This window comes from Mesorhizobium loti CJ3sym (assembly GCF_000472785.1).
Taxonomy (GTDB): Bacteria; Pseudomonadota; Alphaproteobacteria; order Rhizobiales; family Rhizobiaceae; genus Mesorhizobium; species Mesorhizobium loti_E.
In genome coordinates, this window is the sequence record NZ_AXAL01000031.1 from 1 (window position 1) to 57671 (window position 57671).

47 protein-coding genes (1 of these 47 running past the window's edge) are annotated in these 57671 nt (G+C 62.9%); 16 read left to right on the forward strand and 31 right to left on the reverse strand.

The annotated features are described in order from the left end of the window. Nucleotides 1-357: 357 nt before the first annotated feature. The 12 genes from A3A9_RS0131180 to A3A9_RS0131235 all read right to left on the reverse strand — a co-directional run bounded on the left by A3A9_RS0131180 (nt 358) and on the right by A3A9_RS0131235 (nt 13480). The gene (locus A3A9_RS0131180; protein WP_027062133.1) at nt 358-1038 is read right to left on the reverse strand and encodes a TetR/AcrR family transcriptional regulator; all 681 of its coding nucleotides are present in this window, start codon (nt 1036-1038) and stop codon (nt 358-360) included. 46 nt (nt 1039-1084) lie between these two features. Further along, on the reverse strand, nt 1085-2647 hold the full coding sequence (locus tag A3A9_RS0131185) for an ABC transporter substrate-binding protein (protein WP_027062134.1): 1563 nt from the start codon (nt 2645-2647) through the stop codon (nt 1085-1087). Nucleotide 2648: 1 nt separating this feature from the next. Continuing rightward, nucleotides 2649-3677, reverse strand: coding sequence for an oligopeptide/dipeptide ABC transporter ATP-binding protein (locus tag A3A9_RS0131190; protein ID WP_027062135.1), 1029 nt, complete (start codon nt 3675-3677; stop codon nt 2649-2651). Further along, entirely contained in the window at nt 3674-4639 is a 966-nt protein-coding gene (locus tag A3A9_RS0131195) for an ABC transporter ATP-binding protein (RefSeq protein ID WP_027062136.1), read from the reverse strand. Before A3A9_RS0131195 ends, A3A9_RS0131190 begins: the two co-directional genes overlap by 4 nt. Continuing rightward, a complete protein-coding gene (locus A3A9_RS0131200; RefSeq protein ID WP_051371303.1) occupies nt 4636-5523 on the reverse strand; it encodes an ABC transporter permease in 888 nt (295 codons plus the stop codon). The genes A3A9_RS0131195 and A3A9_RS0131200 overlap by 4 nt, the downstream gene beginning before the upstream one ends. Further along, nucleotides 5507-6457 (reverse strand): ABC transporter permease, encoded by a 951-nt coding sequence (locus A3A9_RS0131205; protein ID WP_027062138.1) that lies wholly within the window; start codon nt 6455-6457, stop codon nt 5507-5509. Before A3A9_RS0131205 ends, A3A9_RS0131200 begins: the two co-directional genes overlap by 17 nt. Before the next feature lie 18 nt (nt 6458-6475). Next, nucleotides 6476-8485 carry a CocE/NonD family hydrolase gene (locus tag A3A9_RS0131210; RefSeq protein ID WP_027062139.1) on the reverse strand — a complete coding sequence of 670 codons (2010 nt, stop codon included), beginning with the start codon at nt 8483-8485 and terminating at the stop codon, nt 6476-6478. 387 nt (nt 8486-8872) lie between these two features. Further along, on the reverse strand, nt 8873-9325 hold the full coding sequence (locus A3A9_RS0131215; RefSeq protein WP_027062140.1) for a GNAT family N-acetyltransferase: 453 nt from the start codon (nt 9323-9325) through the stop codon (nt 8873-8875). Nucleotides 9326-9435: 110 nt separating this feature from the next. Continuing rightward, nucleotides 9436-10245 carry an ABC transporter permease gene (locus tag A3A9_RS0131220; RefSeq protein ID WP_027062141.1) on the reverse strand — a complete coding sequence of 270 codons (810 nt, stop codon included), beginning with the start codon at nt 10243-10245 and terminating at the stop codon, nt 9436-9438. Nucleotides 10246-10252: 7 nt separating this feature from the next. Further along, nucleotides 10253-11137 carry an ABC transporter permease gene (locus tag A3A9_RS0131225; protein WP_027030421.1) on the reverse strand — a complete coding sequence of 295 codons (885 nt, stop codon included), beginning with the start codon at nt 11135-11137 and terminating at the stop codon, nt 10253-10255. After that, nucleotides 11134-12234: an ABC transporter ATP-binding protein gene (locus tag A3A9_RS0131230; protein ID WP_027062142.1), complete on the reverse strand. Its 1101-nt coding sequence runs from the start codon at nt 12232-12234 to the stop codon at nt 11134-11136. The genes A3A9_RS0131225 and A3A9_RS0131230 overlap by 4 nt, the downstream gene beginning before the upstream one ends. A gap of 109 nt (nt 12235-12343) precedes the next feature. Next, on the reverse strand, nt 12344-13480 hold the full coding sequence (locus A3A9_RS0131235; protein WP_033838910.1) for an extracellular solute-binding protein: 1137 nt from the start codon (nt 13478-13480) through the stop codon (nt 12344-12346). 284 nt (nt 13481-13764) lie between these two features. Between A3A9_RS0131235 and A3A9_RS44340 the strand changes: the two genes are divergently transcribed. Next, entirely contained in the window at nt 13765-13956 is a 192-nt protein-coding gene (locus A3A9_RS44340) for a hypothetical protein (protein ID WP_152536215.1), read from the forward strand. Here A3A9_RS44340 and A3A9_RS0131245 read toward each other — a convergent pair. Continuing rightward, nucleotides 13932-15035: a mandelate racemase/muconate lactonizing enzyme family protein gene (locus A3A9_RS0131245; RefSeq protein WP_027062144.1), complete on the reverse strand. Its 1104-nt coding sequence runs from the start codon at nt 15033-15035 to the stop codon at nt 13932-13934. The genes A3A9_RS44340 and A3A9_RS0131245 overlap by 25 nt on opposite strands. Before the next feature lie 118 nt (nt 15036-15153). Here A3A9_RS0131245 and A3A9_RS39850 point away from each other — a divergent pair, with 118 nt between their 5' ends. After that, nucleotides 15154-16689, forward strand: coding sequence for a PLP-dependent aminotransferase family protein (locus A3A9_RS39850; protein ID WP_051371306.1), 1536 nt, complete (start codon nt 15154-15156; stop codon nt 16687-16689). Here the strand turns inward: A3A9_RS39850 and A3A9_RS0131255 are convergent. The 7 genes from A3A9_RS0131255 to A3A9_RS0131285 all read right to left on the reverse strand — a co-directional run bounded on the left by A3A9_RS0131255 (nt 16640) and on the right by A3A9_RS0131285 (nt 25461). Further along, the gene (locus A3A9_RS0131255; protein WP_027062145.1) at nt 16640-18256 is read right to left on the reverse strand and encodes a GMC family oxidoreductase; all 1617 of its coding nucleotides are present in this window, start codon (nt 18254-18256) and stop codon (nt 16640-16642) included. The genes A3A9_RS39850 and A3A9_RS0131255 overlap by 50 nt on opposite strands. A 175-nt stretch (nt 18257-18431) precedes the next feature. Next, nucleotides 18432-19949, reverse strand: coding sequence for a carboxypeptidase M32 (locus A3A9_RS0131260; protein WP_027062146.1), 1518 nt, complete (start codon nt 19947-19949; stop codon nt 18432-18434). A 42-nt stretch (nt 19950-19991) separates the two neighbouring features. Further along, entirely contained in the window at nt 19992-21011 is a 1020-nt protein-coding gene (locus tag A3A9_RS0131265; RefSeq protein WP_027062147.1) for an ABC transporter ATP-binding protein, read from the reverse strand. After that, nucleotides 21011-22027: an ABC transporter ATP-binding protein gene (locus tag A3A9_RS0131270; protein WP_033838911.1), complete on the reverse strand. Its 1017-nt coding sequence runs from the start codon at nt 22025-22027 to the stop codon at nt 21011-21013. The genes A3A9_RS0131265 and A3A9_RS0131270 overlap by 1 nt, the downstream gene beginning before the upstream one ends. Further along, nucleotides 22024-22872 (reverse strand): ABC transporter permease, encoded by an 849-nt coding sequence (locus A3A9_RS0131275; RefSeq protein WP_027062149.1) that lies wholly within the window; start codon nt 22870-22872, stop codon nt 22024-22026. The genes A3A9_RS0131270 and A3A9_RS0131275 overlap by 4 nt, the downstream gene beginning before the upstream one ends. Then, nucleotides 22869-23807: an ABC transporter permease gene (locus A3A9_RS0131280; protein ID WP_027062150.1), complete on the reverse strand. Its 939-nt coding sequence runs from the start codon at nt 23805-23807 to the stop codon at nt 22869-22871. The genes A3A9_RS0131275 and A3A9_RS0131280 overlap by 4 nt, the downstream gene beginning before the upstream one ends. 76 nt (nt 23808-23883) lie before the next feature. After that, a complete protein-coding gene (locus A3A9_RS0131285) occupies nt 23884-25461 on the reverse strand; it encodes an ABC transporter substrate-binding protein (protein WP_027062151.1) in 1578 nt (525 codons plus the stop codon). A gap of 187 nt (nt 25462-25648) precedes the next feature. Here A3A9_RS0131285 and A3A9_RS0131290 point away from each other — a divergent pair, with 187 nt between their 5' ends. The 10 genes from A3A9_RS0131290 (at nt 25649) to fabG (ending at nt 36504) form a co-directional block, all read left to right on the forward strand. Continuing rightward, entirely contained in the window at nt 25649-26623 is a 975-nt protein-coding gene (locus tag A3A9_RS0131290; protein ID WP_027062152.1) for a GntR family transcriptional regulator, read from the forward strand. Next, a complete protein-coding gene (locus tag A3A9_RS0131295; RefSeq protein ID WP_027062153.1) occupies nt 26620-27321 on the forward strand; it encodes a creatininase family protein in 702 nt (233 codons plus the stop codon). Before A3A9_RS0131290 ends, A3A9_RS0131295 begins: the two co-directional genes overlap by 4 nt. Further along, entirely contained in the window at nt 27318-28364 is a 1047-nt protein-coding gene (locus A3A9_RS39855; protein ID WP_033838917.1) for a ketopantoate reductase family protein, read from the forward strand. Before A3A9_RS0131295 ends, A3A9_RS39855 begins: the two co-directional genes overlap by 4 nt. Beyond that, nucleotides 28361-29119: an SDR family NAD(P)-dependent oxidoreductase gene (locus A3A9_RS0131305; protein WP_027062154.1), complete on the forward strand. Its 759-nt coding sequence runs from the start codon at nt 28361-28363 to the stop codon at nt 29117-29119. The genes A3A9_RS39855 and A3A9_RS0131305 overlap by 4 nt, the downstream gene beginning before the upstream one ends. After that, nucleotides 29116-30501 (forward strand): dipeptidase, encoded by a 1386-nt coding sequence (locus tag A3A9_RS0131310; RefSeq protein ID WP_027062155.1) that lies wholly within the window; start codon nt 29116-29118, stop codon nt 30499-30501. Before A3A9_RS0131305 ends, A3A9_RS0131310 begins: the two co-directional genes overlap by 4 nt. Before the next feature lie 134 nt (nt 30502-30635). Beyond that, complete coding sequence (locus tag A3A9_RS0131315; RefSeq protein WP_027062156.1) at nt 30636-32906, forward strand: propanediol/glycerol family dehydratase large subunit; 2271 nt, start codon at nt 30636-30638, stop codon at nt 32904-32906. Continuing rightward, a complete protein-coding gene (locus A3A9_RS0131320; protein ID WP_027062157.1) occupies nt 32903-33322 on the forward strand; it encodes a diol dehydratase small subunit in 420 nt (139 codons plus the stop codon). Before A3A9_RS0131315 ends, A3A9_RS0131320 begins: the two co-directional genes overlap by 4 nt. 9 nt (nt 33323-33331) lie before the next feature. Beyond that, nucleotides 33332-34030, forward strand: coding sequence for a cysteine hydrolase family protein (locus A3A9_RS0131325; RefSeq protein ID WP_027062158.1), 699 nt, complete (start codon nt 33332-33334; stop codon nt 34028-34030). Nucleotides 34031-34129: 99 nt separating this feature from the next. Continuing rightward, the gene (locus A3A9_RS0131330) at nt 34130-35656 is read left to right on the forward strand and encodes an APC family permease (RefSeq protein WP_027062159.1); all 1527 of its coding nucleotides are present in this window, start codon (nt 34130-34132) and stop codon (nt 35654-35656) included. An 83-nt stretch (nt 35657-35739) separates the two neighbouring features. After that, a complete protein-coding gene (gene fabG / locus A3A9_RS0131335; protein WP_027062160.1) occupies nt 35740-36504 on the forward strand; it encodes a 3-oxoacyl-ACP reductase FabG in 765 nt (254 codons plus the stop codon). Between the two features lie 13 nt (nt 36505-36517). On the opposite strand, the gene A3A9_RS0131340 is transcribed toward fabG, so the two are convergent. Together A3A9_RS0131340 and A3A9_RS0131350 are read right to left on the reverse strand one after the other, a co-directional pair. Further along, on the reverse strand, nt 36518-37528 hold the full coding sequence (locus A3A9_RS0131340) for a phosphotransferase enzyme family protein (RefSeq protein WP_027062161.1): 1011 nt from the start codon (nt 37526-37528) through the stop codon (nt 36518-36520). Between the two features lie 117 nt (nt 37529-37645). Beyond that, entirely contained in the window at nt 37646-38929 is a 1284-nt protein-coding gene (locus A3A9_RS0131350; protein ID WP_027062162.1) for an aspartate aminotransferase family protein, read from the reverse strand. Nucleotides 38930-39032: 103 nt separating this feature from the next. Between A3A9_RS0131350 and A3A9_RS0131355 the strand changes: the two genes are divergently transcribed. After that, nucleotides 39033-39794 (forward strand): SDR family NAD(P)-dependent oxidoreductase, encoded by a 762-nt coding sequence (locus A3A9_RS0131355; protein WP_027062163.1) that lies wholly within the window; start codon nt 39033-39035, stop codon nt 39792-39794. Nucleotides 39795-39957: 163 nt separating this feature from the next. Here A3A9_RS0131355 and A3A9_RS0131360 read toward each other — a convergent pair whose 3' ends face one another. Next, entirely contained in the window at nt 39958-42177 is a 2220-nt protein-coding gene (locus A3A9_RS0131360; RefSeq protein WP_027062164.1) for a mechanosensitive ion channel family protein, read from the reverse strand. A 478-nt stretch (nt 42178-42655) separates the two neighbouring features. Here A3A9_RS0131360 and A3A9_RS41960 point away from each other — a divergent pair, with 478 nt between their 5' ends. Continuing rightward, nucleotides 42656-44881 carry an SAM-dependent methyltransferase gene (locus tag A3A9_RS41960; RefSeq protein ID WP_245279165.1) on the forward strand — a complete coding sequence of 742 codons (2226 nt, stop codon included), beginning with the start codon at nt 42656-42658 and terminating at the stop codon, nt 44879-44881. 13 nt (nt 44882-44894) lie between these two features. On the opposite strand, the gene A3A9_RS0131370 is transcribed toward A3A9_RS41960, so the two are convergent. Together A3A9_RS0131370 and A3A9_RS0131375 are read right to left on the reverse strand one after the other, a co-directional pair. After that, nucleotides 44895-45575 carry a redoxin domain-containing protein gene (locus tag A3A9_RS0131370; protein ID WP_027062165.1) on the reverse strand — a complete coding sequence of 227 codons (681 nt, stop codon included), beginning with the start codon at nt 45573-45575 and terminating at the stop codon, nt 44895-44897. An 18-nt stretch (nt 45576-45593) separates the two neighbouring features. Further along, the gene (locus A3A9_RS0131375) at nt 45594-48893 is read right to left on the reverse strand and encodes an adenylate/guanylate cyclase domain-containing protein (RefSeq protein ID WP_027062166.1); all 3300 of its coding nucleotides are present in this window, start codon (nt 48891-48893) and stop codon (nt 45594-45596) included. A gap of 354 nt (nt 48894-49247) precedes the next feature. On the opposite strand from A3A9_RS0131375, the gene A3A9_RS0131380 reads away from it, so the two are divergent. Next, nucleotides 49248-51017, forward strand: coding sequence for an adenylate/guanylate cyclase domain-containing protein (locus A3A9_RS0131380; RefSeq protein ID WP_027062167.1), 1770 nt, complete (start codon nt 49248-49250; stop codon nt 51015-51017). A gap of 23 nt (nt 51018-51040) precedes the next feature. Here the strand turns inward: A3A9_RS0131380 and A3A9_RS0131385 are convergent, their stop codons facing one another. The 3 genes from A3A9_RS0131385 to A3A9_RS0131395 form a co-directional block, all read right to left on the reverse strand. Next, entirely contained in the window at nt 51041-52201 is a 1161-nt protein-coding gene (locus A3A9_RS0131385) for a hypothetical protein (RefSeq protein ID WP_245279166.1), read from the reverse strand. A 269-nt stretch (nt 52202-52470) separates the two neighbouring features. Next, on the reverse strand, nt 52471-52989 hold the full coding sequence (locus tag A3A9_RS0131390) for a GNAT family N-acetyltransferase (RefSeq protein ID WP_027062169.1): 519 nt from the start codon (nt 52987-52989) through the stop codon (nt 52471-52473). Nucleotides 52990-53063: 74 nt separating this feature from the next. Further along, nucleotides 53064-53888: a hypothetical protein gene (locus A3A9_RS0131395; RefSeq protein ID WP_027062170.1), complete on the reverse strand. Its 825-nt coding sequence runs from the start codon at nt 53886-53888 to the stop codon at nt 53064-53066. A 191-nt stretch (nt 53889-54079) separates the two neighbouring features. On the opposite strand from A3A9_RS0131395, the gene A3A9_RS0131400 reads away from it, so the two are divergent. Next, nucleotides 54080-55495, forward strand: a complete 1416-nt coding sequence (locus A3A9_RS0131400) for an adenylate/guanylate cyclase domain-containing protein (protein ID WP_027062171.1) — start codon at nt 54080-54082, stop codon at nt 55493-55495. A 19-nt stretch (nt 55496-55514) separates the two neighbouring features. On the opposite strand, the gene A3A9_RS0131405 is transcribed toward A3A9_RS0131400, so the two are convergent. From A3A9_RS0131405 to A3A9_RS0131415, 3 genes are all read right to left on the reverse strand, one after another. Continuing rightward, the gene (locus tag A3A9_RS0131405) at nt 55515-55994 is read right to left on the reverse strand and encodes a class I SAM-dependent methyltransferase (protein ID WP_027062172.1); all 480 of its coding nucleotides are present in this window, start codon (nt 55992-55994) and stop codon (nt 55515-55517) included. A 211-nt stretch (nt 55995-56205) separates the two neighbouring features. Continuing rightward, on the reverse strand, nt 56206-57387 hold the full coding sequence (locus A3A9_RS0131410; RefSeq protein ID WP_027062173.1) for an ABC transporter permease: 1182 nt from the start codon (nt 57385-57387) through the stop codon (nt 56206-56208). After that, a protein-coding gene (locus A3A9_RS0131415) for an ABC transporter permease (protein ID WP_027031334.1) crosses the window boundary here: on the reverse strand, nt 57384-57671 show its final stretch. The gene runs 711 nt beyond the window's last position; 288 of the gene's 999 nt are visible here — the last part of the coding sequence; its start codon lies off the right edge, out of view; it ends in the stop codon at nt 57384-57386. Before A3A9_RS0131415 ends, A3A9_RS0131410 begins: the two co-directional genes overlap by 4 nt.

Genomic DNA, 57671 nt, shown 5'->3' on the forward strand with positions numbered 1-57671 from the left:
CGCGATCAGCTTGTGCCCGCAGGTCCGGCCGATCCCGAAGCGACGGCACAGCGCACTCACATTCGCACCCGGCGCCAGCGCCAGGCGCACAAATTCTTCCTTCTGGTTCATCACGCTCCTGGCCTCGAATGGCAACACGAACCTCCCCGCGCAAAGCGCACGAAACTGTTCGCGATGTCTTCGCACACCTGTTCGCGATGTCTCCGGTCCAAACAGGGGGAGATCGGATGTCACCTTGGCCTTCGCCAATCGTCGACGTTGAAAGAGGAGATGGGACCGCGAAGCTGCCAATCTCACCCCCAAGTGGGGGAGATGTCCGGCAGGACAGAGGGGGGGCCTCGCGCCGACCTGCAATCGTTATCCGCCCCGCAAAGGCCCCACCTGTCCCTCGAGCATCTCGAACCCCGCCGCCTCCGCACCCTGCGGCGTCACCACGCTTTCATCAAGGCACCATTCGAGCCATAGCCCGTCGACCAGCGCGATGAAATTGCGCGCCAGCGCCGGAGCATCGACTTGCCGGCCGCGCGGCACCGCGACCGCGGCGATGTCCTCGGCAAGCTCCGCCCGGTAGGCGTCGTAAAGTTCACGGTGCGCCGCCTTGAGCCGCGGGTTGACGGCGATCTCGCCCCACAGCGACAGCCAGATCAGCAGGTTCTCGCGGCTGAAATACTCCGGTGAAAAATTGGAATGCACCAGGGCGGCAAGGGCGGCCTGCGGCGACCAGTCTGACGTTTCGGCGCGGCGGCGTTTGGCTTCGGCGATCTGGTTGTTGACGCTGGCATAGAGCGAGGATTTGTAGACCTCGACCAGCAAGCCATCGAGGCTTTCGAAGTGATGGTTGATGAGGCCGCGCGAGACGCCAGCCTCCTTGCAGATGCGATCAATGGTGAAGGCGCCGATGCCGCCGACCGACAGGCAGCGCGTCGCCGCCTCGATCAGCATGGAGCGGCGCACGTCAGCCTGTTCGCGGCTGAAGCGCGGCGGAGCCTTCTTCGCGCCGCGCTTCCTTTTTGCACCGTCTGGTTGGGCTTCCGTCATGGACCCCAGCTAATCGATTATGCCCTTCCTGTCCATGAAAGCGCGTTCACGCCTTCTTCTTGAACAGCACCGGATTGGGGTGGCCGTCCGGATAGATAACCGGCTCGAAAGCGGTCTTGTGGATGGCGACCAGCGGCTGGTGGCAGAGGAAGACGAAGCCGCCAGACTGCTCCATCAAATCCTCCATGCGGTTGGACAAGGCGATGCGCTTGGCCTCGTCGCTTTCCGCCACCAATTGCTGGTAGCTGGTCTCAAACTCAGCACTATCGAAGCCGGACCAGTTGTAGGCGCCGATCTGGTCGGGGCGGAACCAGACCAGATTTTCTGACGGGTCGATGCCGCCGGCAAAGTCCATCAACGCCAGGTCGATGTTCTTGTAGCCATCGCCTTGCGTCTTGTCGCCGACGCCCCAGAAAGCGGCCTCGTCATAAGGCTGGATTTCGACGTTGATGCCGGCCTGTTCGAGACTGGCCTGGATGATCTGCGCGGTTGCGGTGCGAATGGAATCGTTCATCACCGTCAAGGTCAGCGACAGGTCGCCGACACCTGCTTCCTTGAGCAACGCGATCGACTTCTCATAGTCGGGCGCAGCGATCAGATTGGTGGCACGCGCGAATTTGGTGCTGGGCTGGACGACACCGGTCGAACGCTTGGTGAGGTCGTCATAGACGCCGGTGAGGATCTGTCCGACATCGACGCCATACTGCACCGCCTGGCGGACTTTCAGGTCCTTGAGCCGCGGGCTCAGCATGTTGATGGTCAGCCAGACATAGCGTGTCGACTGCGCCTCGATCAGGGTCGTGTCGGCGGGTGGGCTCGCCTTGACCGCTTTGGTCGCCGAAATGGCGATCTTGGTGTAGTCGAAGGCGTCGGCCTCATAGGCGAGCTGGGCTGCCTGATCGTCCGACACGACATAAATCTCGACCTTTGAGAAATCCGGCTTCGGACCCGGCCAGTCAGGATTGGCCGTCAGCGTCACCTTCTGCTTCTGCTGCCAGTCGCTGAAGAGATAGGGACCGCAGGTCGCCGGCGGCTGCGTGGTGAACTTGCCGCCGGCCTTCTCGGTGCCGGCGCGACTGATGATGTGGCCACCATAGTAAGGCAGGCTGGTGACGAAGATCGGCTGGTATGGTTCCTTGAGATGGATGATGCCGGACCTGGCATCGACGACCTCGACGCGGTCAAGCTTTTCGAACTGGTAGGCCCACGGCGATGCCAGCGCCTTGTCGGCGATGCGCTCGAACGAGAACTTCACGTCATCTGATGTGACCGCGCCGAAACCACCAGACCATTTCAGCCCGTCGATCAGCGTGAAGGCGATGGTCTTGGGGTCTTTCTGTTCGAGTTTTTCGGCGCCCCACAGCGACCAGGGCGAGCCTTTCCTGATGTCGCCGAAATGGTTGAGCGAGACGTAGATGCCGCGCATCATTACATCCTCGATGCCGCCATTCATGAAGGCTGGATCGAGGCACTGCAGATCACCCTCCATGCGGATACGCAACGTGTCGCCGGCAGCCGACCAGGCAAAGCCAGGCTTCATCGCCAGGCCGGCGCTCATCACCCCGGCCGCCTTCAGGAATGCACGTCTGTTGATGGACCATTCTGTCATGTCAATTTCCCCTTTGATTTATGGAAGCGCGTGAAAAGGCTTCCCGTTCTTGCCCGCCTGTCTCAAGCGGGAAATGGCAGCGCACCATCCGGTCGGCGCCCATCGGCCGATAGGCTGGCGCCTCGATCTTGCAACGGTCGCGCGCGATCGGGCAGCGCGTGTGGAACTCGCAGCCCGAAGGTCGCCGGAACACGCTCGGGATCTCGCCGGTGACGGCAGGGTTGTGGCTGCGGCGGCGCGGATCGGGGATCGGCTCTGACTGGATCAGCGTCGCCGTATAGGGATGCATCGGCGCGGAAAACACGTCCTGCGTCGGTCCGGTCTCGACCAGCCGGCCGAGATACATGATGGCCAGCCGGTCGCTGACATGGCGGATCATCGCCAGATTGTGGGTGACGATCATGGCAGCGAAGCCGAGCTCGCGCTTGAGCTCGCCGATGAGGTTGAGCACGTCACCCTGCACCGAGACATCGAGGCCGGCGGTCGGCTCGTCGGCGAGCAGCAGATGCGGCTTCATCGCCAGCGCCCGCGCGACACCGACGCGGCGCGCCTGGCCGCCCGAAAGCTCATGCGGAAAGCGGTCGACGAAGGACAAGGGCAAACCGACCAGCGCCAGCAGCGCCTTGGCGGCGGCGCGCCGGTCCGGCATCGGGATACCCTGGATGATCTGCGGCTCGGTCAGCAGCGCGCCGATGCGCAGGCGCGGGCTGAGCGAGGCGACCGGGTCCTGGAACATCATCGCCGAACGCCGGCGCATGGCGCGGAAATCGGCAGGCGTCGTAACATCCCTGCCCTCGAAAACGATGCGGCCGGCGGCGACTCGGATGAGGCCGAGGATGGTGCGCGCCAGCGTCGTCTTGCCCGAGCCAGATTCGCCGACCAGCCCGAGCGTCTCGCCTGGCATCAGCGACAGCGTCACGCCGTCGATGACGTTGAAGCCCGGCAACGGGAACGGATTGATCAGCCGGTTGAGCAGGCCACCCCTGGTGAAGCTCACGGAGAGGTCTTCGACGGCGAGCAGCGGGCTCATGGCGTCACCGCGTGGCAGCGCGCGACATGGGCGGCGGCGAGTTTCACCAGCGGCGGCGCGATTGCAGCGCATGGCGCGAAGGCGCGGTCGCAACGCGGTGCGTAAACGCATCCCGACGGCGGCTGGGTCAGGTTGGGCAAGGAGCCGGGAATGGTCGGCAGCCGGTCCAGCCGCTCATGGAAGCGGGCCGGATCGCAGGCGAGCAGCGCTTGGGTATAGGGGTGGCGCGCGTCGTGGAAGATGGCGTCGACCTCACCGCCTTCGACCACCTCGCCGGCATACATGACATAGACCCGGTCGCAGAGCTCGGCGATGACGCCGAGATGGTGCGAGACGACGATGATGATGCCGTTATATTCGCGACGCAGCTCGCGCAGCAGATGGATGATTTGCGCCTCCATGGTGACATCGAGCGCCGTCGTCGGCTCGTCGGCGATGAGCAGGCCGGGATCGGTCAACAGAGCAGCGGCGATGGCAACGCGCTGGCGCATGCCGCCGGAGAGTTCATGCGGATAGCTCTGCATGCGCCGTTCGGCGTCGGCGATGCCGACGCGGCCGAGCATGGCAGCGATGCGCGCCCGCTTCTGCGCCCGGCCAAGATCCTTGCGGTGGTGCTGGAAGTCGACGAGCTGGTCGCCGATGGTCAGCACCGGATTGAACGCCGTCATCGGATCCTGGCTGACCAGCGCGATCTCGTCACCGCGCAGCAGGCGCTGGCGGTGCGCGTCGAGCTTGGCCAGGTCGACACCGTTGTAACGGATCGACCCATCGACGCGGGCATTGGCCGGCAACAGATTGGCTAGAGCGGTGACCAGCGTGGACTTGCCGCAGCCGCTCTCGCCGACAATGCCGATGACCTCGCCGGGATGCGCCTCGATGTCGACATGGCGCAGCGCGTGCACCGCGCCATGCGGCGTCTCATAGCGGACGCTTAGATCGCTGGCGGCGAGCGAGCCGCTCATGCCGGCCTCCGCAACTGCAGGCGCGGGTCGAGATAGTCGCGCAGGCCCTCGCCGAGGAAGGTGAAGCCGAGCGTCGCCAGCACCAGCGGCAAGCCACCGAAAATGACCATGAAGGGCGCGGAACGGATCGAGGTGTAGCCATCATAGAGGATCGAGCCCCAGGACGGTGTCGGCGGCCGCACACCAAGGCCGAGGAAGCTCAGGCCGGCCTCGACCATGATGACGACCGGGATGTCCATCGACAAAAGGATGATCAGCGGTCCCACCACATTGGGCAGAAGATGGATGAAGATGATGCGCGCGGCACTGGCGTCGATCAGCCGCTCGGCCAGGATGTAATCACTGTTCTTCAGCGCCAGCGTCTGTGCCCGGATCAGCCGGGCATAGCTTGGAAACGAGGTCGCGGCGATGACGATGATCAGCGTGCCGGTGCCGGCGCCGAGCACGGTGATGATGGCGAGCGCGAACATGATCATCGGCAGCGAGTTCAGGCTGTCGAAGCTCAGCACCAGGATGGCGTCGAGCCAGCGCGGGCCGTAGCCGGCGATCAGGCCGAGCAGCAAGCCGATGGCGCCGGCAATCGCCACCGAAACCATGGCGATGGTGAGTGCGGTACGCGCACCATAGATGACGCGCGACAGGAGATCGCGGCCGAGATGATCGGTGCCGAACCAATGCTCCATCGATGGCGGCTGCAGCTTGTGCAGCACGTCGATCTTGACCGGCGAATAGGGCGCCAGAAACGGCGCGAAGATCGCGGTGACGAGGAAACCGGTGACCAGGATCAGCGCCACGCAGGTGAACGGATCGGCAAGCAGTGCGCGCAGCAGCGGAAACCGTTGTCGGTCCGGAACGGACAACGAGGCATCAGCCACGGAAGACATCGCGCACCCTCGGGTCGAGCCGCGCGATCAACAGATCGGCGGCAATGGTGATGGAGACATAGATGGCGGTCATAATCAGCACCGTGCCCATGACGACCGGATAGTTGCGGGTGTTGACGGCGTCGGTGATCAGCTTGCCGATGCCGGGCCGGGCAAACACCGCCTCGACGAAGACGGCGCTGGACAGGATGCTGCCAAGTCCGACAGCGACCAGCGAGATGGTCGGGATGATGGCGATGCGCAGCGCGTATTTCGAGACGATCTTCCACTCCGGCAAGCCAAACGAGCGTGCGGTGCGGATGTGCGGTTCGCCCATCACCTCCATCATCGAGGCACGCACCATGCGGGCGATGTAGCCGATCCAGCCAAGCGCGATGGCCGCGGCCGGCATCACCAGCGCCTTGGCCTGGCTGACGAAGTCCCCGGCCTCGCCGGCGCCGATGGCCGGCAACCAGCGTAGCGTGACGGCGAACAGCAGCAGCGAATAGATGGCGACGACGAAGGACGGCACGGCAATGACGCCGACCGAGAGCACGCCGATGACGGCATCGGCTGCCGTGCCGCGCCGCATCACCGACAGGCAACCGAGCGGCACGCCGATGAGGAGCGCGACGGTAAGCGCCGTCAGCCCAAGGATCAGCGTGTTCGGCAGCGCTTCCAGCACCAGGGTCGAGACGGGCCGGTTCGACCAGACGTCGTAGCCGAGATTGCCGGTCAGCGCGTTGCGGAAGAATTCGATGATCTGCCACCACACCGGCTGGTCGAGACCCATGCGCTCGATCAGCAGCCGCTTCAGTTCCGGCGTGGCGCGCGGACCCAGTGCCACGGTTGCTGGATCGCCGGGAACCAGGAAGACCGCTGCATACATGGCGATCATGACGAGGACGAGGATCAGGAGGCCGAGACCAATGCGCTTCACTGCATATGCGAGCATGGTCTGTCTCCCCTCTCCTCAGGCGAAATCGCGCCTGATGCGCCGGCTTGCCGAGGCGCTGTGGACAAGCGTGCCCCGTTCTCGCGCCTCGAGCCGCCAACTCAGGTTGAAATGCGTTTCGTCGGATGTCAGCTCAGTCACGGCGACTGCCTCAGTGTCGGCATCGCCGCTGGCAATCGCCCAGCGATATTCGGTGACCAGTTTCGCCGACAACGGATCGTCGGCACGGATGCTCATCGTATCGCTGTTGGCCGAAGACACAGTGATGGCGCGATCGTCATAGCGCCGGCGTCCATGGTCTGAACTCAGCGCGATGGTCTGCACGCTCGAGCCGACACCCTCGGTGACGATGCGGCGGTCGAAGCCCTCGTCCAGCGTCGTGGTCGGAACCGGCGGCGCGGTTTCGGCGGGCTCGAAGCGGACATCGCGGTCGCGGGGGGACGACGGGCGCACCGGCAGCATCACCGCGCTGTCGCCGGTTACGACCGACAGCGTCGACAAATGCGGCTGCGGCCACAGGATCGGCCAATGCTGGTTGGCCAGCGCCAGCCGGATCCGATGGCCCTTGGGTATGGTGCGGGCGAAATCGTTGAGCTTCAGCTTCACGCGAAACGGTGACCCTACTGGACACGGCGTCGGGTGCTCATGGCTGTCGCGATGGCTGAGGTTGAGCACACCATAGGTCATCAGCGCCGAAGTGCCGTCGGGATAGACATCGCAGAGCCGCACGGCGAGGTTGACATATGGCTGGTCGACGCTGACGAGCAGGTCGAGTTCGGGTGCGCCGAGCAAGGTCAGATCATCGCTCAGCACTGGCGTGTCGAAGCACAGCGCCATCCCGTCCTCGCGGCGCTGGTCGATGGGCATATCAGGACAGGAGCCGCCATAGCCGCCCCAGCGGCCGCAATCCCGGCCGGCGGTCGCCGGCGAGCAGACTGAAAGCGTCGCTCCCGGTGCGGGCTCGCTGCTCAACCCGCCGGCGTTCAGATGCAGTACACGGCGCTCGATGCGCGGCCACGGCCACTGATCCTCGGCGGCCCAACTGCCAGCATGATCCGGAAGGTAAAAAGGCTGCGGCCGCTCCTCGCCCGTCACCCAGACGCGGTAGAGCGGCTCGTTCATGATGCCGGTGTCTTCGCCGCGGAGCCAATGGCGCCACCAGCGCAGCGCCTCCTGCAGATAGCCGATCAGTGGTCCGGGCGCACCGCGACAGGGATAGGTATGCGACCACGGCCCAACAATGCCGAGCTTCGGCCCCGGCAGATGTTCGAGCAGGCGCGGGACGAAGTTGGAATAGCTGTCCTCCCAGCCGCAGACGGCCATGACGGCGCATTCGATCGCGGAATGATCCTCGCAGACGGACCCTTGCCGCCAGTACTCGTCGCGACGCTGATGCGCGAGCCACACTTCCGAAAGCGAGCTTGTCGCCGCAAGGCGGCTTTCCCACATGGCGCGCCAGGCATCGCCGACGATCTGCGGGTCGGGCGCCATCGCCTTCTTCACCAGCATGAAGTTCGACCACATCTCCTGCTCGGTCAGCAACGCGCCGCCCATATAATGGATGTCGTCGGCGTAGCGGTCGTCGGTGGCGCAGTTGGTGATGATGGCCTTCAGGGCCGGCGGCCGGCGCGCCGCGACCTGCAACGCGTTGAAGCCGCCCCAGGAAATGCCGGTCATGCCGACATTGCCGTTGCACCAGGGTTGGGCGGCGAGATGGGCGATGATCTCGCAGGCATCTTCCTGTTCGCGCGGCAGATATTCGTCGGCCAGATCGCCATCGGAATCGCCCGAGCCCCTGATATCGATGCGGGCGCAGGCGATGCCATGACCGGCAAGCCAGGGATGGATGTCGATGTCGCGGGCAACGGTGCCATCACGGCGGCGGTAAGGCACCATTTCGACGACCACGGGCACCTTGCCCTCGGTGCGCGGCCGCCACAGCGTCGCGGCAATACGGGTGCCGTCGGCCAGCCTGATCCACAGCGGATCGACGGTTTCGACGGCAAAGGGAAACTCGGTTCGTACCACGGCAGGTACCCGCAAATGCTCTTGTTGAACGTTCGTACAACAAGAGCATTTGCGGCGCAATCCCGCTTCGCTTTTTTGACGCTGAATATGATTTCGGGCGCTACCTCAGGCAACCCGGGTGCCTCAGGCAACCCGGGTGCCTCAGGCACCTGATACACAGGTCAAAAGATATCCCCTTCAACTGGACGAAAAGATCAGGCCTGTTCCAGGGCGAGACAAAAAAGCCGACACCTCCAGCAGAGGACTCCGGCCAAAAGGACCTCAAGCGGCAGAGGCACGGCAAGAAGCCAGCGAACCTCCAAAATGCTGTACTGATTATCTACTGCGGGACGGTGTTTTGGCGTCCGGCCATCCCTGCCCCGCCCGATGCCATTCCCGATGCCGATTTCAATCGAGCGCTTTGGTCATGTAGACCCGGCGCAGCCCCTTCTCCTCGCCCCGGTGCGTCTCGACATAACCAATGCGGGAATAGAGTGCGATGTTTTGCGTCATCTTCTCGTGCGTGTAGAGCCGGATCGATTTGTAGCCGGCGTCCCGCGCCGACTGCTCGGCGAACATCAACATCTTTCGGCCCAGGCCCGCCCCTTTTGCGGCGCGAATGACGGCAATGTTGTCCAGGAGCATGGCGTTCTCTTCGGGGATCAGCACGAGGACGCCTTTGATGATCCCGTCACTTTGCAGCACATGGACCCGCCGATCGCCGATCAGTGCGGCGTAGTCATCCAGCATTGGCCCGGGCTTTTGGCCAATGATGGGGATATAGTGAGAATAGGCGGCCTCGACGATCGCCTCGACAAAAGGCAGGTCGTCCTCGACAGCGATGCGGAGCCCATCGGTCACGTCACAGTCCTCATCGTGAATCGGTCAGGGAAAGGCTGCTCACGCCCGATATGGGGAGCCGTCAAGTTTTCGCTGAAGGTCGACAACAAACTTCGTCCCCCAACTCCGCGCTATTCGGCTGCCATGGCCGCGCGTTTCTCGGAACGCCGGCGAGAAATTTCATAGCAGATGGCGCAGGCGAGCGTCACGCTGATCAGGATCAGCGCCAGTGCATTGATGGTCGGCGTGATGCCGCTGCGCACCTTGGAGAACACATAGACGGTCAGCGTGTCGTAAGTTCCGCGCGTGAACAGCGTCGTGTTGAAATTCTCGATCGACTGAAAGAAAGCGATCGCCGCACCCGCGCCGATCGCCGGGTAGAGATGCGGCAGCAAGATGCGCCGTAGCACCTGCGCGTGGCTTGCCCCGAGGTCGAGCGCCGCCTCCTCCAGCTGCCGGTCAAAACTCTGCAGCCGGGCCAGCACCAGAAGCATGACAAAGGCGGCGATATAGGAGACCTGGCCGAGCACCGACAAATGCAGCCCGGCCGGAACCGAGAACTTGTTCCAGAACAGCAAGGTCGAGATACCGATCACGGCGCCGGGCGTCAGCACCGGCGCGACCATCAGGCCATAGAGGACCGAGCGTGCCGCGCCGGACAGGCTGTTGATCAGGATGGCGGCAGCGGTTCCGATGGGAATGGACAATCCGACGACGGCGAGCGCCACGAACAGCGTGTTGCGGAACGCGCCCCACAGGCGCCCGTCGTTCCACAGCTCGACGAACCAGCGATCGGTGAAGCCGACCCACGGATAGACGGACGGGAAGCGGGAATCGTTGAAGGCGGCACCGCCCATCACGACCAGCGGCAGCAGCATATAGAGCAGGAACACCACCATGTAGGCGTGGAACAGCCAATCGGATCGGCGCGCCTGGCTCATGACGGACTCATTTCGCGATGTCCGACAGCTTGACGCGGAACAGCCGCATCACCACCGAGACAAAGATCGTGCACAGCAGCAGCAGCATGAAGGCATAGGCCGAGCCGGTGTTCCAGTCCTGCGATTCGAACATCCATTGCTGGATGATCTCCGTGAACCACCGCGACGACGTGGATGCCAGCAGCGTCGGCACCAGGATCGAGCCGGCCGACAGCATGAACACCATCACCGACCCCGATGCGATGCCGGGCTTGGCGTGCGGCAGGATCACCCGCCAATGCGTTCGCCACCACGGCGACCCGAGATCTTCGGCGGCCTCGATCTGGTTGGTGTCGAGCGACTGGATGGCGTTGTAAAGCGGAAACAGCATGAACAGCACGTAGGTGTACACCAGGCCGATGATGACGCCGCGAAAGCCTGTAAGCCAGCGGATCGGCTGGTCGATGACACCGATACCGAGCAGCAGGATATTGAGCGGCCCCTTGAGCGCCAGGATGATGAACCAGGCAAACGACCGCAGCACCTCGCTGACCCACAACGGAACAAGGATGAGCAGGAACAGCGTCGGCAGCAGATTGCTGCGCGCCACCTTGGACAGATAGTAGGCGAGCGGATAGGCGATCACGAAGCAGAGAACCGTGACGACCGTGCTGTAGACGATCGTCCAGACGAACACCTGGATGTGGATCGGGCTGTGAAAGAAAGTCAGGTAGTTGTCGAAGCTGTAGAAATCCTTCGGCCCGCCAACTTCGGAAATCGGCAAATAGGGCCGGAACGAATTCTCGAACAGATAGAGGTCTGGCAACACCACCAGCGCCAGCAGCCAGAACGCCGTCAGCGCAGCGAACAGGATAGAAAGCACTGGTCCGTAGCGGCGCAGGAGATCGTTCATGGCGTGGCGTTCGCGGCCGGCGTCTCGTCGGCCAGAATAACGGCTCGCTCGGCGTCGAAGACCATGTGAAGCTTCTCGCCCGGCGACGGCACCGAGCCCTGGCCGTCGTTGCGGGCCTCGGCCACGAGAATGCCGCCATGCGCGTCGCGGGCCTGGATGCTGATGAAATTGCCCTCGAAGGCGACGTCGGCGATCTCGACGGCAATTGCGTTCTCGCCATTGACCGGCTTGGCTACGAGCCTGGCGTGCTCGGGCCTGACATAGAGCTTTGGATTGTGGGCAGTTCCCGCATCCGGCCCGATGGTCGCCTTGAACGTGCCGACGCTCGTCTCGAACTGCGCCATGTTGCTGGAGATGTTGCCGATCTTGCCGGCAAAGATGTTGTTTTCGCCGACGAACGACGCAACGAAGCCGTTGACCGGCTGGTTGTAGATGTCCTGCGGCGCGGACACTTGCTGCAGCCGGCCTTGCGACATCACGCCGACGCGGTCGGACATGGCCAACGCCTCGCCCTGGTCGTGGGTGATGTAGATGAAGGTCACGTTGGTGCGCTTCTGGATGGCGCGCAGCTCGGCACGCATGTGCTGCCTGAGTTTGAGGTCGAGCGCTGACAATGGCTCGTCGAGCAGCATCACCTTCGGCTCGACGGCAAGCGCACGCGCGATGGCGACGCGCTGCTTCTGCCCGCCCGAAAGCTGGCCGATCGTCTTGTCCGCGGCTCCCGGCAGGTCGACCAGGCGCAGCAGCTCTTCGGCCCTGTCGCGCCGCGCCTTCCTGTCGACGCCGCGTACTTCCAGCCCGAAGGCGATGTTTTCCCAGACCGGCATCAACGGAAACAGCGCGAGGTTCTGGAAGATCAGCGCGGTCGGCCGCTGGTTCGGGCGGATGTCGCGCATGTCCTGGCCACCGATGGTGATTTTCCCCTCGCTCGGCCTGATGAATCCGGAGACCATGCGAAGGATCGTCGTCTTGCCGCAGCCCGACGGACCCAGGAACGAGAAGAACTCACCCGGCTTTATGTGAACGGTTACGCGGTCGACGGCCCGAAAGGAACCGAAGTCCGCACATACGTTATCGAGATCGACGCCCGCGCTCATGCTGTGCGTAGTCTGCCCCAATTCAAGAGAAATATGCTAGTCCAGATTGCCGCAGTGCAGCAAAAAACCGCCGGACTCCGTCAGAATCCGGCGGTTTGTCGCGAACTGGCTAGGCCGCCTTGTACTTGTCGGCATACTCGCCGCGCAGCTTGATGAACCAGGCCTGCTGTTCCGGCCACCACCACAGCTTCTGCGTCGCGTCGCTCGGAAGCGCTGAGGTGTAGAACGCCTTCACCTCGGCGCTGGCCAGGTCGATCGCACCCTTGGCGACCGGGTTGGCCGAGAAAGCGGCAGCCCATCCTGCCGACCCTTCGGGCGTGGCGACCCATTTGGCGAATTCATGCGCCTGTTCGACGTTCTTGGCGTTGGACAGCAGGGCAAAACCCTGATTCCAGGCGAACGCGCCTTCCTTCGGCGCGATGTAGCCAAACCCGTCGGCACGCAGATTGTAGCCGGTGGAGTCCCAGTTGAGGCCGATCACCGCGCCGTTGGTGCGGTAGGCTGCCTGGGCTTCGTTTTCGCCCGACCAGAACTGGACGACATTCGACTTGGTCTTGACAGCCTCGGCGAGCGCGATGTCCCAAAGCTGCTTCATGGTGGCTTCGTCCTTGTAGCCGTCGAGCCATGGCTTCGGCAGCTTGCCTTCGCTATCGAGGTAGCGCCCCATGGCGGCCAGCGCCGAATGCGGGCGCAGGCAGACCTTGCCCACGAACTTCGGATCGAACAGGTCGCCAAGGCTTGCCTTGCCGTATTCGGTCGGCGCATCGGCCTTGGAATAGACGATCGCCTCGGTACCCCAGACGCTAAGCACGATCATGCGCTTGCCGCCGACCGTTGCCATCTCTCCCATCTTGCCGTCGGCCAGGCCGGGCAGATAGTTGTCGATATTCAGCTTGCTGACGTCCCAGCCCTGGGTGAGCCCGTTCGAAGCCCAGCCGCCGATGCGGTCGACGGTCGGCTCGGCGACATCGATCGCGCCGGTCTGCAGCGACAGCTTGGCCTGGGCAAACATTGCATCCTGGTCGGGCTGCTCGTTGAAGTTGACCTTGATCCCGGTCGCCTTTTCGAAGGCCGGGAAGACCTTGGCGGCGAGGTCGGGATAGCCCGCCCAGCCCATGAAATTCAACTCGCCGGATGAGGCGAGTGCTGCGCGCGAAATGAAAGCAGGAGCCGCGAGAGCGCCTGCGCCTACCGCCGTCACCTTCAACAAGGTGCGGCGGCTCACTGATGTGGTGAACCTGTTCAAGTCAATTCTCCCATTTTCCCAACGTTGATCGTTCACGTTTCGGCCGGCCGGCGTTTTCGGAAGCGGGATGTTCCCCTGAATTTTGTTTTCTTACCGGCACACCGAAACGATGCCGGGAGGCTTCCTTGCAAGCCGGCGCGGCTTGCCATCCGACAGTGTTAGGGCCTGCATTGTCCCAGGACACTGCCATTCTCAACAAAATGGCAGACCATTCGCCATCCGTCGAGTCGCTGAAATGTCGGCGACCGAGATACCCGCGCCGCGGATGTGGCCGGGGCCGTCATATGATCGTGACCGATTTGGTCTTGCATTGGCTGGCCAAGGCGATCACCCCCTTTTTCCGGCCGATGCCGGAGCGCCGATTGCGGCAGCCACAGCCTTCGTCGATGAAATGGCTGTCGGGCAAGCCGGCGAGCCGATCCAAAGATCGCGCCGCGCCAAGCATATCCCGTCAGCTCAGTTCGCTCTTCTGGTAGGCGGACTTGGCCAGCCACTCCGGGCAGATCTCGACGCCCCATCCAGGTTCGTCGGAGACGCAGACCTGCCCATCCTCGACGCCGTAGGGCGATTTCACGAAGAGGCCTTCCTGCCAGGGATAGTAGTCCGGACCCTCGATCGAGAATTCGAGATATTTGCCGGCGCCATCGATGGCACGCAGCAAGTGCATAGTGAACAACGTCACCAGCCCGAGATTGGCCGAGTGCGGCGTGACCGGCAGGCCGGCCGCCTTTGCCATCCTGCACACCCGCAAGGTACGGCTCATACCCCCAAGATAGAGGATATCCGGCTGGACGATGTCGACGGCGCGCATCTCGATCATGCGCCGCCAGGTAGCGATCTCGCAATCTTGCTCGCCGCCGGTGACGGCGACGTCCAATGCGTCCGCCACCTCCTTGGTCTGCTCGAGCTCCCAGTACAGGCACGGCTCCTCGAAATGCTCGATGCCGTTATCGGCAAGGATGGAGCCGACCTCGATCGCCCGCGCCGGCGAAAAGCCGCTGTTGGCGTCGACGAGAAGGGACGCCGACGTGCCAAGCGCCTTGCGGATCGTCGGCACGATCTGCTCCGTGCGGCCGGGCCATTCGTCGACATCGTGACCATACTCGGCCGCGACGCGAAACTTGAACGCATCGAAACCGAACTCGCCCTGCAGCTGCTTGAAACGCCTGGCTTCGGCGTCCGGCGTGATATCGCGCTTCATGGAGGAGGCATAGGCCCGCAGCTTGCCCGGCGTGCCGCCGAGAAGCTCGACCACTGGCTTGCCGGCCTGTTTGCCACGGCAATCCCAGATCGCCGTGTCGAGCCCGCCCAGCGCGCGCTTCATGTACGAGCCGGGGAATTTGTGCTCGCGCTCGATCACCTTGTCGGTGAGCGCATCGACATCGTCGAACTCGACGCCGAGCACCCACGGCGCGACCTGGCGGTGCAGCACCGCCGAAGTTATGTCGGAGTGGTAGGTCGATACCTGGCCAATGCCCTGACCACCGTCGGCGGTGGTTATGCGAACGAAACCGATGTCGCGGGTCGTGAAAGTCTCGATGCAGTCGATACGCATATGGCCAGTCCGGTCGATCTCGATACAGAGGTCTATCAACCTGACGGACCGCGCGTATAAGGTCCATTATCGAAAAATGCGCGAGCCGATATAGCTCGCCATCGATGGAGCGAGCGACATGGTCAAGCGGTCAGGGGGCGAATTGCTGTTTGCGATCGCCATCGATCGCAGCTCGACACGGTCGATCACCGCGCAGGTTTACAGCGCGGTGAAGCAGATGATCGTCTCAGGCGATCTGGCGGTCGGAAAGCGTCTGCCATCCAGCCGCACCTTTGCCAGGGAACTCGCCGTGTCGCGCACAACGGCGATCGCCGTGTTCGAACGGCTGGCGGCTGAAGGCCTGATCGTGTCGCACACGGGCTCGGGCTCGTTCGTGTCGGAGGTGGCGGAGGCCCAGCGCCCCCGCGCCACGGTTACGGTGGGCAACGAACGCGCGGCCACGACAAAGCTGGCGGACCTTATCGCCGAAGCTTCGCCGCGCTTCCTGCAGCGTCTGTCGCACCCGCAGAAGCCACGCGCCTTCGTCACCGGAATGCCGGCGTTCGACGCGTTTCCGCTGGCCATCTGGTCGCGGCTGTCGGCCAAGCACTGGCGCCAGCCGCGCGACCTGATCATGGGCTACTCCGACCCGAACGGCTTGCCGCAGCTTCGGCAGGCGATCGCCGAGCATCTGCGCGCCAGCCGCGGTGTGGTCTGCGAGGCCGAGCAAATCTTCATCGTCAACGGCGCACAGCAGGCATTCGACCTGATCGGCCGCGTGCTGCTCAATCGCGGCGATGCGGTGTGGTTCGAGAACCCCGGCGCGATCGGCGCGCGCAACTCGCTGATCGCCTGCGGCGCCACGATGGTTCCGGTTCCGGTCGATGCCGAAGGCCTGTCCGTGGAGGCGGGACTGAGCAAGGCGCCAGACTTCCGCCTGGCGTTCGTGACGCCGTCGCACCAGCACCCTTTGGGCGTGGAGATGAGCCTGCGGCGTAGAGCCCACCTGTTGCGCGCCGTCAACGATCGCGATGCCTGGATCATCGAGGACGACTATGATGGTGAATTCCGTTACGATGGCCGGCCGTTGCCGACGCTGAAGAGCGCCGACAATGCCGAGCGCGTGATCTATGTCGGCACGTTCTCCAAGTCGATGTTCCCGTCGCTGCGGCTCGGCTTCTATGTCGCCCCAAGGCCGCTGGTCGCGGTATTTCAGAGAGTTTCCGGTGCCTTCCTCCAAGGGGTCCCGTCGAGCGTCCAGGCGGTGATGGCGGCCTTCATCAATGAGGGACATTTCTCGACTCACCTTCGCCGCATGCGCGATATCTATCGGGAAAGGCATGAGGTTTTCCACGACGCGGCCGACCGGCTGCTCGGCGGCCTGCTCGACACCGCGCGGTCCAACGCCGGGTTTCACGTCGTCGCGCGGTTTGCCCAACCGGGGCACCAGGAAGATGCGGTGCAGACAGCAGCGGAAGCCGCCGGTGTCCTCGTCTCCACGATCGGACGATTTTGCATCGACCCCGTCGCCGATCAGGGTCTCGTGCTCGGCGTCAGCGCCATCGACCCGCGCAGCATCCGCAAGGGGGTCGAGTTGCTGGCCAGCGTGCTGGAGCAGTCATCGATCAGGCGTGGTCTTCAAGCACCATCGCAGCACCCTTCTCCGCCACCATGAACGTCGGCGCGTTGGTGTTGCCCGATGTCACTTGGGGGAATACCGAAGCGTCGATCACCCGCAGTCCCGACAGACCGTGGACCTTGAGGCGATGGTCGACGACCGAAGACTGCGGATCCGGGCCCATGCGGCAGGTGCAGGATGCGTGGAAAATGCTGCCCGAGCGGCGGCGAATGTCGTCGGACAGTTCCTCGTCGGTCGTCACTGCAACGCCGGGTTTGAGCTCTTCCTCGATCAGCTCCGCCATCGCCGGCTGCGCCGCGATTTTGCGTATCAGCCGCACACCCGCCAGCATTTCCGCCATATCCGCTGGGTGGGAGAGATAGTTGGGGTCGATGATCGGGGCGGCATCTGGATCGGCCGAGGCGATGCGAATGCTGCCTTGGCTCCTTGGCCGGCAGTGCGAAATACCGATGAAAAAGCCGGGGAACGGGTCGGGCAGGGTCAGGCGCCGGACGCCCGGTGTCGGTTTGCTGTAGCTGACCGGAGAGAAGTAGAGCTGGGTGTCGACATAGTCGCGCGCGGGATCTGAACGGACGAAGCCGCCGGCCTGGTTGACGCTGAGTGACAGCGGCCCGTCGCGGAACGCAAGATAACGCATGCCCAGCATCAGGCGGCCGGTCCACGACCGCAATTGACCGTTCAATGTCGGTTTGCGCGAGCGATAGAGATAATCGACACCGAGGTGGTCCTGCAGATGCTCGCCGACCGCCGGCAGATCGTGGACGACAGGGATGCCCAGCGTTCGAAGCATCTCGCCCGCGCCAACGCCCGAGCGCTGGATCAGGGTTGGCGAACCGACCGCCCCCGCCGAGAGGATCACCTCGCGACGTGCCCTGGCCGTGTGTTTCGTGGCGCCCGTGGAATAGTCGACGCCGATGACCTTGCGACCGTCGAAAACAAGCCTGGCAGCCACTGCGCCGGCCACAAGCTGGAGATTGTCGCGTTTCAATGCAGGGTGAAGGAATGCGGTCGCCGCGGACGCCCGCATGCCATTGCGTGTCGTGATCTGGTAGATGGCGACACCTTCCTGCTGACGGCCGTTGTAATCCGGCGTCGCTGCAAAGCCTGCCTGCTCTGCCGCGGCAAGAAAGCCGTGGCTCATGGGATGCACGCCGCCGGCCATGTCGATGACGTCAAGCGCCCCGTCGGTCCCGCGCTCGACGCTCGCCTTGCCATGAAATCTTTCGAACGATTTGAAGTGGGGCAGAACATCATCCCAGCCCCAGCCGGGGTTGCCGGCATCGCGCCAATCGTCGAAATCGCGCTGCTGTCCGCGCACGAAAACCATGGCGTTGATCGAACTCGAACCACCCAGCAGCTTGCCGCGCGGAAAGTAGATCCTGCGGCCGGCCAGGGCCTCCTGCGCGCCTGACCAGAACATCCAGTTGACGCGCGGATTGTAGAAGCTGTGGCCGTAGCCGATCGGCATGCGGACCATGAAGCGACGGTCACTACCGCCAGCTTCCAGCAAAAGCACGCGATGCTTTCCGGATTTCGTCAAACGGTCGGCGAGCAGGCAACCGGCGGTGCCGGCACCAACAATGATGAAGTCGAATTCCGCCAACGTCCGGTTGCTCCCTTGCAACCTCGGTCTACATCAGGAAAAGGCCGCGAAAAGTACCCATTGCGGCAAGACAGGCAGACCATTCCAGTCGCAGCGGCCGGAGAGATAGCGTCTGGGCTTGCGCCGAAGGCAGGTCAGCAGCGGCTCGACCACGCCTGAATCAGGATGACAGGCGCTATGCGTCAAGCTCGGCCACCTTGCGACGGAGATCGTCAATGTAGTCGTCGGTCCCTAGCACCTTGCCAGTTGCGGCCTTCAGGATTTCGGCTGGCGTCAGCGAGCGGCCGTGACGATGCACATTGTCGGCCAGCCACGTCCTCAGCGGCGCATAGTCGCCGGTCTCGAGCCCGCGCTCAATCCCAGGCACCTTGGTCGCCGCCTTGAAGAGCTGGGAGGACATGACGTTGCCCATCGTGTAGGTCGGGAAGGATCCGATCATGCCCGCCGACCAATGCACATCCTGCAAGACGCCCAGCGTGTCGGTCGGCACGTCAAGGCCAAGATAGCCGCGGATCTTGTCCGCCCAGATCGCTGGAAGGTCAGCGATGCGCAGGCTGCCGTCCATCAATCCGGCCTCGATCTCCGAACGCAGAATGATATGCAGGTCATAGGTGAGTTCGTCGGCCTCCACCCGGATCAGGCTAGGACGTGGCGCATTCACCGCCCGCCAGAAGTCGGCGACCGAGACGTCGGCGAGTTGGTCGGGAAACTCGGCTTGCAATGCCCCGAAATTCTGCTCCCAGAAGCGGCGGGAGCGGCCGACGCGGTTCTCCCACAGGCGGGACTGCGATTCATGCATGCCGAAGCTGGTGCCGCCGACCGCGTAGAGATTGACGAGGTCGGTCGTGAAGATCGAGCGGGTGAATGCGGGCGAAACGCCCTGCTCGTAGATGCCGTGGCCAGCTTCGTGCCAGACAGCAAAGAGGCCGCCTGGCAGCCAGTTCTCACGGAAGCGGCCAGTGATGCGTACGTCGCTACGCGTGAAGGAAATCTCGAAAGGATGAACCGTGTCGTCAAGCCGGCCGCGCTCGAAGTCGTACCCCATGCGGGCGGCCACTGCCTTGGAGAAGGCTTTCTGCCTTTCGATTGGATAGGTGCGCTCCAGAACATCGATGCGCGCAGGCGGCGCTTGCAGCGCAGCCTGAAGCAGCGGTCCGATCGCCAATTTCAGTTCGGCATACAAATCTTTGAGCTGCGCCCAGCTTATCTCGGGCTCGAAGGTGCTGCACGCCGCATCGTAGGGATGGTCGACATAGCCGACATGCTCGCAGATCTCGCGCTGCAGCGCGACGGTTCGCTCGAGCACCGGCGCGAAGGCCGCGAAATCGTTCTCGGCACGCGCCTTGATCCATGCCGCCTGGCCCTCGGTCCGCCGCTCTGCTGCTTCCTGGACCAGCCGTGCCGGGATGCGGCCGAGTGTGGCGATCGCGCCCGTCGCGTCATCGAGCGCACGCCTTCGAAGCTGCTCGTCGGGCATTCCCGTGAGTTCCAGGCGCGCGGCATCGAGCGCCTTGTGCATGGTATCGCCAGTAGCGATTTCGCGTGCGACCGTCGCCAGCGTGCCCAATTGCCTGCCGCGCGCCTCGGCAGCAAGCGAGGGCATCATGGTACGCGAATCCCAGACAAGCACGTTCACCGCGCACAAGATGTCGTTGACCTTGGCGACCTCGGCTTCGAATGCGGCGTAGCTCATCGGCGTCTCTTGGCCATTTGGGAAATTCGGTTCTTCAGCAGCTCATTGTGCAGCGATTGTCGCGGGCGTCGGTTTGCCGAAGTCAGTCAGGTGACAGGCGGCAAAGTGGGCCGGCCCCCGGTTGGACAGGTTCGGCCGCTCGGCAAAGCAACGCTCGAACGCGAACGGGCATCGCGTGTTGAACAGGCAGCCGGTGGGCAGGTCAAGCGGATTGGGGAGTTCACCGCGTGCCGCCGCCACCCGCGTTTGCCGCGCCGGATCGAGTTCGGGCGCGGCATCGAGCAGCGCCTTCGAATAGGGGTGGCGGGGTGTTGCAAACAGCGCTTCCGTTGGGCCGGTCTCGACCACTTTGCCCAGGTACATCACCGCGACGCGGTGTGAGATGTGGCGCACCAGTCTGAGGTCATGGGCGACGAAGACGACGGTAAGCTTCAGCCGCTCCTGGAGGTCCAGCAGGAGGTTGATGACCTGCGCCTGCACCGAGACGTCGAGCGCGGAGACCAGTTCGTCGGCGACCAGCACCTCCGGCTCGACGGCAAGAGCGCGTGCGATACCGATGCGCTGGCGCTGGCCGCCGGAGAACTCATGCGGATAGCGGTTGGCGGCGTCCGCCGGAAGGCGGACAAGGCCCAGCAGCTCGGTGATACGCGCCGGGATATCGGCCTTTGGCCGCATCGCATGCACGCTCAGCGCTTCGGACAGAACCTGTCGCACCGACATGCGCGGATTGAGCGAGGAGTAGGGATCCTGAAAGATCATCTGGACGCGGCGGTTGAAGGCGCGCCGTTCCGCCTGAGGCAGCAGACCGATATCCTTGCCGTCGAAACGCACCAGTCCTTCGTCCGGCTCGAGGAGCCGCACGAGACAACGCGCCAGCGTGGATTTTCCGCAGCCGGATTCGCCAACGATGCCGAGCGTCTCGCCACGATGCACTTCGAGATCGACATTGTTCAAAGCATGGACAGCGGCAGGCGGTCTGCCGGTGAGTATGTCGGACGCGGTCCGGGGAAGGCGAAACCGCTTGGAGACGCCTTCGACGGAGATCAGCGGCATGTCCCGCATCAGGCCGCCTCCGCCATCGCGGCCACGGTCTGATGGTGGAAGCAGGCGACCTCTCTGCCGGCGGCGAAGCTTTCGAGCGGCGGCCGCTCGGCGCGGCAGCGGTCCGTGGCGAAGGAACAGCGCGGATGAAAGGCGCAGCCGTCCGGCAAATCGATCAGGCCCGGTGGCATACCCTCGATCGATAAAAGCATGCTGCGCTCGGCGCCGATGCGCGGCACGGAACCAAGCAGCCCGCGCGTATAGGGATGGTGTGGCTCGGCGAACACCTGCGCCACCGTGCCGGTCTCGACGATGCGCCCGGCATACATCACCGCCATGCGGTCGCAGGTCGCCGCGACGACGCCGAGATCGTGGGTGACGAACACCACGCTCATGCCGAAACGGTCGCGCAGGTCGAGGATAAGCTTCAGAATCTGGTCCTGGATCGTCACGTCGAGCGCCGTCGTCGGCTCGTCGGCGAGCAGCAGTTTCGGCGAATTGGCCAGCGCAATCGCGATCATCACCCGCTGGCGCATGCCGCCGGAGAACTGGTGCGGGTATTCGTCGAGCCGCCGCTCGGCGGCCGGAATGCCGACGATGTTCATCAGTTCCAGCGCGCGTTGACGGCGGGCACGGCGGTCCAGGGTGGTGTGGGCGCTGAGATTTTCCTCGATCTGCAGGCGGACCGGCAGCACGGGGTTGAGCGCCGTCATCGGCTCTTGAAAAATCATCGCTATTTCGGCGCCGCGCACCTTGCGAAGGTCCGCCTCGCGCATCGCCATCAGGTCGCGGCCCTGCCATTCGACCTGACCGCTCACCTTGCCCGGTTCGCGCACCAGCCGCACGATCGAGCGCAGTGTCATGCTCTTGCCCGATCCGGACTCGCCGACCAGGCCGACAATCTCGCCCGGCGCGACATCGAGATTGATGCCATCAACGACGGTGGCCAGGCCTCGTGGCGTTGCGAAGGTGGTGGTGAGGCCGCGCACCTTGAGCCCACCGCCGGCTGTATTTCGATCTGGAGACGGCGCCGTCATCGGTTGACCCTCAGCAAATCGGCCAGCGCGTCGCCTGCAAGGCTGAAGCCGAGCCCGGTGATGACGATGGCAATGCCGGGGAATACGGACACCCACCATGCGGTGGTCATGAAATTCTTGCCGTCGGCGATCAGCACACCCCACTCAGCGGCCGGCGGCTGCGCGCCGAGGCCGAGATAGCCGAGGCTGGAGCCGAGCAAGATGGCGAGCGCCATGTCGGTCATCAAATAGACCACCGCCGGCGTTATCGCGTTAGGCAGCAGATGCCGGAAGATAATGCGCATGTGGCCGTAACCCATGCCACGTGCCGCGTCGGCGTAGTCGAGCCGGCGCTGGATCTTGACCTCGGCGGAGACCAGCCTTGCGTAGAACACCCAGTCGACGACGCCGACGGCGATGTACATGTTGCGGAGGCCGGGGCCGAGCACCGAGACGATGGCGATGACCAGCACGAGGAACGGGAAGGTGATGACCGCATCGACGACGCGGCCGAACACCGCCTCCACCCAGCCGCCCACATAGCCGACCAGGGCGCCGACGATGGTGCCGAAGATGAACGGTCCCGTTGTCGCGAACACCGCGATCTGCATGTCGATTCGATAGGCGTGGATGACACGCGAAAGCATGTCACGGCCGAAATTGTCGGTGCCGAAAGGGTGCGCCCAGCTCGGCCCATGCATGATGGCGTTGTAGTCGAAGGCGGTCGGATCGTAGGGCGCGAAGAGACTTGGAAAGAACGCCATGGCAAGGCTGGCGCCAAGCACGATGACTGCGCCTACCAGCGTGCCTGGCAATGCCCGGCGCCGTTTCGCCGGCGGGGCGATCTGGACGGCGCCCGCGCTCATCGGACCACTCGTGGGTCGAGCCACGCCTGGACGATGTCGGTCAGTAGGAAGGTGAATGACACGAGCAGCGCCAGTGCGATCGTCAGTCCCTGGATGACGGGATAGTCGCGGCCGTAGATGGCCTCGATCATCAGCCGCCCGGCACCAGGGATGGCGAATACCGTTTCTGTGATGACCGCACCGCCGAGCAACGTGCCGATCGACAGGCCAAACAGCGTAACCGTCGAAATCAGCGCATTGCGCAGGACATGGCGCGTCATGATCACCCTCGCGCGAAGGCCCTTGGCGCGGGCAAAGTCGACATAGTCGGCGCCAACCACCCCGATGATGGCGGCGCGCAGATTGCGCATGAGCACGGCGGAAAGGCTGAGCGCCAGCGTCGTGGCGGGAAGAAAGAGATGGTAGAGATCGTCAAGGAAGTTCTGGCCATAGCCCCCGACCGGAAACCAGCGCAATTTTGCGGCAAACACCGTCAGCAGCACCAGCCCGACATAGAAGACGGGCATGGACAGGCCGATTTGGAAGGTGCCGCGGATGATGGCGTCCGGTGCGCCGCCACGGTTGAGCGCCGCGACGAAGGACAGCGGCACCGCCACCAGCAGCGCGATCAGGGCGGCCATTCCGGTAAGCATCAATGTGACGGGGAGACGGCGCTCGATCAGTTCGATCACCGGCAGCTTCAGGCCGATCGAGTTGCCGAGATCGCCGGTGAAGACCGCTTTGGTGAAGTAGAGGAACTGCACCGGGATCGGTTGGTCGAGCCCTAGCTTGGCATTGATACGCTGGACGTCAGCGTCGATGGCGCGATCACCGAGCATCGCGCTGGCCGGATCGCCCGGCAAAAGCCGAACGAGGATGAAGGTGACCACCAGGATGAAGGCGATGGTCGGGATCGTTTGCAGAACTCGTCGGAAAATGAAGCCCAACAGCGGCAAGAGGTGATCCAGACCTTGTTCAATTTTAGCAGGATGGCGGCGAACGATCGGACGTTCACCGCCTTAGGCGATCAGCCTACTTTTGCAGCCATGCGGCACCAAAGATATTGTTGCCGAGCGGGATCTGCACGAAGCCTTGCACTTTCTTGCTCAACGCGACCGGATAAGGCGTTTCGTAGAGCGGGAGGATCGGCCCGCTGGCGTTGTATAGGTCCTGCATCTTGGCATATTGATCCGCGCGCTTGGCGGCGTCGATCTCTTTTTGCGAGGCTTCGAAAAGCTTGTCGGCCTCGTCGCTCTTCCAGCCGCTGTGCAGCGCGCCGATGGTCGGCGAATAGACGAAATACGAAGCGATCTCGTTCGGGTCGGCGATATCATCGGTCCACGCCGCTTCGCGCATCGTGAATGTGCCGTCGCGGTATTGCTGGGTGCGGCTCGGATTGTCGACCTGCTGCAGGTCGAGCTTGATGCCGATCTGCCCCCACATCTGCTGCACCGCCGTGGCGATGCCGATCTCGTCCTGGTTGCCGGCAAGCACGAGCAGGCTGGTTTCGAAGCCATTCTCGAAGCCGGCATCCTTCATCAACTGCTTGGCCTTGTCGAGATCGTAGGGATAGAGCGGCTTGTCACCCTTGTGCAGTGGCGTCGCCGAGGACATGAACGAAGTCATCTGTGACCCCACACCATGCGTCACCACCTGGATGATCGCCTCCTTGTTGGTCGCGTAGTTCATCGCCTGGCGGACTTTTTCGTTCGACAGCGGATTGTCCTTGTCGCCGATCTTCGGGCGCACGTTCATGGTGATGTATTCGACCCGGGTCGACGGGTAGAGTTTCATATCGATGCCGTCGGCCTGCTTTAATTCGTCGACCCGCGCATACGGGATGAATTCGGCGCCGTCGATCTCGCCCGACTGCAATTTCAGGATGCGGGTGGCATCATCGGGGATGACCTCGAAATCGATGCCGTCGAGATAGGGCAGCGGCTTGCCGTCCTCGCCCTTCGCCCAGTAGTTCTCGTTGCGGGTCAGCTTCATCGACTGGCCGTGGTCCCAGGATTGCAGGACGAACGGACCGGAACTGATCGGATGCGCCGAGAAGCTCTTCGCCTTTTCCTCGTCGGTTGTCCCTTCCGAGGCTTCGAACGCCTTCATCGGCAGGATCGCGGTGTTGAACACGGTGAGCGAGGCGAGGATCGCCGGATCGGTGTTCTTGAGCTTGATGATGACGGTGTGGTCGCCTTCGGTGGTGACGTCCTGGATCGAGCCGACCAGGAAATTCCAGATGCCTTTCTTCGGATCTGCGGCGCGCTTCAGCGACCACTGCACGTCGGCCGGGGTGATCGGCGATCCGTCGGAAAACTTGATGCCGTCGCGCAAGGTCAGCGTGACGGTGAGCCCGTCGCCGGACACCTTCCACTCCGTCGCCAGGCCCGGCTTCAGGCCCTTGCCGTCGTCGGTGGGCAGGATCAGCGTGTCGTAGAGATTGGACAGGACCCAGATGTCGACGTTTGCATCGTTGAGCACCGGATCGAGAAAGAGGCTGTCCGCATAGCGGCCGTATTTCAGGGTGCCGCCGCGTTCGACCGCAAGCGCGCTGTAGCTGGTTCCAACGAGAAGTGCCGCGCTCAGCGCGGCCTTGACGAGCGTGTTCATGACGGCTCCCGTATCTCCAGAGGAATTTTCAAGTGTTATTGTTGGCCATAACGTTTTCACGCAAGGCCCATCGTGTCAACGGGATTGTCCCAAGGAAAGCGGCACTCTGGCGCAACAACGCGCTTGTCACCCAAGAACGACCGGACTAAGCGTTATAGGTGAGTAATACACTTGAATTGGGACCTGAATGGAGTTCTCGGTCGATCGCGATCTGCCAGTTCCCCTGCGCACGCAGTTGCAGGGACTGATCGAATACGGCATCGCCTGCGGCGAATTGGTGCCGGGAGAGCTGCTTCCCTCGGTCAGGGAACTGGCCGAGCGCATCGGTGTTGCCCCAATGACGGTCAGCCAGGTCTATGGCGACCTCAAGGCTTCAGGCATGATCGAAACGCGTCCCGGTTCCGGCACGTTCGTCACCAGCAGCGGGCGTGCGAGGCTGGCCGCCCGCCCGGAGGCGATGGAACTGCACAGGCGGATCGACGCGCTGATTGATGCCGGAACGGCCGCAGGGATCCGGCCGGCCGAACTCGTCTCGCTGGTCAGCGCGCGCGCCTTCTATCGCGACAGCATAGGTGCCCGGACCAGGATCGTCATGATCGGACTGTTCACCGACGCCACCGCCAGCTATGCGCGCTTCATCGCCGCGCGCCTCGGAAATGGCGTGACCGTCGAGCCGCTGACGATCTCGGCCATCGAACGTGATCCTGCCGCCCGCGCGCGCGCCAATTCGGCCGATCTCGCCGTCACCTTCGTCAATCGTCAGCGCGAGGTGATGTCGCTGGTCACCAACACCAAGGTGGTGTCGATCAGCTTCATCCCTTCGGAAGAAACGCGAAAGGCGCTGGCCGCGCTGGATTCGCTGGCCCGCGTGGCCGTCATATCCAGGTTTCCGGACTTCCTGCCGATCATGAAGGCCGGCGTCCAGCGCTTCGCCCCCCATGTCGAGCATCTGACTGGTGCCACGCTCGAGACGCCGGACTTGGAGGCACTGCTCGGTGGCTCCGATGTCGTGGTGTTCGCCAGCGGCGCCGAGGATGTCCTGGCGAAATTGCAGGCGGGCGTCACCGCGTTCGAATATCGGCACGCCCCCGACACCGCCGAGATAGAGCGCGTGCTGGTGCCGCTGATCAATGCAACGGACGAGGAGAGGAAGGCATCGTGAAAATTTCCGAATGCAACTGGCGGCAGGTCGAACAGTATCTCGGCAAGGATGATCGCGCGGTTCTTCCGCTGGGCAGCACTGAACAACACGCGCAGCTGTCATTGTCGGTCGATTCGATCCTGTCCGAGCGCGTAGCGACGGAAGCGGCAGAGCCGCTCGGCATTCCGGTATTTCCGGTGGTCGCCTATGGGCTGACGCCCTATTTCATGGCCTATCCCGGTTCGATCAGCCTGCGCACCGAAACCTATATTCGCCTTGTCAGGGACATCCTCGACGGCATGCGCGCACAAGGGTTCCGTCGCATCCTCATCGTCAACGGCCATGGCGGCAACCAGCCGGCCGGCGCCCTGGCGATCGAATGGATGGCCGACAATCCCGATACCGCGATAAAATTCCACAATTGGTGGGCTGCCCCTGCCACGATGGGCAAGGTGCGGGAGATCGATCCGGTCGCCTCGCACGCCTCCTGGATGGAGAATTTCCCCTGGACCCGGCTGGCCGGCGTGAAACCGCCGACGCAGCAGAAGCCGATGATCGACCTTGCCCGTATGCGTCTGATGTCGCCCAAGGCGGTTCGCGACTATCTCGGCGACGGCAACTTCGGCGGATATTACGAGCGGCCGGACGAGGACATGCAGGCGATCTGGGACATCGCGGTCAGGGAGACGCGCGATCTGCTCGAAGGGCCATGGTCATGAATGAGACCGGACCGATCCTGATCTGGGGTGCCGGGGCGATCGGCGGCACGCTTGGTGCCGCATTCATCCGCGCCGGCCATGCCGTCACCTTCGTCGACAGCGATGCCGGCCATGTCGACGCGATAAACGCGAATGGCTTGCGTATAGACGGACCGATTTTCCAGGATACCGTCATGGCACCAGCCTTCCTGCCGGCCACCGTCACCGGCCGCTTCGAGCGGATTTTCCTGTGCGTCAAGGCACATCACACGCGCGTTGCCGCCGCAGCGCTGTTGCCTCATCTGGCCGATGGCGGCTGCGTGGTCTCGGCCCAGAACGGACTGAACGAACTCACCATCGCCGAAATCGTCGGCGAGCAGCGCACGGTCGGCTGCTTTGTCAATTTCGGCGCGGATTACCTGGAGCCGGGCGTCGTCCATTTCAGCGGCCATGGCGCGGTGGTCATCGGTGAACTCGACGGCAAGCGCACGCCGCGTATCGCGGGGCTTCACCTACTGATGCAGGATTTCGAGCCGAAGGCGGTGCTCACCGACAACATCTGGGGCTATCTCTGGGGCAAGATGATCTACGGCGCGCTGCTCTTCGCCACGGCGCTGACCGACGATTCCATCGCCGATGTGTTCGCCGACCGCCGCTATCGCCCGGTACTCGCGGCGGTGGGGCTGGAAGTCGGCGCCGTCGCCAAGGCGAATGGCGTCAGGGCAGAGGCATTCGACGGCTTCGACCCCGGCGCTTTCGCGCCCGGCTCATCCACCGCCGCCACCGACCGCTCCTTCGACGAGATGGTCGTGCACAACCGTCGGTCGGCGAAGTCTCACACCGGCATCTGGCGCGACCTCGCCATCCGCAAGCGCAAGACGGAAGTCGATGCGCAGATATTCCCGATCGTCGAGATCGGACAGAAGCTCGGCATGCCGACGCCGTTGACGGCGCGTACGGTCGAGATGATCCACGAAATCGAGGACGGCAAACGGCGCCTGGTTCTGAGCAATCTCGATGAACTGGCCGAAGCCATGCCGAGCACTCCGGCAGGCGCCAGATGAACATCGGCTTCGACAGGCGCACCGTCATCGTCACCGGCGCCGCACACGGCTTTGGCCGCGCGATCGCCAAGGCTTTCGCCGAACGCGGCGCGGCGGCTCATATCCTGGACGTCAACGAAGCCGGCCTTGCCGAAACGCGCCAGCTTTGCGGCGAAAACTGCCGCACTCATGTCGTCGATGTCGGCGACCGCGACGCAGTACAAGCAGTCGTCGGCGCGATTGAGGCCGATGCGGGCGCGGTGGATATTCTCGTCAACAACGCTGGCGGCGTGCGCAGTCAGGTCGGGCGACCGTTGGAAGAAATCTCCCAGGCCGACTGGCAGACGATTTTCGACGTCAATCTCTCGGGCGCCTTCTTCATGACGCAGGCCGTGGCGCCCGGCATGAAAAAGCAGCGCTATGGGCGTGTCATCAACATTTCCAGCGGCGCCGGGCTCGGCATCAGCCTCACAGGCATCCAGGCCTATGCCAGCGCCAAGGCTGGCCAGATCGGGCTGACGCGGCAGCTCGCGCATGAACTTGGCCCCTGGAACATCACCGTCAACAATGTCGCGCCGGGTTTCGTGCGCTCCAATCCCACCACCGAGCGGCAATGGGAGGCGATGGGCGAGGAAGGCCAGCAAAAGCTGCTGCAGAATATCGCGATGAAGCGGCTCGGCTCACCCGACGACATTGCCGCGATGGTGATGTTCTTCGCCTCCGATTTCGCCGGCTGGGTCAGCGGTCAGGTGATCAGCGTGGATGGCGGCAAGTGAGCGACGTCGAGGCCTACCTCGCCGCCCACGCCAGCGAAGCCCTGGAAGACTTGAAGGCGTTCTGCCGCATTCCGAGCGTCAGCACCGATCCGGCCTATCGCGACGGCATCCGTTCGGCGGCGAGCTTCGTCGCGAAACTGCTGACGCGGGCCGGATTCCCGACCGTCGAGATCGTCGAGACAGACGGCCATCCGGCCGTGTTCGGTGAAATTGTCGGCGACGCCGCGACGCCGACCATCCTCGTCTACGGCCACTACGATGTGCAGCCGCCGGATCCGGTCGAGAAATGGACCACGCCGCCCTTCGAGCCGACAGTGCGTGACAACCGCCTCTATGCGCGCGGCGTTTCGGACGACAAAGGTCCGGTGCTGATCCCGATCCTGGTCGTCGAGGCATTCCTGAAGACCGCCGGTCGCCTGCCGCTCAACATCAAGATGCTTGTCGAGGGCGAGGAGGAATCCGGCAGCCCGCATTTTTCGCCGCTGGTTGAAAAGATGCGCCAGCGCCTGGCCTGCGACCTCGTTGTCTCCGCCGATGGCGCCATGTGGCGCGCCGACCGGCCATCGATGACGGTGGCCAGCCGCGGCATGGTCGCGATCGACGTGGTGGTGACGGGCGCGGCGAAGGATCTTCATTCCGGCCGCCACGGCGGCAGTGCGCCAAATCCCATTCGCGCGCTCGCCGCCCTGCTGGCCAGCCTGCACGACAGCGATGGCGCCGTTACCGTGCCGGGCTTCATGGACGACGTCACGCCGCCCGATCCGGCCATTCTTGAAGCGATCGATGCCGCCAGCTTCGATACCGCCGCCTACTTCGCCGGGATTGGCGCTCCGGCGCCCGATCCACAGCCCTCCGGCCACGACCTTCTGGTTCGTCAATGGCTGGTACCGACACTTGAATTCAACGGCATATTCGGCGGTTATTCGGGACCGGGCACCAAGACGGTCATTCCTTCGTCGGCGGGCGCCAAGATCACGTGCCGCCTCGTCGCCGGACAGGAGCCCGGCAAGGTTGCCGATGCTATCCGGCACCATCTCGAAGCACAATTGCCAAAGGGTTATTCGCTCGACGTCCAACGCCACGGCCCTGGCACCAAGGCGTTCTCGATCGATCCCGACCTGCCTGCCCTTGCCATCGCCGAAACGCTGCTCGGCGAGATGATGGGAGCGAAATCGTTGCGGGTTGCCATGGGTGCAACGATCCCGATCGGCAGCGTCTTCAAGGAGCATCTCGGCGTCGGCACGATCTTCTTCTCGTTCTCGACCTCCGACGAGGACTACCATGCGCCGAACGAATTCTTCCGGCTCGAGAATTTCAAAATCGGCCAGATCGCCTGGGCACGGCTGTTTCAGCGCTTGGGCTTGTCGATGAGCGGAAAGTAACTGGGCTGCGTGCAGCGGGACCGGCTTCCGTGCAGCAAGTAGTGGCGTGCAGGCCCTTCGGCGACGTTCGATCCAGGCCATTGTGTGAAGAGTGGGCATTCACTAGTCTTCCCGTTAGGCTGGGAAATGCACGCATGGTACCGAAACTGAACCGCTGGAAGCGCTTCGCCGACTGGGACGAGCGGCCGTTGCGGCTGGACAAGTTCGCGGCAGAAGACCCCGCCAACGGCTTCTCCGCCTTCTCAAGCCCGGCCGATCCCAAACCTGGCATCGGCATCACCGGCGGGCGCGTCGTGTCCCTCGATGGGGTGCTTGAACACGACTACGACATGATCGACCGCTTCATTGCCCGCCACCACATCGACCCGGAGGTGGCGCCTGAAGCGATGGCTTTGGACTCGGCGACCGTCGCACGCTGGCTGGTCGACATGAATGTGCCGCGCGAAACGCTGGTGCGGCTCGCGCACGGCATGACACCCGCGAAACTTGCCGAGGTGGTGGCGCAGCTCAACGCGCTGGAGATCGCCTTCGCCTATTCGAAGATGCGGGCACGCAAGACGCCGGGCAACCAGGCGCATGTCACCAACGCCAAGGACGACCCGCTCCAGCTCGCCGCCGATGCCGCAACCGCCGTCGCCTTTGGCTTCGACGAGATCGAAACGACGATGCGCGTATCACGCAACGCCTGGTCCAACGCGGTGGCGTGTGCGGTGGGCGGTGCGGTCGGCCGCTGGGGGACGCTGTTCCAGTGCTCCAGCGAGGAAGCGGAGGAGCTGCGCATCGCCATGGCCGGCTTTACCTCCTACGCCGAAACCGTTTCCGTCTACGGAACCGAGAAATCGTTCACCGATGGCGACGACACGCCGTGGTCCAAGGCATTTCTGGCCGCCGCTTATGCCTCGCGCGGCGTCAAGATGCGCTGCACCTCGGGTGCCGGCTCCGAATTGCTGATGGGCTTCCATGAAGCAAAATCGCTGCTTTATCTGGAAGCGCGCTGCCTCTGCCTGCAGCGTGGCATGGGCGTGCAGGGCACGCAAAATGGTGGCATCGACGGAGCGCCCTTGACCGCGACGATACCGGGTGGCGTTCGCGAGCTGATGGCCGAGAACCTCATCGCCGTCTGGCTCGATCTCGAATGCGCGTCCGGCAATGACGCGCGCTCCACCGAATCCGAAATTCGTGTCGGCGCCAAGATCCTTCCCTATCTGATCGCCGGCTCGGATCTGATCTGTTCGGGAATGGGATCGATCCTGAAATACGACAATTCGTTCAACCCGTCGCTGATCAACGGCGAGGAATTGGAAGACTATCTGGTGCTGCAGCGGGATTTCGAGGCCGATGGCGGGTTGACGCCACTGCCCGAGTCACGCGCGATCGAGCTGCGCGAGCGGGCGGTGGAGGCGATCGCCGCCGTGTTCGAGGAGCTCGGCCTGTCCTCGCCGACCGAGGACATGAAGACCAGCGTGGTTTACGCCTCCGGCTCCGACGATACGCGCAGCCTGATGCCGCGCGACGTGTCGTTCATCAGCGAGGCCATCAAGGAGCGCGGCATCACTGTGATCGATGTGGTCAAGGCGCTGGCCAACCGCGGTTTCCGCGAAGAGGCCGAGAATCTGCTGAACGTGGTGAAGCTGCGCCTTTCGGGCGACTATCTCCAGACCTCGGCCATGATCCGCAACGGGCGGATCGTCAGCGCGGTGAACGATCCGAACGACTATCTCGGCCCCGGCTCTGGTTATCGCGTGTCCGAAGAGCGGCGCCTGCAGCTCAACGATATCCGCGACGTGCTGGATCAGAAGGAAGTGCTGCGCTCGGAAGCCCTGCACGAGAAGGACGAGGCAAGGCACATCCGCTATCGCAACCTTGGGCCAGCAGCCAACGGATCGGCGAAGGAAGATGTCGTCATCGGCATCAGCCCGGCCTTCGGGCTGAAGCTTTACCGAACGACGGCCGGACATCGGCTTTCCGAAGTCCTTGGCGCCATGCTGAATGCGATCCGCGCGCGTGGGCTCAAGGCGCGCGTCGTTCGCTTTCGCCATACGGCCGATACCTCCTTCCTCGGTCTGTCCGCCGCCCGGCTTGCCGGCAGCGGCATCGGCATCGGCATCCAGGCCAAGGGCACGGCCGTCATCCATCAGCGCGACCGCCAGCCGCACAACAATCTCGAACTGTTTTCCAATGCGCCGATCACCAGGCTCGAGCACTATCGTGCGCTCGGTGCCAATGCGGCGGCCTATGCGCTGGGCGAAATGCCGGAGCCCATCGTGGTGCCGCAGCGAGGCGAGGCCATGGGGTCGCGCTACCACGCCCGCGTCGCTCTCATCTACGCCATCGAAACCGGGTTGACCGAAGCAGGTGCTGCCCCCGAAGAAGTCGACATCACCCTGACGGGAGCGAAATCGTGACCCATACGCGCGCCGACTATCCGCTCGCCGAAACCCAGCCCGGCGCCGTGACCGGCAAGCACGGCAAGGCGCTTCCGGAGATCACGCTGGATGCGGTGCTTGCCGGCGAGGTGACGATGGAAGACCTTCGCATCACACCGCAGGCGCTGCAGGCCCAGGCCGACGTGGCCCGCGATGTCGGCCGGCCGACACTGGCCCTCAACTTCGAGCGCGGGGCCGAGCTGGTCGAGGTGCCGCAGGATTTCATCATGCAGGTCTACGAACTGCTGCGTCCCGGCCGCGCCAAGTCCAAGGAAGAATTGCTCGGGGCAGCCGCCACGATGCGCGACACCTACCAGGCCGAACGCATCGCCCGTTTCATCGAGGAGGCCGCCGAGACCTATGCGGCGCGCGGCCTTTTCACCTTCCGCTTCTGAAAGGACCGCATGGACTGGAAAAACGGATTCCGTTCGCTCTATTATCTCGGCGCGCCCGAGCCGGATGATCCGGTGCTGGTGCCGGCGCAAACCGCCATCCTGGTCATCGACGTTCAGAACACCTACCTGGAACGGCCGGATCGCGGGTCGCTTTCGCCGCACGAACAGCACCGCTACGATCTGTGGACGCCGTTCCACGAGCGCATGCACGGCACGGTCATACCGAACACGGCAAGATTGCTGGAGTTGGCTCGGGAAAATGGCATCGAATGCCTTTTTGCCCGCATCGCCTGCCACACCAAGGACGGGCGCGACCGCTCGCTCTCCCAGAAAATGCCGGGCTGGAACAATCTGCTGCTGCCCAAGAACGACGCGCCATCGCAGTTTGTTGCCGAGCTTCAGCCGGCCGGCGACGAAATCGTCGTGACCAAGACCACCGATTCCGCGCTGACGGGAACAAATCTGCGCCTCATCCTTCACAATCTCGGCATCAGGAATGTCATCTGCTGCGGCATCTTCACGGACCAGTGCGTGTCCTCGACGGTGCGCAGCCTGGCGGATGAGAGCTACGCCGTCATCGTGCTCGAGGATTGCTGCGCGGCGGCGACCGAAGAGCTTCATCGCAAGGAGCTCGAAATCATCAACATGATCTACTGCCACGTGATGTCGAGCGCCGAGCTATGCAAAATCATGGCCTTGGCAAAGTGACGCTGCGTCCGTAGTGTCATGGCTGCACGCGCAGGCCGGGACACATCGGCCGCCACGTGCGGGGAACTGCATACAGCTGTCACGAATGGAGAGGGCTTCATGGCCACAGAAACTGCACGCGGGACGATTGACGTCTCGAAGAGTAACAGCATCAACCTTTTGCACTCCAAGGCCGTGGGGCTCGCGGGAGTGCTTTTCCTGGCCGTCACCGGCGCGGCGCCAATGTCGGCGATGCTGGGCAACGTCCCGTTCGCGGCAGGCTACGGCATCGGCAAATACACGCCGGCCGCCTTCCTGATGGCAACGATCGTGCTGACCATCTTCTCGGTCGGCTATGCGGCGATGGCATCGCGCGTATCGTCCGTCGGCGGCTTCTACTCCTTCATCAGTCAGGGGCTCGGCCGTGAGGTCGGCATGTCGGCGGGCATTGGCTCGCTCGCCTGCTACTCGCTGTTCGAGGCCTCGCTCACCGGGCTGTTCGCATTTTTCGGCAATTTGTGGATCTCCCAGCACCTCGGCATCAACGTGCCATGGATCGTCCTTGCGCTCGGCATGATCGTGGTCATTGCCGCACTTGCCTATCGCGATGTAAAGGTGTCGGCACGGCTGCTCGGGATCGCCCTCATTCTTGAAGTGATCATGCTGGTGATCTTCTCGCTGGGTGTGCTCTTCGCCCATGGCGGGACGAATTTTTCCGGCGATTCGTTGAATATGTTCAAGGTGTTCACGCCTGTCGCCGAGCAGACAGTCGGAACCGTGGCCATCCCCGCGGGCGCGGCCGCCGTCGGCATCTTCATGGCGTTCTGGTCGTGGGTCGGCTTCGAGATGGCGCCGAACTATGCCGAGGAATCCCGCGATCCAAAGCGCATCATTCCACAGTCGCTGCTGATTTCGGTCATTGGCCTTGGCCTGTTCTACACCTTCGTCAGTTGGTGCGCGGTGGCGGCCTATCCTACCGAGGCCGACATGGTGGCCAAGGCCTTCTCCGACGGGGTGAACTTCTTCCTGACACCAGTTCAGAGTTTTGTCGGCGGCTGGGGCTACCAGTTGATGTCGCTTCTAATCCTGACCAGTTCCTTCGCCTGCGGCATGGCCTTCCACAACACCGCTTCCCGCTATTTGTACTCGCTGGCACGCGAAGGCGTCCTGCCCCAGGTGATCGCGGAGACGCATGACCACCACAAGAGCCCCCACAAGGCCTCGGCCCTGCAGTCGGTGCTGGCGGCGATATGGGTCCTGCTCTACGGTCTGGGCTACGGCTTCGACGATCCGTCGGGACAGGCCTGGCTTGGCGTCTATACGCTGTTTGCGGTGCTTGGCACGGGACTGTTGCTGGTGCTGCAGGCCGTTGTCTCGCTGGCGATCTACATGTGGTTCAAGAAGAACGGTGGCGGCGGCGTGCTGACGACAGTCATTGCGCCGTTAATCTCGCTGGTTGTCCAGCTTGTCCTCGTCTACACGCTGGTGGCCAATCTCGCGACGCTCGGCGGCACCAATGGCTTCGCCAGGAGCATTCCCTATGTCGGGCTTGCGATCCTTATCGTCGGCCTGATCTGGGGCTTCGTGTTGAAGTCTGCCAACCCCCAAGCGTACCAGAACATCGGTCACATGGTGAACGAAGGCTAGGACGCGTCCATCGCCCTGGAATCCTTTTCGGTAACGGGGACAGAGTATCACTCTGTCCCCGTCTCATTTTGGAGCTTCAAATCATGACCCAGTCTTTGAAGGGTCGGTCCGTTGTCGTTACCGGCGGATCGAAAGGCATCGGCAAGGGCATAGCGCGGGTGCTCGCGCTCTCGGGCGCCAAGGTCGCCATCATTGCGCGCCATCTCGACCAGGCTGAAGCCGCGGCCGCCGAGATCGGCCACCGAGCCTTCGGCGTGGTTGGCGATGTCACGTCGCTCGCCAGCATCGAGAACGCGTTTGCGACGGTGGCCGCGAGAAACGGTAGCATCGACGTGTTGTGCGCCAACGCCGGAATTTTCCCGCAGGCGCGGCTCGAAGACATGACCTCGGACCAATGGGACGAGGTTGTCGACACCAACCTCAAGGGCACCTTCCACGCGGTCAAGGCGGCGGTACCCTACCTTAAGACATCCGACCAGGGCCGCATCGTGCTGACGTCGTCGATCACCGGCCCGGTCACCGGCTTTCCCGGCTGGTCGCACTACGGCGCCACCAAGGCGGGGCAGCTCGGCTTCATGCGCACGGCCTGCATCGAGCTGGCGAAATACGGCATCACCGTCAACGCCGTCATGCCGGGCAACATCGTGACCGAGGGCCTAGCCGGCCTGGGCGAGGACTACCAGAAGACCATGGCTGCCTCTGTCCCTCTCAAGCGGCTCGGAACCGTGGAGGACATCGGCTACGCTGCACTCTACTTTGCGTCGAAGGAAGCTGGATACGTGACGGGGCAGACGATCATCGTCGATGGCGGTCAGATCCTGCCGGAGAGCCTTGAAGCACTGGCGTGATGACGGCAACCGTCTAGGAAAACTTGCTCAGATAGGCCTCGCACAGCCCGACCGTTCCCTCGGTGTAGGGCAGGCCCATCGACTTGGCAAGGTCCGTCTCCGCATGTGAGCCGATCCACGCAACCAGGAGCAGGCGGCGCAGCATCACGAAGGTCGGGATCTCATCCTCGTCCGCCTTGGGCAGGTCAAGCACCCGGCGATAGCCGATCGTCCACGACCGGATCAGATCGGCGGCCTGCGGCTCGTGCTCGTAGAAAGAGATGGGCGTCGCCGCGTCGTACATATACCAACCGAAGCCGCAATCGTCGAAGTCGATGACCTTCACCGTCTTGCCGTCGATCAAAAGGTTGGCGAGCCGCAGGTCGCAATGAATGAGGCCGAAGCGGTCATGGCCTTTGCCAAAGGCGTCGAGCCTGCGGCCGATCAGGTCCGCGGTGCGGCCAAAGAGTTTGGCTTTCGCGGCGTCGACACCCATCCCGTCACGCCAGCGTCCCCAATGGGGGTTTTCCTCGCCGAGGCTTGTCTCGAAATTCCACACATGGCGACTGAACCAGGAAGGGCGGCTCCATTGCTGGGCGTGGATGTGCATGCGGGCCGTCACCTCGCCAAGCACCTCGAAAGGTTCGGCGAGCGCTTCGCCTATGCCCGGCTCCGAACCGGTCTCCCATTGCGACAGCACGACATTGCGGGGTCGCGCCAATCTGGCATGGCCTACAAGCTGGATTTGCTCGCCGTCCTTGCCCGCCACCGGCACGGGGGTGGGCACGATCCCGGTCTGGCGCAAATCGGTCAGCCAGGCCAATTCGGACTGGATGGCCGTCCTTGAATGGTAGCCGTCGCGATGGATGCGCAGCGCCCAGCGCCGGCCGTCGCGCGCCGTAATCCTGTAGGTCGCGTTCTCCGACAGGTTGATCATCTCGACGGAAACGTCCGCCGGCACATCGTAGTTGGCGATGGCCGCCTCTGCCGTCTCCTGCAGGATGCCGAGCTGCTGATCATGGGTGAGCGCGTCGAAATCCGTCACTGTCCGCCCTGCCCCATCCCTGTGCCCTTGTCTTCTTCCCGCACCCGCGCGATCCCGGCAAGCCGAACCGCCAGCCCGCACTCGACGCCCGGCAGTTTCAACCAGGTTCGGGACATGTCAACTCGCCTTGCCCGCCTGGTGCAGCAGTTCTCGCGCGCGCGGCATTGCCGCGTCGAAGCGATCCATGATGTCCTGGCAGGTTTCGTGATCGAGAAGCACGCCAGGCTTCCACTGCAGCACCTGCTTGTCGAGCGACGAGAAGATCGCCCACACGCCGTGCTCATAGAGTGCGCGCGAGACGAAGACGGCGCCTTCCCTGTGATTGCTGAATTCCAGGCCGAGGATCACGCCTTTCTGGCGCACCCCGGTGAAGATATCGCCGTGACGAACCTGCATCTCACGCATGGCCTGCGCCATGAACTCGGTCACGGTGCCGACATTGGCCACCAGCTCAGGCCGCTGCAGCATCTCGATGACTTTGTGAGCAACCACACAGCCGAGTTCGGCCCCGCCGGTGGTCGAGATGTGGGCCGCCCCGTCCTCGTTGAGCCAGCCGCCGGCCCTGTCGTTCACCAGCGTCGCACTGATCGGATAGAGGCCGCCGGACAGGCCCTTTGCCGTCACCATGATATCCGGCTGGACGCCATAGGCCTGCCAGCCCCACATGCTGCCGGTCCGCATCAGGCCGGTCTGCACCTCGTCGGCGATGTACATCGCGCCATGCTTTTCGCACAGCGCCTTGCAGGCGCTGAGATAGCCGTCCTTCGGCATTGGGAAGCCGTACGTGGCGGGGATCGTCTCGATGATCAGCGCCGCGACGTCTTCGCCCTTCAGCGCCTGCTCCATGGCGTCGATATCGTTGAACGGAACCTGGATGAACATCTCCGGCTGGTCGGAAAGAAAGATCTTGGTGAAGCGCTCGTCGCCGGTCGCCACCGCAAGCCCCGAATGCCCGTGATAACCCTTGATGATCGACACGATCTTGCGCCGCTTGGTGGCATAGCGAGCGCTCTTGATGGCGATGTCCACCGCCTCGGCGCCGCCCGGCGCGAAGATCGCATATTTCATTCCTGGTGAGACATTGACGAGGGCTTCGGCCAGCGCCGTCCGCGCCACGGAGGGAAACCAGTGGTTGCCTATGTCGAAATAATCGAGCGCGCTCTTCAGCGTCTCGACCAGTTCCGGGTTGCGGTGACCGAGATTGTAGGTGCCGCCATTGAGGTGCAGGTCGATCAGGCGGCGGCCCGACATGTCGTAGAGGAAATAGCCTTCACGCCTGCCGATCACCAGATCGATCCCGGCTTTCTGCCAGAACCTGGTCTTGTCGGGATTCCAGAAACGGATTGCCTTGTCGAAAAAATCCTGCTTCGACTCGAACTTGAAGGGGCCGAAGTCGTACATGCCTGTCTTTTTCCCCAGAGGTTGATCGGCGCGCATCCAAGCGGGCGAGGCCCGTCCGACGGATGATGCAGGATTACGGGCCGGCGAGAAAGGGGGCTGAAAGATGATCCTGAAGGACAGGACCGCAATCGTCACCGGGGCAGGATCGGGCATCGGCAGGGCGGCAGCGCTGATCATCGCGCGCGAGGGTGCGGTGGTCGGCGTGGCGGACCGCAGCGCTGACGGCGCGAACGTGACCGTCGAACAGATTCTTGCTGCTGGTGGCCGGGCAAAGTCGCTTGTATTCGACCTGACCGACGACCAGGCGCTTGAAGCCGGCTTTCACGATTTCATCCACACTCAAGGCAGGATTGACATCCTCCACAATCATGCCGGCGCGCAGGTCGAGGGCGACCTGCTTGGTGTGAGTGTCAAAGGCTTCGACGCATCCTGGACGCTCAACGTGCGGGCTCACTTCCTCGGCGCCCGCATCGTCATGCCGTTCATGAAAAAGGCGGGTCGCGGGGTCATCCTCAACACGTCGTCGAGCTCCGGCGTGCTCTACGACCGCGAGATGATCGCCTATACGACGACCAAGCACGCGGTGATCGCGATGACCAGGCAGATGGCGGGCGACTATGGCCGCTTTGGCATTCGCGTCAACGCGCTTTGCCCCGGCTGGGTCGACACGCCCTTCAATGGCCCTTTCATCGCCCAGATGGGAGGCCGGGAAGCCATCGAAGCCTACATCCGTGAAAAAGTGCCGCTTGGTCGTTGGGCAAGCGTCGAGGAAATCGCGGAGGCAGTGCTGTTTCTTGTGTCCGACCGGTCCTCGTACATGACGGGCCAGATTCTGGTTATCGATGGAGGAGAGACGGTGATCTAGGCGTGGGCTTGCGGAAGTTCCCTCTTACACTGCGTGTTCCTGCTATCGGTGGAGATGGACCCTTGAGCGAGAATCGCGTCTCAATCGGTTCAAGATAAAAGAATTCCCCGTCACGGCCGAGTCGCGAAAGGCCGCGTTGTGACCGGCAGGTGTCACAGGCTTCCTACTCCGTTGTGCCAGCTTTTTTTCTGCGCCGATTGGTGTGCGACTGCGCGACGGCCATTTGCAACTCGGGTGGGATCTCCAACGGCGCATTCTCTGCCTCATGTGGGTTCTGCAGCCCCTGGACGTGGACGGTCGGAAATGGCAGTTCGATGCCCTGCTCCTTGAAGGCTTGGCGGATGCGTACATAGAATTTGCGTTTCATACCGAAGGCGCCTCCGGGTCTGGTCATGGCCTTGACCCTCAACACGATGCCGTACTCGCCGAATTCCTGTACGCCCTGCATCTTGATCGGGTCGAGCACCCAGTTTTTGAACTCGGGATCTTCCGCCAGTTCGAGACCGATCCGCTTGATCAGCTTGCGGGCGAAGTCGATATCGGTGTCATAGCCGACGGTGATGTTGAATTTGTCGATAACCCAGTCACGGCTCTGGTTCTGGACCGCCCCGAGTTCACCAAACGGTATTGTGAACAGCGGACCGCGATGGTGGCGCAGCTTCACCGAGCGCAGCGAGAAGCTTTCCACCGTACCTTTGTAATTGCCCGAGGAAATATATTCGCCGACACGAAACGCATCATCGAGCAGAAAAAACACGCCCGAAATGACGTCCTTGACGACGGTTTGTGCGCCAAAGCCCACTGCGACGCCGACGACGCCAGCGCCGGCGATCAGCGGGCCGATCTGGATACCCAAAGACGCGAGCATCATCAGCACCGCCATCACGATGATCAATGCGAGCAGCATGTTCTGGAGGATGGGCAAGAGCGTGTGCAGCCGTGCCTGCTGCGCATCGAGGATCGGAACGTCCTCCTCGCTGATCACAGGGTGCGGCATTTCGATGCCCAGCTTTCGTTCGATCAAGGCCTTGATGATCGACCAGCCGAAATCGGCTGCGAGGGCAATGACCACGACGTTGATCAAGCCGCGCAATATGAACGTCGTCGTCGGATCGCTGTCGCGCATGGATTGCATGTCCAGGCCCCAGACACGCGCGAGGAAGTAAGCCGCCGCCAGGATCAACATCATCCGGATTCCGCGATCGATGGCCGCGATCGTCACCGCCGGGATGGTAGGCCGGCCGACATCTTCCGAACCCGGCCGCAGGACGAAATTGACCCCGCGCTGCGTCAGCACGATTGCCAAAGGCAGGACGAATGCGGCCAAGGTAAACCAGAACCATGTGTACAGGCCGGCGATACGCTCCATAAACAGAGCGACGAAATAAGCCGTCAACAACCATGTTGCTGCCGTGTGACCGTGCCCATCGTCCCGCCGCATTCTTGGCCGGCGCCAAACGGCAAGCAGCCACAGAAACAGCAGCACGAAATCGGCGCCCAGAAACAGGACCATCATTCCGTCCCGATCGATGCCGAGACCGGGCAGGAGGATAAAAGCGGCTGCGAAGAAGGCGAAGACGCCGACGATCCGCGATAGCCAAAAGGACCAATGGTCGGCCGTCTCGTTGGTGATCGGCAAGGCACGAACCTCGACGGCGTTCTCGACACGCATGAAGGAAGGGACGAGCAAGGCTATGACGTACGTGCGCACACCCCATGTAACGACTGCCGCCATCAGAAATGTCAGCACAATCTCACGGATGAGCACTGGCCAGTCGAACAACATGAACGCGCCGGCGCTGCCCACCGCGAACGAGACAATCAGCAGGCTGGAATAAAGCAGCCGACCACCAATCTTCTTGGCCCGCCCGATGGGCGTATCCTTCGGTTGGGCGATGATCCAAAGACGAAATGGACGGGTGAGTTTGTACGTGGCCCAGGTCAGCGCCAGGCCGGCGGCGATGAAAATCGCAATCAGCAAAAATATGCCGGCTGGCCCCCTGCTGGACATATCCTCCATGGTCGCTTCCCGAACGCGCGCGAACTGGCCTGGCAGCGAGGGCAAGGTTCGCACGATCCGTTCGATATGATGCTTGATCCGATCGAGCGTCGAGGATGCCATCGTATTCATCTGGGCTGGTGCGGCCACGGCGCCGGACGATGCGTCGGCCGGCGAAGCGCCTGCCTCGGCAGGCGTTCCCGTTGACCCGGCGTCCTGTTTTCGTTGTTCGGCCACCCAGGCCTTCACTGACGGATCGTCGAGAAGCTCAAACAGCTGTTTGACCCTTTCAGGCGCGACGGTCGCTGGTGACTGCGCCTGTGCCGGACCAGCCAGCAAGAGGGCGATACCACAGACGAGCGGCCCGGCAATCAGGACAAACATCGCAGTCAGATATCCGAGACGTCGTGCCCGGCGTGCCAGATTCCTGGCTCCCAATCGTCGAATCATGCGTGGCATCGTGCTGTAACCTTCCGGTCAAATCGGCAAGCAACGACATCTATGTCCGTCGTTGCTACTAACTTCAACAAGCCAATGTTGTGGTACAAGGCGTCATCGGTGCAGGCTAGACCGTTGCGCCAGTTGCTTGGCGTTGTCTACTAGCCCTCAGGAGAGGTATTTCGACCTCGGCTCGGACCTCCGGGCGTTTCCATGAACCGGGCATAGGTGATTCTGGGCACAGAACGCCGGCACCAGGATCCCAGGCCATACACGAGGGGCATGAGCGCTTGCTATTCAGCCTGTCACCAAGCCTTTTTGCCTGCCTCTAATCCGCCCCGGCCTTGACAGAGCAGTGCTGCCATCCGATGCCGTCATCCGTTTTTGACATTCGCCGACTCTTGCCGGAGAAAACGAAAGCTCGATGGCCAACGATAATGCGAACGGCGGTACTGCTTCCGAAGCCCTTGCGTGGACCGCGTTGCGGAACGCCGCGTCGGATTGCGGCCGCGGCTCGCGCTCGATCGATCCGCAGTCCCTGCGCGCGCTCCCCGCAGGACGTAAGTGGACACATGAGATCGCCAAGGTGATCTTCGACGGCCTAATGGCCGGAGGCCTGTCGGTGCCGGCGCAATTGGCTTCCAGGTGGGGCAGGTTCGGCAGCTCCCTCACCGAGTTGATCATCGAACTCGGCAAGGTCTGGGACAATCCCGCAGCGGGTCGCCGCGTCCAGTATCAGCTTGAGCAAATGCTTCTCGATGCCGACGATCTTGCCGTGCCGCGCAGGCTGGCGCGGACACTTGGAGTTCGCGTCGACGCACGCAATCCGACCGCGATTGAACTCCCGGAAGGCATCGATCGAATTTATGCCTATCTGATGATGGACGGCCAGATCGAGGCTGTCTTGCAGTTTGGCGCGCTCGGGACAGTGACAAGGGATCATTGGATTGAGTTGATCCGGAATGTCGTGCCCGCTCAACGGCTTACAGACAGTACGGCAAGGCTTGCTGGACGATCAACCGTGCCGCAGGAGGGCGCCGGTGTCGACACGTTAAACACGCTTGCAGACGAGGCATTGTTGCCTACAGCCGAACGCCGGTCCGATCCGGACAGTCACTTCGGCAAGCTCGCCCAATTGGCCGCTGAAGCGCGGGAACTGGTCCGGTCGAGCGCCGAACCAGCACAGCCTCCTGCCGCGCCGCGCCGAGCACGGACCACGGACAGGAATGATCGCACGGCGTTCTGGAATAGCTATTTCGCGACCGAGGATCCGTGGAACTACGGCTCGTTCTATGAGCAGGAAAAATATGAGCGGCAGCTCGAAATCCTGCCTGCCGGTCCCATCGGACGGGCGCTTGAGCTGGCTTGCGCGGAGGGCCACTTCACGCGGCAGCTGGCGTCGCGTGTGAGCCATTTGACCGCAACCGACATCTCCGCCATAGCCATCGAGCGGGCCCGTGCGCGATGCAGTGATCGGCCTAACATTGAGTTCGGTGTGCTGGATTTCGCTGCAGACGCGCTGCCGGGTGAGATGGATCTGATTTTTTGTTCGGAAGTGCTCTACTATCTGGATGATCTCGCCGAGTTGCGGCGTATCAGCAGAAAATTCGCTGATGCGCTGGCGCCTGGCGGCAGTTTCATCAGCGCACACGCATTCGTCCTACGTGACAATGTTGAAAGGACGGGCTTCGACTGGAACACATTCGGTGCCCAAGCGATCTCGGAGACGCTGGCAGCGACCGAAGGCCTCGTTCTCGAGCAATCGATCCAGACCGAGCTCTATCGCATAGACCGCTTCCGCCGCCTGTCGCCGGACGATGTGGTGACGGAACCGGTGATCGATCATGTGCCAATCCGCGCGCCTATCGAAATCGGGGTCGCGCGAAATGTCATCTGGGGCGGGGCGCGGGCCTTGCGCCGCGACGTCGCGCGTAACGAGCGGCGCCAGCGTATCCCCGTCCTCATGTATCACGGCGTCGCCGATGAAGGTCCGGCCGCGCTCGCCCGTTTTCGGCTCACGCCAGCCGCATTCGCCAGCCAGATGGCATGGCTGCGCGCCAATGGCTTTCATGCGATTAATTCAGAGCAGCTGGAAGGGTGCATCGCCAACCGTCAACCTTTCGTTGGCCGCCCAGTGCTCATCACCTTCGATGACGGCTTCCATAACTTTGCCGACCATGCGTGGCCGACCTTGCGTGCCAACGACCTGACCGCGGAAGTGTTCCTGGTGACGGACCTGGCGGGTGAAAGTGCACGGTGGGACGCCCACAGCGGTCCGCCGACGCAGCTTTTGGGCGCGGGGACGGTGCGACGCCTCGCTGCCGAAGGTGCGTTCTTCGGAAGCCACATGGCGACGCATCGCGCGATCGATGGTCTGTCGAGTTCCGACCTGGCCGCCGAGCTCCTGCGCTCTCGTATGTTCATCGAACGGTGGACAGGTCGGCCAACCACGGCGTTCGCGGCACCCTTCTCTGTCACCGACCGACGGCTTGGCCGGCTGGCCAGGGAGTGCGGCTACCGGATCGGCTTCGGCGGCAGGCACGGGCCGGCCGACCTCGATTGCGATCCCATCGACCTTCCGCGCATCGAGATTCGCGGGGATCGCTCGCTCGATGACTTTGTTGCCATCGTCGAGGCCGTGCTCGAATGAACGATGAACTTGTCTATTGGGCGACTTGAGACACGGCTGACATCAGCTCCTGCGGGTTTGGCGCCCCAAACATGTATCGCCCACCCTCGGGAACCTCCGTGAAGCTCCAGCGAACGATCCCTTGCCGGTCCAGTAGGAACTGACCTACCAGTTGTCCGTGCCCCGTTGCCATCATCTGCTTGTCGGCTTCGGTCAGTTCGTAATGGTCGATCTTGTCGAGGATTTCGCCGGCCGCCATAGGATCCATAGGGCCGGGCAACTCGCCTGGCATGTCGACCCGCATATTTTTTGCCACTGCCATCGCGACCTTGTATGGCCAGTTCGTCTCGTTTTCTGTGAATTCGAGATTGGGCAGTCCAAAAGCACGATGTGAGGCGCGTTCGGGGTCGGAGGCCGCAAGCAGATTAGGCATCGGGTGGTAGCGGAAATAGAGACGCGCCCGTTCGATCGGCGTGTTGACCACCGTTAGGCTCCCCACGCCTCTTTCGCGCAGCTCCGGATCAAGCCGCGCCTGGGCGGCGATATGGCGCCGGCAAAACGCACAATGCAGACCTCGAAACAGGCCGACCAGCACCGGTTTTTGTCCGCGAAAGTCGTCAAGCGCGATCTTGCCTTCCTGGGTAATGGCGTCGAGTATCACGTTCGGCGCACGGTCGCCCGGTTGAAGCGGTACCAAGTCACTAGGCGCAGACATGTCCAACCTCCCGCCCGGCTAGTCGAGAAAAGGCAGCACCACAAGCGCTTCCGGGTCGAGCCCGTGCTGGGCGCATATATCCTGCGCCAAGGAAAAGTAGCGCTCGGCCTCGGCCAGATTGTCGAGGTCGAGATTAAGCGTTGCGAGACCATCATAGCACGGAAACAGCAATTGGGGCTCGCCCGTTTCGCGGGCGACATCCAGTGCTTCGTGGAAGAAGCCAACCGCCAGTTCCGGGCGGCCGTTGCACTGGTGGATCTGCCCAAGCACGATCAACGGCACCGGCAGGTGCTCGCGCTGGTCGAGCGCTCGGTCGATCTCGATGGCCTTCTCGGCAGCAGGCACGCCCTCCGTTGGACAGCGATCCGTGAAAGTACAACAAGCGACCGCCAGATTGGCGAGGAGGCGCGCCTGGAAACCCAAATCACCAATACGGCGCGCCACTTCAAGACCGCGCCGACAGACCTCCATCGCCCGTGCCGGATCGATGGTCGTGTAAAGCACACCGAGATTGGTGTAGCCGCGGCAGGCCGCGCCCAGTAGACCGGCGGCTTCGGCCAATTCAATGCTGCGCTCGACTTGACGCACGGCTTCACTGTTTCGCCCAAGGCGAGCCAGCGCAACAGCCTTGGTATTATGTGCCTCGGCAGTCACAAGAGTGGCGTCACCCCCCACCTCGGAGACCTGCTCCGTTGTCAGAGTACCTACGCAATCCAGCGCCGCGTCTGCCCATTTTGCCGCGAGAGCGTGATCTCCGCTCCGGAATGCCTGTCGGCCACGTTCTTGCCAGAGATGCGCCTGCTCGACCGGGGCATCCGCTCCATCCAGAAGCGCTGCCGCTTCGGCATAGCGGGATTCTGCGTTGTCCCGCTTGCCGACGTCCCAGAGCAGCCGACCGATCTTGCGCAGGACTCGCGCCGAAGCGACACGATCGGCTGACTCGCGATATGCCTGCAGCACCGTCTCGTAGTGCTGGTGCGCGATCTCGCGGCGGCCTGCGGGGCCGCTCAAATCGGCAATGCGCTCTGCAATTGCCAATTTGAGCGGTGTTTGCCCGATCGCGCCCAACGCGGTCAGTGCGCGCTCGTAGAAACGAAGGGCGTCGTCATTGGCGTATATTGTGCGAGCGCGATCGCCTGCCGCCTGCAGGTAATGCGCGCCCCGCTCCCGCTCGGCGCTCTGTGCGAAATGATGACCGAGCACGGTCAAATCCTCGAGCCGTTCCGGCTTGTCGCCAAGCAGGTGCTCCAAGGCGACACCGACCCGCCCATGGATGTCGGTCCGGCGTTGCAGGAGCAGATTCTGGTAGATCACGTCTTGCAGCAATGTTTGCGTAAAGCGGTACATCTGCGATGAGGCCGAACCTGATCCGGCAACTTCCTCGATGATCTCCGCATCGCAAAGCAGTTCGCAGCCGGCTTCCAGCCGGCCGGGGTCGGCTGTCACGGTTTTTAGAAGTGTGACATCGAAGCGCGGGCCGATGACCGCGGCTTCCTGGGCCAACCGGCGCACCTCCTGGGGCAGCCGGTCGACGCGAGCAAGCAACATTGCCTGGATGGTGGCGGGAATGCCGGTTGCGACGTCGCCTGCCACGGTCCGCCACCGCTGGCCCTCACGCATCAGTACACCGCGATCGATAAGGCCGCGAACGATCTCCTCTACAAAAAGCGGGTTGCCGCCCGCGCGCTCGAGGATCTGGTCGAGAAGCCCGCTTGCGGAGTTTACCCAACCCTCGCCGAAAAGCGCCGCCAGCAGACTGCGTCCGTCATCCCTGTTGAGCGGCGAAAGCCTGAGCGCTGTGTGACTGACCCGACTTGAATCGAGCTGGCCGTTGTCCGGCGCTGGACGATGCGTGACCAGCAACAGCAACCGCGTGCGCTCCAACCTGTCCATCACGAAACGCAGTGCCTCAAGCGACACGGCGTCGGCCCAGTGCAGGTCTTCGACGACAATCAACAGCGGCGACAACGCAAGCCGCCGTTCGATGATTGTGCGGACCGCGTAGAGAATTTGCCGCCGCAACTGCTCGGGCTCGACATGCTGCAAGGTGGCATCGGGGTCGCCAAGGCCAAGCACATGGTAGAGCAAAGGCATAAGCCGCTTCGCCTCCTCGCCCTGCAGGCCGAGATCGGTAAGCAAGCCTGCGAGCTTCCCCCGCATTTCGTCCCCATTGTCATGTTGCATCATCCCGGCGGCGCTGCGCACGACTGCGCCCAGGGCGCCGAATGATTGTTCGCCCAGCGGTGAGCACGTGGCCTGCCGCACCGCGACATTGCGATAACGATCCTCGTCGCCGACGCGGGCAACGAACTCCTTCACCAGCCGCGATTTTCCGATACCGGCTTCGCCGACGAGGCGGACAAGTTGGGCCGAGCCGCCGCACGCCTGGTCAAGGCTCGCCAGCATTCTGTTGAGCTCCGCATCCCGACCTATTATCGGCGCACTGAGGCCGAGCGCTTCGAGCCCACGCGCTGCACGCGGCGCCGCAAGCGGTGCATCCAATCGATGGACGAGCACACTGCCGGCCTTGCCGCGAAGGACGACATCGCCCAGCGATTCGTAAGAGAAGGCATGCCGGGTCAGCCTGTGCGTGAGCTCGCCCACCAGCACCTCGCCCGGTGCGGCCAGCGATTGCAGGCGTTGCGCCGTGTTCACCGTATCACCCGTCACCGAGTAGGATTTGGCGGTGCCGATGCCCAATCCGCCGGTGACGACCGCACCAGTGTTTATGCCGATGTGGAGTAACAGAGGCGTGCCGGAGTGGGGTGCGCTTTCGCCGAGCCGCGCCGTCCGGGCGATCATGTCGAGAGCAGCGCGAAGCGCGCGTTCTGGATCGTCCTCATGCGCGACAGGCGCGCCGAACAAAGCGAGCAGTGCATCGCCGATGAATTTGTCGACGAAACCACCAAAGTTTCGCACGGCCGCCGTCAATTCCTTGAATAATTCGTTCTGCAGCGCTTGCATGACCTCGGGGTCGAGTTGCTCGCTGAGTGTCGTGAAGCCGCAGAGGTCGGCGAACAGGACCGTTACCGTCCGTCGATCGGCATCAGAGACGGTGTGCGCCCCTTCTTCGCTTTCGATGTTCGCAAGCAGCGACGGCGTTCGAGAAGGCGGCACAATGGCCCGGCTTGGTGTCGGAGCAGGCCGTTCGACGGCCTTTGCGGGCGCACCGACGCTTGCCCCACATTTCGGGCAGAACTCGAAATCCGGTGCGCAGAGGTAGCCGCAACTGGCGCATGGCACGGGCTGGCGCCTGCCACACTTCGGACAGAAAGCGTAACCACCTTCAACCTCGAAACCGCAGCCTGAGCAGTCCATCGGACAGACCTCACCAGAGCATGATGCCGAAAAGTGTGAACCGGTTTTCGGACGACATCATGCTCTATCTCTTTGACTTAGAGACGGATTCAGACCTCAGATCGATTCGACCTGAAATCATCCGGCTCTAGGGGCCGTGACGGCGTGATCTTTCTACGCACTTCACGGCCAGGGCATTCACAGGATGAACCGATAGCCGTCGACCGGCAAGCGGCAGCGCAAATGGGCATCGAGCGATCAGTGTGGGTCCTGTGGCAAAGCGCTGCCGATTCGGGCGGCTGCATCGCCGTCGTTTGCAAAAGTTCCCTCTTACCCTCCGTCTTCCTGCTATCTTGGAGATGAGGAGACGGACCCATGAGCGAGAATCGTAAGCTAGCCGCGATCCTGGCTGCGGATGTGGTCGGATACAGCCGGCTCGCGAGCGCGGACGAAGATCGTACTTTGGCGAGATTGCGGGCACTGCGCAGCGACCTGATCGATCCGATAATCGCAGTCCACCGCGGACGGGTGATCAAGCGCACCGGGGATGGGGCGCTGGTTGAGTTCCGCAGTGTGGTGGATGCCGTGCGCTGCGCCGTTGAGATTCAGCACGGTATGGTTGAGCGCAATGCCGGCGTACCGCAGGACCGCCGCATCGAGTTCAGGATCGGCATCCATCTTGGGGATGTGGTCGAGGAAAGCGACGGCGACCTGATGGGCGACGGCGTCAACATCGCCTCGCGCTTGGAGGGCGTCGCAGCGCCCGGCGCCATATGCCTGTCCGAGGATGCTTATCGCCAGGTCAAGGCGAGGCTCGACCTCTCGGTCAGCGATCTCGGCAGCACACAGCTCAAGAACATCGCCGAGCCGATCCGGGTCTATTCGCTGCAAGTCGGCAGCGCCGGGACCAAGGCGGCCGCGACCCTGCAAACCGCGACGAGCCGGCCGGCCACGGCAGCGCCGAAACTGTCCATCGCCGTGCTGCCGTTTGCCAACATGAGCGGTGACGCCGAACAGGACTACTTCGCCGACGGCATCTCCGAAGACATCATCACGGCGCTGTCCAAACTGTCGCAGCTCTTCGTCATCGCCCGCAATTCGTCGTTCACCTTCAAGGGCCAGAACGTCCATGTGCAGGACGTAGGCACGAAGCTCGGCGTGCGGCATGTGCTCGAGGGCAGCGTACGCAAGTCGGGCAACAGGGTGCGCATCACCGCGCAGCTCATCGACGCAACCACGGGCGGTCATCGCTGGGCAGAGCGGTTCGATCGCGACCTCACCGACATATTCGCGGTGCAGGACGACGTGACGCAGCAGATCGTCAGTGCGCTGGCACTCAACCTGACTGAGGATGTCCGTCTGCGGCTGGCGCCCGAGCACCCTCGCAACACCGAGGCGTATGACTGTTTCCTGCGCGGCCGGGAGCTGTGGCACCGGCTGACGAAGGAGACGAACCTTGCGGCTCGCGAGCTCTTGCAACGCGCAACCGAACTGGACCCGAATTTTGCCACTGCCCACGCTTTCCTCGCCCTCACGCACGGCATCGATTACCTGAACAGGTGGGGTGCGTCGCCGCCGGAATCGATGGCGCAAGCCGAAGAGGCCGCGACGCGAGCGGTAATGCTGGATGACAACGATCCCTGGGCGCACTGGGCACTGGCGATAGCCAAGCTGTACACACGACGGCACGACGAGGCCGTCGATGAGGTCGAGCGCGCACTGGTCCTCAACCCGAACTTCGCCGAAGCGCATGTAAGTCGCGGCCAAACGCTGTACTATTTAGGCAGGCCCGAGGAGGCCCTCGAGAGTTTCGCCCGGGCACAGACATTGAACCCATACAGTCCGGACGTGCTTCTGCACTTCCAGGCATTGGCGTCGTTTCAACTGGGACGGTACGAAGAGGCCGTTGACCTCCTGCTGCAGCGCTTGGCTCGCAATGCGATCACCGACGTCTCGCGCGCGCTTCTGGCCGCCTGCTACGGCCATCTCGGCCGTTTGCCCGAGGCCCGCGCCGCATGGCAGGATCTGCTTCGCGTCAATGCCGACTATTCGCTGGAACACCGTCGCAAAGTCTTGCCCTATAAGAACCCTGCCGATTTCGACCTCATGGTCGAAGGGCTCCGCAAGGCCGGTGTGGTGCAATGACTGGGTAAGGCCATGCGGCCGGGTCAGACCTCAGAGGCCCGGCCGATCTTGCGCCACCGGGCGTTTTCGCGAACCAGCTTCAGGTCGTCGGTCGTCTCGGCAAATGTCCGCAAACGGTATTGCCGCAGCAGGTCGGGGAAGAGCGCCCCTTCCGGCAGGCCGGCAAGCTGCTCGCGGACCGAGATCTCTTCATCGATGACCCGCATGCCCCAGGCATTTTCCCGAACCTGCAGCTCCGCAGCCAGATCGCGCTCTTCCGGCGCGGTCTCATCTAGCGAAGCCAGCAGGATGGAGTGGAAAAGCGCTACATAGCCAATCTGTCTCAGGCCGCCCACAACCCGCACCCGCGGCAATATTGCTAGGACGAGGAACGTCAGGAAGAGGTTCGGCAGCAGCAGGCCGTCCAGCAGCGCCTGCTTGAGATGCTGCCGCTCGAACGGGATGGAAAGGCCATCCGGCCTGTCAGGCTCGATCAGGTGTCCGTTCGCGAGGACGAGCTTGCGCACGCGCTCCTCGCGGATGCCCCAGAAATAGTCCGTGGCATTGGGCAGGAATCTGCCGAAAGGGCCCGATGCGGCCACTTCCAAGGCAAGTTCGAGACGCTGGCGCCTTGCAGGCTCAAAGAGCAGGCTGGAAAGAAGGCTGCCGTCATCTTCTAGATGCCGCGCCATGGCAGAAGCGGCGAGCCGGTCGTCGATGAAAACCGGCCGGGCCATGCCGGAACGATCCCAATCGGCGACCAGATCCTCGTTGAGGGCTGTCAGCGCATCGGCGGCGGTTCCAAACACCTTGTCCTGGCTGGCAAGCAGAGTGCCCAGCCAGCGACTGGCATCCCTTTCGTCACCCACCGCTTCGAGCGCGCGCTTGTTGAGGGTCACGGGGCCGGCCGCGCATGCGCTTTTGCGGCACAGTTTGTGGCGCCCCATGCCAAACAGGTTGACCTTGTCGTCGCCGATATCGAGCCACCCCGGCCCCTCCCGGCCGATGGTCTCCATGGTCATCGTCGTTCCCATGAAGCAGAAGAAGGCCGACAGCCCGTTTTCGACCGCGCCGAGCCAGGCAAGCAGGAGGGCATCGAAGGTGATCCGGTCCATAAGAAGCAGGCAGTGCAGGCCGGACTGAATCACCGGTCTGTGCTCGAAGTCGTCGAGCGCCTTGCCGATCTCCTCAGGCAGCATGATCATACCGAGGCGTGGCTGCAGGACTTCGCGCAGGATCGAGCGGGCAGCGATCGCCGGGCCCGATGCAGGCCTTGCCACCGGCCGCCACAGATGGCGGGCGTAATCGGAAACCGGTGCATTCCAGTTCTGCTCGATGTCACGCACGACTTCCGGGCAGAGCCGCGACAGCACAGCCAGAATTTCTGCCGGAGGCGCAGGGGTTGGGTCAAAGACGGCGGTCATTGGTCCCGTCTAGCCGCTTGCGGTGCAAACGCCAAGGGAGACAGCGGATCTCAGAACCGCAGCCGGGCCATGCTCAGGAGGTCGTGGTACTGGCCGTCGGTAAAACCAGCCTTCACATGCCGGCCTTCGACCTCGAAGCCATGGCTTGCGTAGAGACGGATGGCCGGTTCGTTGTCGGCATAGACGGTCAGTTCGACCCGCTTCAGGGCGCGCCAGTTGTCGGCCACGTCAAGCAGCGCTCCAAGTATGGCAGAGCCGATGCCCTTGCCGACAAAGGCATCGTCAAGGCCGATATTGATCTCGCCGATATGCGAACGGCGCGGCGAACCCTGCACAACAAGGTTGCCATGGCCGACGACCTTGCCGTCCAACTCGGCAACGATCCAGGTGGTTTCCTGGCCGGACTTGGCGATGCGCCGCTCCACCTGCTCCACCATCTCGAAAGGCATCCTGAGCGTACCCCAGCGGAAGCCCGGCATGTTGAAGATGGCGCAAAGCGCCTCCGCATCGCTCGGCCTAACGGCGCGGAGCTGCGGCTGGATTTTGTCAGCGGAGGTCGTGCTGGTCATCGCGTTCCCGGCGAAGGCAATCGGCTCGGCACGATGCACCGGACGTCACCTGAAAATCCAGCTGTCTCTGCACCTTATTGTACCGGTTGCGAGCTGAAATGGCGGGAAGCGGCGTAGAGTTTGAAGATGCCGCTGACGGCGATCCAGCCGAAAAGGGCGAGCCAGCACAATGTTTTAGTCGCCGTCCAGTCGATCCGGTGCACCGCGGCGTCGGTGATGACCAGGCCAAGGATGGCAAGCAAGCCGACCAGAAATTGCGCCAGGCCGAGCACCAGCAGTTCCTCGCGGGGCGCACTTCTCCAGACGAGGTATGTGCCGCCGGCGCCGGCGAGGAAGATGGCGCTGTAGACCTGGCCGTGGAAGGGATCGACCGGCCATGGCCAGCTGCTGCTAACCACTTGGGGAAACAGCAACATGCCGACGCCGTAGAGCCCAAGGATCGCCGTTTCCGCCAACATGTAACCGCGCCATGCGCGGTTTAGGGTCACGCCTTTTGCCGAAGGGCGGGCCCTGGCCCACCACAGGAACAGCCCAGATACCGCGGCCGAGGCTAGATAGACCAGGAACCAGAGCCAGGTCGCTTTTCGTTCGAAGTTGAAATAGCCGAGATTGATCAACGAAACCGCCGACACGATAACGGTGAAGATGAAGGCCATGACAAGCACCAGCCTGCCGGGCGACCAGCGGTTCCAGAACAAGAGCGCAGCCATCACCGCCATTTCGGCAGTGTAGAAGCCGCCGAGGAAGCGGGCACTGAATGGCGTGACGGGCCAGGGCCAGCGCGGCTTGACCAGCGCCGGCGCGAAAAACAGGCTGGCGCCCACGATCAGGACGATGATGACCCCAGCGGAGAAAATGCGCAGGGCTGCTGGAAATGGCGGATTGTCGGACGTCTGCATGGAAAGGGCCCCAAAAGGTCAATACCCGTTGACCATCATAGTGCCGCTTGCGGTCCGATGGAAATCGAGCTGTCACCAGACTTGTCTATTCGAATGGCCGTACGATCCGTTTCGACGTAAAATGAATCACTCGGACCAAGGAGCGGTCCGGTCAACACGCCTCGGGAGGCGCATTTTCCGGAGCCTGCACGATGAACGAAGCTCAGGATCTGTTCTCGCTTCTGCGGCAATCGACCGATGTCGATCCACGGGCAATCGGCGCGATCCAGCGAACCATCGCGGAGGGCAATGACCGCGAACTTTGCCGGATCAATGCGCCAGCCTTCGCCAGCAAGCATGGCCTCGACGAGGAGAGCGCCATAAGCGCCTTTCTCCATGCGGCGCGGGTGGGCGTCTTCGACATTTCCTGGAATGTTCTTTGCCCCGGCTGTGGCGGCGTGCTCGACACCAACGCCACGCTGAAAACCATGCAGAAGGACGAATACACCTGCGCGCTGTGCGCCGAGGGCTATTCGCCGACCCTCGACGAGATGGTCGAGGTGACATTCACCGTCAATCCCCGCGTGCGCAGGATTGCCGCCCACAATCCACACGAATTGCCGTTGGTGGAATATTTCCGCCAGATCTACTGGGCGTCCGGCGTCGATCTGCCGGATGAGGATTTCGCGAAAACGATCGAAGAGTTCTCGCTGGAGGATATCGAGCTTGCGCCCGGTGAAAAGGCAGTTCTGCCCATACAGCTTCCGTCCGAATTCATCATCGTCTTCGAGCCAGTCACCCATTCAGCGCAGTTCATCGACGTGAAGGGCGATCCAACAAAGGAGCGCCGAAGCCTCTCTTTGGTCTTCGACCGCGACCATGTCCGGAACCAGACGCTGGAGATGCAACCCGGCCCGTTGCGCATTTCGCTGGAAAACAGGACCGACACCCGCGTGCTGCCGACGGTCTTCATCGCCGGCCAGGCATTGCATGATTTGCTCAGCAAGCGCCGGCCCTTCCTGACCGCCAAGCGCCTGCTCACCAACCAGACGTTTCGCGATCTCTATCGCACGGATACGCTCGACATCAACCAGCGCCTGAAGATCACCAGCCTGACCTTCCTGTTCACCGACCTGCGCGGATCGACCGCCCTTTACGAGCGGGTGGGCGACCTTTCGGCCTTCGATCTCGTGCGCGCGCATTTCCAGGTTCTGCACGAGATCGTCGCTGCGGAGGCAGGCGCGGTGGTGAAGACGATCGGTGATGCGGTGATGGCGACCTTCGCGACGCCTGACCGTGCGATTGCTGCGGCCCTCAGGATGCGCGATGCCATGCGTGCGCTCAATGACAAAAGCGGGCGCGAGGATCTTCTGCTCAAGATCGGAATCCATGCCGGCCCCTGCATCGCCGTTTCCATGAACGAGCGACAGGACTATTTCGGCCAGACGGTCAACATTGCTTCGCGGGTCCAGAACCTTGCAACCGCACAGGCGATCTTCGCCACTCGTGCGGTGGTCGAAGACAATCTCACCGCCGATCTTTTGCGCAGGAACGCGCTGACGCCCGAACCCCACGAGGTTTCGCTGCGCGGCATTGAGCGGGAGATAGCAGTATATATGATCCCTTGAGACTGGGACGTCTCCACCCTCAAACGCGCCTGCTGAGAAAATAACGATCGGCGGGCTCCGAAGTCGGCGGCGGGAGGCGTTGCAATTGCGGGTGATCGAGCGGTGTGCCGCTGACCGCGAAGCCGCCGACGCGAAGCAGGCGCGCAATCAGATCGGGAAGCCAGGTAGAGGTTATTGCGTCGCGATCGTCATAGCCTGTGCCGATGTCGGCATGAACAAGAGCGGCGTCGATGCCGATGAACCTGACCCCTGTCTCGCGTATTTCGCCGAGCACGAGGTTTTCAGCGTCGGGTATTGAGCTGGCATGTGCGCCGACTTCGCGGTCGAACACCACGATCCGGCGCCCGGGCAGGCGCTCGCGCAGATGGTGGAACGTCCGGCCATTGCCGAGGCCGAGCTCGAGCACGGGCCCCTCCATCTTCGCCACTTCGGGGCAGATTTGATTGAGAATGTCGCGCTGCGCGCTCATCCTGCTGATGAAATTATCGAGGCGACTCATATGCGTCTGTGTGTCCTGAACCTGCTCAAAAAAATAGGCAATGCCCGCGATAAGAACCGGTTCAAGGTGACCCGAAGGCGACCCGCCAAACTCCGATCGCGTCTCGCCACCTATAGAAGCGAACGATGAGCGCTGCAACAACCGGGCAGGCCGCCGGCAAGGACCATACGGGGGGGAGTCTGCGGCCCAGCGTGTGGCGGAAATAGCGATCTCACTTGTAGGGGTCCGCGGCGTCCCGCAACCCGTCGCCGAAGAAGTTGAACGCCATGATGACGAGAATGACGGGGAGCATCGGCAAAAGCAGCCATGGATAGAAGGCGATCACGCTGACGCTGCGTGCCTCGGTGAGCAGGATGCCCCAGCTGGTTGTCGGTGCCCTCAGGCCGAGCCCGAGGAAGCTCAGCGCCGTCTCGCCCAGGATCATGCCGGGTATGGAGATCGTCGCCGTTGCGATCAAATGCGACATAAAGCCGGGAATGAGGTGCCGCCCAATGATGCGGCTGCTGCTGGCGCCCATCAATTGTGCGGCCAGAACGTAATCCTCCTCGCGCAAGGCTAGAAGCTTTGAACGCACAGCCCGCGCCAGTCCGGTCCAGTGGATCAGACCGAGAATGACGGTGATGCCGAAATAGATCAGGATCGGGCTCCAGGTTATCGGCATGATCGCCGCCAGAGCCAACCACAGCGGAATGCTGGGGATCGATTGCAGAACTTCGATTATCCGTTGAACGATCAGGTCGAAGATACCGCCGTGATAGCCGGCCAGTCCGCCGATGACAATGCCGAGCACAAAGCTGAAACTGATGCCGACGAGGCCGATTGTCAGTGAGATGCGCGCGCCATAGATGATGCGCGAGAGCACATCGCGCCCCAGCCTGTCGGTGCCGGCGAGAAAGAGCTGGCCGTTTTCGGCAGGGCAGACAAAATGCCTGTCACCTTCGATCAGGCCCCAGAACCGGTAACTGTCGCCCTTGCAGAAGAAACGGATCCGCTGAACATCATCCTGTTTCTCGATGTAGTTTCGCTTGAGCGTGTCCATATCCAGCGTCATCTGGCGGCCATAGACGAACGGCCCGACGAGCTGGCCGTTGTGGAACAGGTGCACCCGCTGCGGCGGCGAATAGATGTAGTCCATGTTGCGCGTGTGCAGATTGTAGGGCGCCAGGAACTCGCAGATCAGTATCCCGAAATAAAGCGCTGCCAGGAATATGCCGGATACGACGGCAATCCGGTGCTTTCGGAATTTCCACCACATCAGCCGCAACTGCGACGCCTGATAGACCTTCGATTGCTCGGGCGTCATCGCCTCGACCGACTGCAGGTCAAAGGGCGCGGTGGAAACGTAGTGTTGCAGGGGAGCACCCGGAGCGGGCAGCGGCGATTGCGTGCTCATTTGGTGCTGCCGCCCTGCAAACGAATTCGTGGATCAAGCAGCGCCAGCGCCAGGTCGGAAATCAGGACACCGATGACCGTCAGGAAGGCGAGGAACATCAGGAACGACCCTGCCAGATACATGTCCTGGCTCTGCAGCGCCCTGATCAGCATCGGCCCGGTCGTTTCCAAAGACAGCACGATCGCGGTTATTTCGGCGCCGGAGATGATGGCCGGCAGGATAGAGCCGATGTCGGAGATGAAGAAATTCAGCGCCATGCGCAGCGGATATTTGACCAGCGCCTT

What these genes read in the sequence shown, in the direction of transcription:
- A3A9_RS0131180 (WP_027062133.1), bottom strand. Translation starts at nt 1,038, where the DNA reads ATGACGGAAGCCCAACCAGACGGTGCAAAAAGGAAGCGCGGCGCGAAG.
- A3A9_RS0131185 (WP_027062134.1), bottom strand. Translation starts at nt 2,647, where the DNA reads ATGACAGAATGGTCCATCAACAGACGTGCATTCCTGAAGGCGGCCGGG.
- A3A9_RS0131190 (WP_027062135.1), bottom strand. Translation starts at nt 3,677, where the DNA reads ATGAGCCCGCTGCTCGCCGTCGAAGACCTCTCCGTGAGCTTCACCAGG.
- A3A9_RS0131195 (WP_027062136.1), bottom strand. Translation starts at nt 4,639, where the DNA reads ATGAGCGGCTCGCTCGCCGCCAGCGATCTAAGCGTCCGCTATGAGACG.
- A3A9_RS0131200 (WP_051371303.1), bottom strand. Translation starts at nt 5,523, where the DNA reads ATGTCTTCCGTGGCTGATGCCTCGTTGTCCGTTCCGGACCGACAACGG.
- A3A9_RS0131205 (WP_027062138.1), bottom strand. Translation starts at nt 6,457, where the DNA reads ATGCTCGCATATGCAGTGAAGCGCATTGGTCTCGGCCTCCTGATCCTC.
- A3A9_RS0131220 (WP_027062141.1), bottom strand. Translation starts at nt 10,245, where the DNA reads ATGAGCCAGGCGCGCCGATCCGATTGGCTGTTCCACGCCTACATGGTG.
- A3A9_RS0131225 (WP_027030421.1), bottom strand. Translation starts at nt 11,137, where the DNA reads ATGAACGATCTCCTGCGCCGCTACGGACCAGTGCTTTCTATCCTGTTC.
- A3A9_RS0131230 (WP_027062142.1), bottom strand. Translation starts at nt 12,234, where the DNA reads ATGAGCGCGGGCGTCGATCTCGATAACGTATGTGCGGACTTCGGTTCC.
- A3A9_RS44340 (WP_152536215.1), top strand. Translation starts at nt 13,765, where the DNA reads ATGATCGTGACCGATTTGGTCTTGCATTGGCTGGCCAAGGCGATCACC.
- A3A9_RS0131245 (WP_027062144.1), bottom strand. Translation starts at nt 15,035, where the DNA reads ATGCGTATCGACTGCATCGAGACTTTCACGACCCGCGACATCGGTTTC.
- A3A9_RS39850 (WP_051371306.1), top strand. Translation starts at nt 15,154, where the DNA reads ATGGTCAAGCGGTCAGGGGGCGAATTGCTGTTTGCGATCGCCATCGAT.
- A3A9_RS0131260 (WP_027062146.1), bottom strand. Translation starts at nt 19,949, where the DNA reads ATGAGCTACGCCGCATTCGAAGCCGAGGTCGCCAAGGTCAACGACATC.
- A3A9_RS0131265 (WP_027062147.1), bottom strand. Translation starts at nt 21,011, where the DNA reads ATGCGGGACATGCCGCTGATCTCCGTCGAAGGCGTCTCCAAGCGGTTT.
- A3A9_RS0131270 (WP_033838911.1), bottom strand. Translation starts at nt 22,027, where the DNA reads ATGACGGCGCCGTCTCCAGATCGAAATACAGCCGGCGGTGGGCTCAAG.
- A3A9_RS0131275 (WP_027062149.1), bottom strand. Translation starts at nt 22,872, where the DNA reads ATGAGCGCGGGCGCCGTCCAGATCGCCCCGCCGGCGAAACGGCGCCGG.
- A3A9_RS0131285 (WP_027062151.1), bottom strand. Translation starts at nt 25,461, where the DNA reads ATGAACACGCTCGTCAAGGCCGCGCTGAGCGCGGCACTTCTCGTTGGA.
- A3A9_RS0131290 (WP_027062152.1), top strand. Translation starts at nt 25,649, where the DNA reads ATGGAGTTCTCGGTCGATCGCGATCTGCCAGTTCCCCTGCGCACGCAG.
- A3A9_RS39855 (WP_033838917.1), top strand. Translation starts at nt 27,318, where the DNA reads ATGAATGAGACCGGACCGATCCTGATCTGGGGTGCCGGGGCGATCGGC.
- A3A9_RS0131305 (WP_027062154.1), top strand. Translation starts at nt 28,361, where the DNA reads ATGAACATCGGCTTCGACAGGCGCACCGTCATCGTCACCGGCGCCGCA.
- A3A9_RS0131315 (WP_027062156.1), top strand. Translation starts at nt 30,636, where the DNA reads ATGGTACCGAAACTGAACCGCTGGAAGCGCTTCGCCGACTGGGACGAG.
- A3A9_RS0131325 (WP_027062158.1), top strand. Translation starts at nt 33,332, where the DNA reads ATGGACTGGAAAAACGGATTCCGTTCGCTCTATTATCTCGGCGCGCCC.
- A3A9_RS0131330 (WP_027062159.1), top strand. Translation starts at nt 34,130, where the DNA reads ATGGCCACAGAAACTGCACGCGGGACGATTGACGTCTCGAAGAGTAAC.
- fabG (WP_027062160.1), top strand. Translation starts at nt 35,740, where the DNA reads ATGACCCAGTCTTTGAAGGGTCGGTCCGTTGTCGTTACCGGCGGATCG.
- A3A9_RS0131350 (WP_027062162.1), bottom strand. Translation starts at nt 38,929, where the DNA reads ATGTACGACTTCGGCCCCTTCAAGTTCGAGTCGAAGCAGGATTTTTTC.
- A3A9_RS0131355 (WP_027062163.1), top strand. Translation starts at nt 39,033, where the DNA reads ATGATCCTGAAGGACAGGACCGCAATCGTCACCGGGGCAGGATCGGGC.
- A3A9_RS0131360 (WP_027062164.1), bottom strand. Translation starts at nt 42,177, where the DNA reads ATGTTTGTCCTGATTGCCGGGCCGCTCGTCTGTGGTATCGCCCTCTTG.
- A3A9_RS41960 (WP_245279165.1), top strand. Translation starts at nt 42,656, where the DNA reads ATGGCCAACGATAATGCGAACGGCGGTACTGCTTCCGAAGCCCTTGCG.
- A3A9_RS0131370 (WP_027062165.1), bottom strand. Translation starts at nt 45,575, where the DNA reads ATGTCTGCGCCTAGTGACTTGGTACCGCTTCAACCGGGCGACCGTGCG.
- A3A9_RS0131375 (WP_027062166.1), bottom strand. Translation starts at nt 48,893, where the DNA reads ATGGACTGCTCAGGCTGCGGTTTCGAGGTTGAAGGTGGTTACGCTTTC.
- A3A9_RS0131380 (WP_027062167.1), top strand. Translation starts at nt 49,248, where the DNA reads ATGAGCGAGAATCGTAAGCTAGCCGCGATCCTGGCTGCGGATGTGGTC.
- A3A9_RS0131385 (WP_245279166.1), bottom strand. Translation starts at nt 52,201, where the DNA reads ATGATCATGCTGCCTGAGGAGATCGGCAAGGCGCTCGACGACTTCGAG.
- A3A9_RS0131390 (WP_027062169.1), bottom strand. Translation starts at nt 52,989, where the DNA reads ATGACCAGCACGACCTCCGCTGACAAAATCCAGCCGCAGCTCCGCGCC.
- A3A9_RS0131395 (WP_027062170.1), bottom strand. Translation starts at nt 53,888, where the DNA reads ATGCAGACGTCCGACAATCCGCCATTTCCAGCAGCCCTGCGCATTTTC.
- A3A9_RS0131400 (WP_027062171.1), top strand. Translation starts at nt 54,080, where the DNA reads ATGAACGAAGCTCAGGATCTGTTCTCGCTTCTGCGGCAATCGACCGAT.
- A3A9_RS0131405 (WP_027062172.1), bottom strand. Translation starts at nt 55,994, where the DNA reads ATGAGTCGCCTCGATAATTTCATCAGCAGGATGAGCGCGCAGCGCGAC.
- A3A9_RS0131410 (WP_027062173.1), bottom strand. Translation starts at nt 57,387, where the DNA reads ATGAGCACGCAATCGCCGCTGCCCGCTCCGGGTGCTCCCCTGCAACAC.